53 protein-coding genes, 3 pseudogenes and 1 riboswitch (1 of these 57 running past the window's edge) are annotated in these 56,438 nt (G+C 69.6%); of the genes and pseudogenes, 16 read left to right on the forward strand and 40 right to left on the reverse strand.

Annotated features, from left to right (window positions below; all coding sequences use genetic code 11):
- The 4 genes and pseudogenes from FCI23_RS22410 to FCI23_RS56550 all read right to left on the reverse strand — a co-directional run.
- Positions 1-156: pseudogene (locus FCI23_RS22410) on the reverse strand (GntR family transcriptional regulator); the annotation flags it as partial.
- Between the two features lie 332 nt (positions 157-488).
- Positions 489-1,214: pseudogene (locus tag FCI23_RS22415) on the reverse strand (ricin-type beta-trefoil lectin domain protein); the annotation flags it as partial.
- Positions 1,215-1,346: 132 nt separating this feature from the next.
- Complete coding sequence (locus tag FCI23_RS22420; RefSeq protein WP_136725730.1) at positions 1,347-2,147, reverse strand: SDR family NAD(P)-dependent oxidoreductase; 801 nt, start codon at positions 2,145-2,147, stop codon at positions 1,347-1,349.
- Complete coding sequence (locus tag FCI23_RS56550; RefSeq protein WP_169316894.1) at positions 2,111-2,287, reverse strand: hypothetical protein; 177 nt, start codon at positions 2,285-2,287, stop codon at positions 2,111-2,113. Before FCI23_RS56550 ends, FCI23_RS22420 begins: the two co-directional genes overlap by 37 nt.
- A 156-nt stretch (positions 2,288-2,443) precedes the next feature.
- On the opposite strand from FCI23_RS56550, the gene FCI23_RS22425 reads away from it, so the two are divergent.
- Positions 2,444-2,935, forward strand: a complete 492-nt coding sequence (locus tag FCI23_RS22425; RefSeq protein ID WP_136725731.1) for a cupin domain-containing protein — start codon at positions 2,444-2,446, stop codon at positions 2,933-2,935.
- A 23-nt stretch (positions 2,936-2,958) separates the two neighbouring features.
- On the opposite strand, the gene FCI23_RS22430 is transcribed toward FCI23_RS22425, so the two are convergent.
- The gene (locus FCI23_RS22430) at positions 2,959-3,720 is read right to left on the reverse strand and encodes a TetR/AcrR family transcriptional regulator (RefSeq protein WP_407646011.1); all 762 of its coding nucleotides are present in this window, start codon (positions 3,718-3,720) and stop codon (positions 2,959-2,961) included.
- A gap of 57 nt (positions 3,721-3,777) precedes the next feature.
- Between FCI23_RS22430 and FCI23_RS22435 the strand changes: the two genes are divergently transcribed.
- The 3 genes from FCI23_RS22435 (at position 3,778) to FCI23_RS22445 (ending at position 6,341) form a co-directional block, all read left to right on the forward strand.
- Positions 3,778-4,998, forward strand: a complete 1,221-nt coding sequence (locus FCI23_RS22435) for a cytochrome P450 (RefSeq protein WP_136725733.1) — start codon at positions 3,778-3,780, stop codon at positions 4,996-4,998.
- A gap of 20 nt (positions 4,999-5,018) precedes the next feature.
- Entirely contained in the window at positions 5,019-5,210 is a 192-nt protein-coding gene (locus FCI23_RS22440; RefSeq protein ID WP_136725734.1) for a ferredoxin, read from the forward strand.
- 237 nt (positions 5,211-5,447) lie between these two features.
- On the forward strand, positions 5,448-6,341 hold the full coding sequence (locus FCI23_RS22445; RefSeq protein ID WP_136725735.1) for a DMT family transporter: 894 nt from the start codon (positions 5,448-5,450) through the stop codon (positions 6,339-6,341).
- A gap of 88 nt (positions 6,342-6,429) precedes the next feature.
- Here the strand turns inward: FCI23_RS22445 and FCI23_RS22450 are convergent, their stop codons facing one another.
- From FCI23_RS22450 to FCI23_RS22480, 7 genes and pseudogenes are all read right to left on the reverse strand, one after another.
- Positions 6,430-7,800 carry a beta-1,3-glucanase family protein gene (locus FCI23_RS22450; RefSeq protein WP_136725736.1) on the reverse strand — a complete coding sequence of 457 codons (1,371 nt, stop codon included), beginning with the start codon at positions 7,798-7,800 and terminating at the stop codon, positions 6,430-6,432.
- A 237-nt stretch (positions 7,801-8,037) separates the two neighbouring features.
- A pseudogene (locus FCI23_RS59930) lies at positions 8,038-8,157 on the reverse strand (cytochrome P450); the annotation flags it as partial.
- A 5-nt stretch (positions 8,158-8,162) separates the two neighbouring features.
- The gene (locus FCI23_RS22460) at positions 8,163-8,405 is read right to left on the reverse strand and encodes a hypothetical protein (RefSeq protein WP_136725737.1); all 243 of its coding nucleotides are present in this window, start codon (positions 8,403-8,405) and stop codon (positions 8,163-8,165) included.
- Between the two features lie 504 nt (positions 8,406-8,909).
- On the reverse strand, positions 8,910-9,230 hold the full coding sequence (locus FCI23_RS22465) for a hypothetical protein (protein WP_136725738.1): 321 nt from the start codon (positions 9,228-9,230) through the stop codon (positions 8,910-8,912).
- Positions 9,231-9,483: 253 nt separating this feature from the next.
- Positions 9,484-9,741, reverse strand: coding sequence for a transposase (locus FCI23_RS63825; RefSeq protein WP_136725834.1), 258 nt, complete (start codon positions 9,739-9,741; stop codon positions 9,484-9,486).
- A 401-nt stretch (positions 9,742-10,142) separates the two neighbouring features.
- Entirely contained in the window at positions 10,143-11,474 is a 1,332-nt protein-coding gene (locus FCI23_RS22475; RefSeq protein ID WP_136725739.1) for a class I SAM-dependent RNA methyltransferase, read from the reverse strand.
- Positions 11,475-11,565: 91 nt separating this feature from the next.
- Entirely contained in the window at positions 11,566-13,617 is a 2,052-nt protein-coding gene (locus FCI23_RS22480) for an APC family permease (protein ID WP_136725740.1), read from the reverse strand.
- 137 nt (positions 13,618-13,754) lie between these two features.
- On the opposite strand from FCI23_RS22480, the gene FCI23_RS22485 reads away from it, so the two are divergent.
- Positions 13,755-14,420 carry a potassium channel family protein gene (locus tag FCI23_RS22485; protein ID WP_136725741.1) on the forward strand — a complete coding sequence of 222 codons (666 nt, stop codon included), beginning with the start codon at positions 13,755-13,757 and terminating at the stop codon, positions 14,418-14,420.
- A complete protein-coding gene (locus FCI23_RS22490; protein WP_136725742.1) occupies positions 14,420-15,097 on the forward strand; it encodes a potassium channel family protein in 678 nt (225 codons plus the stop codon). The genes FCI23_RS22485 and FCI23_RS22490 overlap by 1 nt, the downstream gene beginning before the upstream one ends.
- Before the next feature lie 156 nt (positions 15,098-15,253).
- On the opposite strand, the gene FCI23_RS22495 is transcribed toward FCI23_RS22490, so the two are convergent.
- From FCI23_RS22495 to FCI23_RS22530, 8 genes are all read right to left on the reverse strand, one after another.
- A complete protein-coding gene (locus FCI23_RS22495) occupies positions 15,254-16,051 on the reverse strand; it encodes a DUF3159 domain-containing protein (RefSeq protein ID WP_136725743.1) in 798 nt (265 codons plus the stop codon).
- A gap of 3 nt (positions 16,052-16,054) precedes the next feature.
- Complete coding sequence (locus FCI23_RS22500) at positions 16,055-16,453, reverse strand: OB-fold nucleic acid binding domain-containing protein (protein WP_136725744.1); 399 nt, start codon at positions 16,451-16,453, stop codon at positions 16,055-16,057.
- A 119-nt stretch (positions 16,454-16,572) separates the two neighbouring features.
- The gene (locus FCI23_RS22505; protein WP_136725745.1) at positions 16,573-17,256 is read right to left on the reverse strand and encodes a response regulator; all 684 of its coding nucleotides are present in this window, start codon (positions 17,254-17,256) and stop codon (positions 16,573-16,575) included.
- Positions 17,257-17,294: 38 nt separating this feature from the next.
- On the reverse strand, positions 17,295-19,835 hold the full coding sequence (locus FCI23_RS22510) for a sensor histidine kinase (RefSeq protein WP_136725746.1): 2,541 nt from the start codon (positions 19,833-19,835) through the stop codon (positions 17,295-17,297).
- Between the two features lie 105 nt (positions 19,836-19,940).
- Complete coding sequence (locus FCI23_RS22515; protein WP_136725747.1) at positions 19,941-21,890, reverse strand: APC family permease; 1,950 nt, start codon at positions 21,888-21,890, stop codon at positions 19,941-19,943.
- Between the two features lie 518 nt (positions 21,891-22,408).
- Positions 22,409-23,176, reverse strand: coding sequence for a DUF3710 domain-containing protein (locus FCI23_RS22520; protein ID WP_136725748.1), 768 nt, complete (start codon positions 23,174-23,176; stop codon positions 22,409-22,411).
- A gap of 1 nt (position 23,177) precedes the next feature.
- On the reverse strand, positions 23,178-23,687 hold the full coding sequence (dut, locus tag FCI23_RS22525) for a dUTP diphosphatase (protein ID WP_136725835.1): 510 nt from the start codon (positions 23,685-23,687) through the stop codon (positions 23,178-23,180).
- Between the two features lie 2 nt (positions 23,688-23,689).
- Positions 23,690-24,292, reverse strand: coding sequence for a PaaI family thioesterase (locus FCI23_RS22530; protein ID WP_246143907.1), 603 nt, complete (start codon positions 24,290-24,292; stop codon positions 23,690-23,692).
- Between the two features lie 97 nt (positions 24,293-24,389).
- Here FCI23_RS22530 and FCI23_RS22535 point away from each other — a divergent pair, with 97 nt between their 5' ends.
- Together FCI23_RS22535 and FCI23_RS22540 are read left to right on the forward strand one after the other, a co-directional pair.
- Positions 24,390-25,286 (forward strand): SDR family oxidoreductase, encoded by an 897-nt coding sequence (locus tag FCI23_RS22535; protein ID WP_136725750.1) that lies wholly within the window; start codon positions 24,390-24,392, stop codon positions 25,284-25,286.
- Between the two features lie 65 nt (positions 25,287-25,351).
- On the forward strand, positions 25,352-25,795 hold the full coding sequence (locus tag FCI23_RS22540; RefSeq protein WP_136725751.1) for a DUF3093 domain-containing protein: 444 nt from the start codon (positions 25,352-25,354) through the stop codon (positions 25,793-25,795).
- A gap of 28 nt (positions 25,796-25,823) precedes the next feature.
- On the opposite strand, the gene FCI23_RS22545 is transcribed toward FCI23_RS22540, so the two are convergent.
- From FCI23_RS22545 to FCI23_RS22560, 4 genes are all read right to left on the reverse strand, one after another.
- Positions 25,824-26,540, reverse strand: a complete 717-nt coding sequence (locus FCI23_RS22545; protein WP_246143908.1) for a hypothetical protein — start codon at positions 26,538-26,540, stop codon at positions 25,824-25,826.
- 77 nt (positions 26,541-26,617) lie between these two features.
- Positions 26,618-26,917, reverse strand: coding sequence for a DUF4193 domain-containing protein (locus tag FCI23_RS22550; RefSeq protein WP_136725752.1), 300 nt, complete (start codon positions 26,915-26,917; stop codon positions 26,618-26,620).
- 409 nt (positions 26,918-27,326) lie between these two features.
- Positions 27,327-28,493, reverse strand: a complete 1,167-nt coding sequence (locus FCI23_RS22555) for a sensor histidine kinase (RefSeq protein ID WP_246143909.1) — start codon at positions 28,491-28,493, stop codon at positions 27,327-27,329.
- 102 nt (positions 28,494-28,595) lie between these two features.
- On the reverse strand, positions 28,596-29,249 hold the full coding sequence (locus FCI23_RS22560) for a response regulator transcription factor (RefSeq protein ID WP_136725754.1): 654 nt from the start codon (positions 29,247-29,249) through the stop codon (positions 28,596-28,598).
- 349 nt (positions 29,250-29,598) lie between these two features.
- Here FCI23_RS22560 and FCI23_RS56555 point away from each other — a divergent pair, with 349 nt between their 5' ends.
- Entirely contained in the window at positions 29,599-29,772 is a 174-nt protein-coding gene (locus FCI23_RS56555) for a hypothetical protein (RefSeq protein WP_169316896.1), read from the forward strand.
- 110 nt (positions 29,773-29,882) lie between these two features.
- Here the strand turns inward: FCI23_RS56555 and FCI23_RS22565 are convergent, their stop codons facing one another.
- Both FCI23_RS22565 and FCI23_RS22570 read right to left on the reverse strand, forming a co-directional pair.
- Positions 29,883-30,698 carry an inositol monophosphatase family protein gene (locus tag FCI23_RS22565; RefSeq protein ID WP_136725755.1) on the reverse strand — a complete coding sequence of 272 codons (816 nt, stop codon included), beginning with the start codon at positions 30,696-30,698 and terminating at the stop codon, positions 29,883-29,885.
- Complete coding sequence (locus tag FCI23_RS22570; protein WP_136725756.1) at positions 30,695-31,834, reverse strand: ferrochelatase; 1,140 nt, start codon at positions 31,832-31,834, stop codon at positions 30,695-30,697. The genes FCI23_RS22565 and FCI23_RS22570 overlap by 4 nt, the downstream gene beginning before the upstream one ends.
- Positions 31,835-31,983: 149 nt before the next feature.
- Between FCI23_RS22570 and FCI23_RS22575 the strand changes: the two genes are divergently transcribed.
- The 3 genes from FCI23_RS22575 to sepH all read left to right on the forward strand — a co-directional run bounded on the left by FCI23_RS22575 (position 31,984) and on the right by sepH (position 36,008).
- Positions 31,984-33,231 (forward strand): MFS transporter, encoded by a 1,248-nt coding sequence (locus tag FCI23_RS22575; protein WP_136725757.1) that lies wholly within the window; start codon positions 31,984-31,986, stop codon positions 33,229-33,231.
- Entirely contained in the window at positions 33,185-34,510 is a 1,326-nt protein-coding gene (locus FCI23_RS22580; RefSeq protein WP_136725758.1) for a D-arabinono-1,4-lactone oxidase, read from the forward strand. Before FCI23_RS22575 ends, FCI23_RS22580 begins: the two co-directional genes overlap by 47 nt.
- 418 nt (positions 34,511-34,928) lie before the next feature.
- Complete coding sequence (gene sepH / locus FCI23_RS22585; protein ID WP_136725759.1) at positions 34,929-36,008, forward strand: septation protein SepH; 1,080 nt, start codon at positions 34,929-34,931, stop codon at positions 36,006-36,008.
- 134 nt (positions 36,009-36,142) lie between these two features.
- On the opposite strand, the gene FCI23_RS22590 is transcribed toward sepH, so the two are convergent.
- Positions 36,143-36,970, reverse strand: a complete 828-nt coding sequence (locus FCI23_RS22590; protein ID WP_136725760.1) for a sulfurtransferase — start codon at positions 36,968-36,970, stop codon at positions 36,143-36,145.
- 213 nt (positions 36,971-37,183) lie between these two features.
- Between FCI23_RS22590 and FCI23_RS22595 the strand changes: the two genes are divergently transcribed.
- Together FCI23_RS22595 and FCI23_RS22600 are read left to right on the forward strand one after the other, a co-directional pair.
- Entirely contained in the window at positions 37,184-37,957 is a 774-nt protein-coding gene (locus FCI23_RS22595; RefSeq protein WP_136725761.1) for a VOC family protein, read from the forward strand.
- Between the two features lie 297 nt (positions 37,958-38,254).
- Positions 38,255-39,475: an acyl-CoA dehydrogenase family protein gene (locus tag FCI23_RS22600; RefSeq protein WP_136725762.1), complete on the forward strand. Its 1,221-nt coding sequence runs from the start codon at positions 38,255-38,257 to the stop codon at positions 39,473-39,475.
- Here FCI23_RS22600 and FCI23_RS22605 read toward each other — a convergent pair whose 3' ends face one another.
- The 9 genes from FCI23_RS22605 to FCI23_RS22645 all read right to left on the reverse strand — a co-directional run bounded on the left by FCI23_RS22605 (position 39,476) and on the right by FCI23_RS22645 (position 49,063).
- A complete protein-coding gene (locus tag FCI23_RS22605; RefSeq protein WP_136725763.1) occupies positions 39,476-40,054 on the reverse strand; it encodes a GAF domain-containing protein in 579 nt (192 codons plus the stop codon).
- Between the two features lie 36 nt (positions 40,055-40,090).
- Positions 40,091-40,672, reverse strand: coding sequence for a GTP-binding protein (locus tag FCI23_RS22610; RefSeq protein ID WP_136725764.1), 582 nt, complete (start codon positions 40,670-40,672; stop codon positions 40,091-40,093).
- Entirely contained in the window at positions 40,650-41,021 is a 372-nt protein-coding gene (locus FCI23_RS22615; RefSeq protein ID WP_136725836.1) for a DUF742 domain-containing protein, read from the reverse strand. The genes FCI23_RS22610 and FCI23_RS22615 overlap by 23 nt, the downstream gene beginning before the upstream one ends.
- 2 nt (positions 41,022-41,023) lie before the next feature.
- Positions 41,024-41,458 carry a roadblock/LC7 domain-containing protein gene (locus FCI23_RS22620; protein ID WP_136725765.1) on the reverse strand — a complete coding sequence of 145 codons (435 nt, stop codon included), beginning with the start codon at positions 41,456-41,458 and terminating at the stop codon, positions 41,024-41,026.
- Positions 41,459-41,496: 38 nt separating this feature from the next.
- A complete protein-coding gene (locus FCI23_RS22625; RefSeq protein WP_136725766.1) occupies positions 41,497-43,314 on the reverse strand; it encodes an ATP-binding protein in 1,818 nt (605 codons plus the stop codon).
- A gap of 443 nt (positions 43,315-43,757) precedes the next feature.
- The gene (locus tag FCI23_RS22630) at positions 43,758-44,408 is read right to left on the reverse strand and encodes a thymidine kinase (RefSeq protein WP_136725767.1); all 651 of its coding nucleotides are present in this window, start codon (positions 44,406-44,408) and stop codon (positions 43,758-43,760) included.
- A 39-nt stretch (positions 44,409-44,447) separates the two neighbouring features.
- Entirely contained in the window at positions 44,448-45,641 is a 1,194-nt protein-coding gene (locus tag FCI23_RS22635; RefSeq protein WP_136725768.1) for an alkaline phosphatase family protein, read from the reverse strand.
- Positions 45,641-46,222: a DUF5998 family protein gene (locus tag FCI23_RS22640; RefSeq protein WP_136725769.1), complete on the reverse strand. Its 582-nt coding sequence runs from the start codon at positions 46,220-46,222 to the stop codon at positions 45,641-45,643. Before FCI23_RS22640 ends, FCI23_RS22635 begins: the two co-directional genes overlap by 1 nt.
- Positions 46,223-46,351: 129 nt before the next feature.
- Positions 46,352-49,063, reverse strand: a complete 2,712-nt coding sequence (locus FCI23_RS22645; protein WP_136725770.1) for a bifunctional acetate--CoA ligase family protein/GNAT family N-acetyltransferase — start codon at positions 49,061-49,063, stop codon at positions 46,352-46,354.
- Positions 49,064-49,181: 118 nt separating this feature from the next.
- Between FCI23_RS22645 and FCI23_RS22650 the strand changes: the two genes are divergently transcribed.
- Positions 49,182-49,463, forward strand: coding sequence for an HPr family phosphocarrier protein (locus FCI23_RS22650; protein ID WP_136725771.1), 282 nt, complete (start codon positions 49,182-49,184; stop codon positions 49,461-49,463).
- Between the two features lie 194 nt (positions 49,464-49,657).
- Here FCI23_RS22650 and FCI23_RS22655 read toward each other — a convergent pair whose 3' ends face one another.
- From FCI23_RS22655 to FCI23_RS22670, 4 genes are all read right to left on the reverse strand, one after another.
- Complete coding sequence (locus FCI23_RS22655) at positions 49,658-50,329, reverse strand: GntR family transcriptional regulator (protein ID WP_136725772.1); 672 nt, start codon at positions 50,327-50,329, stop codon at positions 49,658-49,660.
- A 236-nt stretch (positions 50,330-50,565) separates the two neighbouring features.
- A complete protein-coding gene (locus FCI23_RS22660; protein ID WP_136725773.1) occupies positions 50,566-51,291 on the reverse strand; it encodes a M23 family metallopeptidase in 726 nt (241 codons plus the stop codon).
- Positions 51,292-51,304: 13 nt separating this feature from the next.
- Positions 51,305-51,470, reverse strand: a riboswitch (cyclic di-AMP (ydaO/yuaA leader).
- Between the two features lie 187 nt (positions 51,471-51,657).
- On the reverse strand, positions 51,658-53,025 hold the full coding sequence (locus FCI23_RS22665) for a M16 family metallopeptidase (RefSeq protein ID WP_136725837.1): 1,368 nt from the start codon (positions 53,023-53,025) through the stop codon (positions 51,658-51,660).
- A gap of 26 nt (positions 53,026-53,051) precedes the next feature.
- On the reverse strand, positions 53,052-54,389 hold the full coding sequence (locus FCI23_RS22670; RefSeq protein ID WP_136725774.1) for a M16 family metallopeptidase: 1,338 nt from the start codon (positions 54,387-54,389) through the stop codon (positions 53,052-53,054).
- A 201-nt stretch (positions 54,390-54,590) separates the two neighbouring features.
- On the opposite strand from FCI23_RS22670, the gene FCI23_RS22675 reads away from it, so the two are divergent.
- Positions 54,591-56,438, forward strand: partial view of a DNA gyrase/topoisomerase IV subunit A gene (locus FCI23_RS22675; protein WP_136725775.1) — the 5' portion only. It continues 597 nt past the right edge of the window; only the first 1,848 of its 2,445 coding nucleotides appear in the window; the start codon lies at positions 54,591-54,593; its stop codon lies off the right edge, out of view.

Below are 56,438 nucleotides of genomic sequence, written 5' to 3' on the forward strand. Positions count from 1 at the left end.
CGCGAGCCCCTGCTCAGTCGGCAGCCGGTCGCCAGGGAGCAGATTCTGCTCGGCGATGTAGTTCAACAGCCGCTCCGCGACCAGTTCGTACCCCGGACGGTAACGGTCCGACGCATCGTCCGGCCCCTCGGAACCGGCGTTGGCTGTGCCGCGCACCGGCAGCCCCCTCGCTATTCACTTGAATCAGATCTATTTGCGCGGTCACTATGACATCGGAGTGGCCGGAAAGGAAGCCTCGGGCCAAACTTGGTCGGCCGAGCGCATAACTCCGTGGAAATAAGTGGACACAAGAGACCATCATCGGACCAGGCATCGCAGAGAGATCCGCCGATACATATGGTCCTTGCAGCCGGATTGAGCAGATACTCGGAAGCGAGCAGCCCAGGCGGCGCGACAGACTGCCGTCAACGCAAGCCCTGGACACCTCCGCCCGTGACTGCTCCGGGATCCGCCGCCGCTCAGGCAACGGATCCCGGGAGTCCCACCGGCTAGCTCAGGGTCCACTTCTGATTGGCCGCGGTGCCGCAGGACCAGAGGATGAGCTTGGTGCCGTTGGCGGTGGCGGCGTTCGACGCGTCGAGACAGAGACCGGCGTTGACGTTACTGACCGTGCCATTGGTGTTCACGTTCCACTGCTGGTTGGTCTGGCCGTTGCAGTCCCAGATGACGACCTGGGTGCCGTTGGTGGTGCCGGCGTTGTAGGCGTCAAGGCACTTGTCGCCGTAGACAACGAACTCCTTGCGGGTGGTGTAGGTCCAGGACTGGTTGCGGCCGCCTCCACAGTCCCACAGCTCTGCCTGGGTGCCGTTGGTGATGGTGTTGTTGAAAACGTCGGCGCAGCGGCCGGAGCCCTGCCCGACGATCTGGTTGCCATTCGTGCCGGGCAGCGGCCGGACCTCGATCGCGTCAAGATCCGGTGCCCAGGCCGAGGAGTTGGAGAAGGTCAGGGTGTTGGCGGAGCCCTTGGCCAGCGAGACCTCGACCGAGACGGTGCCGGGGGTGGTCCAGGAACCGGTCGGCGGGAAGGAGACCGTGGTCGCTGGCTGCCCGTTGATCTGGAGGACCGCGGTGCGGGCCGTGCTGTCGCCGTTGGTGTAGGCGATGTCCACAACCTTGAGGCCGGTGTCGGCCGCGGTGACGGCGTTGAACGTCAGGGTGTTCGCGGCGCCATTGCCGATGCCTCCGACCTTGGTGGTGCCCGAGCAGCCCGCGCATACCGAACAGCGACCGGCTTGTCGAACTGCTTCGCGCTGAAGCTAGGGCCGCCGCCGCCCGCAAGTCAACGGGTCGTAACGCATCGATTTCCTGGAGGCTGCCCGTCGCCCGCAGTTGCCGGAGCGGCCGCGTCAGTAGTGGATCGCGCCGGGTATTCCGCCTCCGCAGGCGACGGCGTCGCCGTTGATCGCGACGCTCCGCGGGGAGGCCAGGAAGGCGACCACGGCGGCGACCTCCCCGGCGTCCACGATCCGGCCGAGCGTGTTGTGCCGGGCGAGGCGCCGCTCGGCCTCGGCGCGCTCGATGCCCTGAGCCTCGGCGATCGCCGCGACGGTCGCGGGGAAGGCCTCGGTGCGGGTCAGCCCAGGGTGTACGACGGTGACATTGACGCCCTGCGGCCCCAGTTCGTCGGCCAGGTTCTTGGTCATCGCGGCGACGGAGACGTTGCGCATCGAGCCAATGGCGGAACCGGCGGTGCGGGCGTTCAGGCCGCTGATATTGATGATGCGCCCCCAGCCGGCCTCGATCATCCCGGGCGCGAGGGCCTGGGCGCAGCGCAGGTAACCGAGGACCTTGATGTTGACGTCGGCCCAGAACGCCTCCGCGGTGATCTCGCCGAAGCGGGGTGCGCGGGACTGACCGGCGGGGGTCGCGGCGGCGTTGACCAGGATGTCGACGCCGCCCATCGCGTCCCGGGCGCGCCCGGCCATGGCGGTGACCTGTGCGTCGTCGCCGGTGTCCACGGGGATGGCATGGACGGGACGACCGGTGTCCCGGCTGATCTCCCTTGCCGCAGCTTCCAGGGGCTCCGGCGATCGGGCGGCGATCGCCACGGAAGCGCCTTCGGCGGCGAGCGCCATGGCGACGGCCTTGCCGATGCCACGGCTGCCGCCGGTCACCAGCGCTCGCTTGCCGGACAGTTGCAGATCCACAGGTTCCGTTCCTCGTCTTTCGTCAACGGCGAGCGGGAGGACTCCGGCTCGATCACGTTGGTCGGGTTTCCGGGGAAGGCCGCGTCGGCCTCGGCTATGAAGCGCCGCTGGACCTTTGTGTCCGGGGTATCGAACCCCACGCCGAGGCGGTCAGCTCGGTGTTTTCCACCATCATACGGAGGCGGCGTCGCAGGCCTCCGGCACCCGGCGGAGGCTCCCCGAGCTGTGGAGGCGGGTCATCACGCTGGACGTTGCGACACCAGTCCCTGCCCGATCGTCCGCGGCGGAAGGGCCGTATGGATCCGCTGTCCGAGGTCTTCTCCCTGCTGAACGTGGAGGACACGGTCTCCGCCCGGCTGGAGGCCGGCGGGGCCTGGGCCATGCGCATCGACGGCTACCGGCAGGTGAATTTCGGGGCGGTGCTCCGCGGCTCGTGCTGGATCTCGGTGACCGCGGCCGGCCCGGCCGAGCCGGTTGACGGCCGCACTGTCTTCGCCACGGCGGCCAACGGCACCGTCCGTTACGGAGACGGCGACGACACGGTGGTCATCGGCGCACAGTTCGTCTTCGACGAGATCAACGCCAAGGTGCTGCCGGACTTCCTGCCGCCGCTGCTTCGTCCAGGCCCTGCGCGCCTATGCCGCGTCCGAGCAGCGCCCCGCGAACGGCTGGCTCGGCGCGCTCGCCGACCCGCAGATCGGGGCCGCCCTGGAGCTGATGCACCGCCACCCGGCCCGCAGGCGGACCGTACAGGCCAGGAGGCTCACAAGGTGACGGCGGGCCGCTGACGGCTCGCTGACACCGGGCGCCCTCACGCCGAGGTCGGCGGCGGCCCTGAGGTCCGCGACTGTGCCGACGCCGGCGAGCTGTCGCCGGCATCGGCGCCGCCCGCCCGGTTCGGGGCCGGACTCAGGACCAGCGGCAGGTACACGTCATCCACGATGTCCCTGATGATCTCGTCCTCGACGGGTGCGCCGAACAGCAGGAACTGGTTGCGCAGCAGGTCGGTCGCGACCGTGGCCCGACGGGAATCCAGGATCCAGCGCTCGACCTCGCCGCGCTCGACGGCCCGCTCCAGGATGACGTGGATCGTCGCGGGGCCGAGGGTGTGGACCCGTTCGCGGATCAGCCTGGCGAATTCGGGATCGCGCGTCATCTCGGCGAGCAGACCGCGCAGGATGCTGCCGAGCGGGCTGGCCATCTTCGCGGAGATCTGCCGCAGCAGGGCCATCACGTCCGTGCGGAGTGCACCGGTGTCGGGGAGGTCGACGTCGGAGATGCTGCGCAGCTTGCAGGCGTCGACAACCAGTTCGGCGCGGCCGGGCCAGCGGCGATAGAGGGCCGCCTTGCTGGTGCGGGCCCGGGTGGCCACCCGTTCCATGGTCAGCGCGGCGTAGCCCACCTCGGTGAGTTCCTCCAGGGCCGCCGTCAGGATGGCGTTCTCCAGCTCCTCACCGCGTCGGCGGGGTCTTTTACGGTGGTCAACGACCGATCCGATGCTTTGATCGACGTTCAGTGACAGGGTGACTCCCCAGAGTGTACCGAGAGGCTGTTGCGTCTCCTGTGATTGCAGCCTAGCCTCCTAATTAGAGAACTGACCGTTCTTTAATGTCAGAGTTTCGAGGGTTCAATGACTGAGACCGTTGCGACGCTCCAGACCGAAGACGCCCCCGCCTTCCCGAACGACCGCACCTGCCCCTACCAGCTGCCCGAGGGGTACACCAAGCTGCGGGACGGCCAAGGCTCACTACGAAGGGTGACCCTCTACGACGGCCGCCAGGCATGGCTGGTGACCAAGCACGAGGCGGCACGAAAGCTGCTGGCCGACCCCCGGCTGTCCTCCGACCGCACCCACAGCGACTTCCCCGCCACCTCGCCGCGTTTCCAGGGCCTCCGGGACCGCCGCCCGGCGTTCATCAGCATGGATCCACCGGAACACGGCTCGCGGCGGCGGATGCTGATCAGCGAGTTCACCGTGAAGCACATCAAGGGCATGCGCGCGGACATCGAACGGATCGTGCACGGCTTCATCGGCGAGATGCTCGCCGCAGGGCCGCCCGCCGACCTGGTCAGCCAGTTCGCACTGCCGGTGCCCTCCATGGTGATCTGCCGGCTGCTCGGCGTGCCCTACGAAGACCACGACCTCTTCCAGGACGCGAGCAGGCGGCTGGTGCAGGCGACGGACGAGGCAGGTGCGATCACCGCGCGCGACGACCTCGATCACTACCTGGACGGCCTGATCACCAAGCTGCAGGCCGAGCCCGGGCCGGGTCTGCTCGGCAGCCTGGTCGCCGAGCAGCTGGCCAACGGCGAGATCGACCGCCAGGAACTGGTCTCGACCGCGATGCTCTTGCTCGTCGCGGGCCACGAGACGACGGCCTCGATGACCTCGCTCAGCGTGATCACCTTGCTGGAGCACCCCGACCAGCACGCCATCCTGCGCGCCGACCCCAGCCTCGTTCCCGGCGCGGTCGAGGAACTGCTGCGCTACCTCGCCATCGCCGACATCGCGGGCGGGCGCATCGCGAAGGCCGACATCCAGATCGAAGGGCAGCTCATCCGGGCGGGTGAGGGCGTGATCGTCACCAACTCCATCGCCAACCGTGACGGCTCGGCGTTCGAGGACCCGGACACCTTCGACGTGCACCGTTCGGCCCGCCACCACATCGCCTTCGGCTACGGAGTACACCAGTGTCTCGGTCAGAACCTCGCCCGCCTGGAGCTGGAGGTGACCATCGCCGCCTTGTTCGATCGCATTCCGACGTTGCGTCTGGCCGTCCCGGTCGAGCAGCTGACACTGCGCCCGGGTACGACGATCCAAGGGGTCAACGAACTCCCGGTCACCTGGTGACCGCGGCGAAAGGAGTGGTCATGCGGGTGACCGCCGACCGGAACATCTGCATCGGCGCCGGCCTGTGTGCGCTGACCGCACCCGAAATCTTCGATCAGGACGACGACGGCCTCGTCACGGTGCTCAAGGCCGACCCCGAAGGTGACACCCAGCCCGCCGCGCGCGAGGCAGGCAGCCTCTGCCCGTCCGGCGCCATCCAGATCGCCGAATAGCCCCCGCCGGGACCCGGTCGCCGGCGGATCCGGTCCGGGCCGGAGTCCAGGTGGTCGCGACTTGGGCGACGGCCCGTGACCCCGGCAGGAGAAGTGCCGGGCGCCCGGGGCCCAGCTGCCCGGCCGCTTTCCTGCGTGGCCGAGGGGCAGGCGCCGCGATGCTGCGGGAGCATGGACTTGGGGCATGTGCGCCGGAGTCGGCCGGCGCGTCCGGGCGACAGCAGGAGGGAGAAGCCGGTGGGCTCCGCGCTCTCGGTCGTCTTCGCGCTGGCTGCCGCGGTCAGCAATGGGACGGCTACCGTTCTCCAGCGCCGCGCGGCGCTCGGCGTGCCGCTCTCCGAGGGTTTCCGCCTGAAGCTGTTCAAGGATTTGCTGCACCGGCCGGTGTGGCTCGGCGGCATGGCCGCGGTCATGGCGGCGGCGTGTTTCCAGGCTCTCGCCCTGGTCAACGGAGCTCTGGCCGTGGTGCAGCCGATCTTCGTGCTGGAACTGCCGTTCGCACTGCTGATCGGCGGCGTGGTGCTGCGGCGCCGGGTGCCCCGGCTCGGCTGGGTCGCCGTGACATGTATCGCGTTGGGGCTGGGGACGGCGCTGGCGGCCGCGGCCCCGTCCGCCGGGACCAGCCATCCCAACCCGCGGGGCCAGGTCCTGGCGATTGTGTGCTGCGCCGGCAGTATGGCCGTTCTCGTCCACACCGCGCTGCGGCGTCCTGCGGGCCGCGCCCGCGCTGCCTGCTTCGCCGCTGCGGCGGCCATCGGCTACGCGCTCACCGCGGCCCTGATCAAGGACGCCACAGACGCCTGGCGGACCGGCGGCGCCACCGGCTTCTTCCTCGCCTGGCAGACCTACGCCTTCGCCGCAGCAGGGGTGTGCGCCCTCTTCCTGCTGCAAAACGCCGTTCAGTCCGGCCCCCTGGTGGCTTCCCAACCCGCCCTCACCCTGGGCGACGCCCTGGTCAGCCTCTCGCTGGGTGTCACCCTCTACGGAGAGGAGGTACGCACCGGCTGGTGGCTGATCCCCGAGGTGATGGGGGTCGCCCTCATCCTTTACGGAGCGGTACTCCTCGCCCGGATCCCACTCGCCCAAGTGCTGGTCTCAGCGCCCGCCGGCTCCGACCGCACCAGGACCTGACACCCCACGTCCGCGGCCCGGTGCGGTCCGCCGGGGTGGCGGACCGCACCGGGCCGTGACTCAGCCAGTACTTCGGCGACGGCCTCGGTCAGAAGCCGACGGCCACCTCCAGCCACTGCGGGTTGGCGTGGGAGATGAAGGAGGACTGCCCCGCCACATCGTCGTAGGGGAAGCCGTAGGCGAGGTTGTTGATGGCCTTGTCGTGCCAGAACTTGGCGTAGTAGTTGGCCGGCCCCGACAGGTAGAACTTGGTCGGGTCCGACTGGCTCGAGGACGGCAGTGTGGCCACGTGGCGGTTGAGCGCCGCGCACATGGTCGGGTTGCTGGCCATGGTTCCGGCGCAGCCGAAGATGTACTGGGTGGTCTCGTTGACCCCGGCCGACTGGGCGTAGGAGGTGAAGTAGTTCGCGTTCACCCCGCCCGGCTGGAAGCTCGGGTCGCTGCCCGGGGCGATGATCCGGTACGGGGCCTGGGTCTTCGCCAGCACCTGGAACGGCTGCGGGACGGCGTTGATGAAGTCCTGGAAGACCTGGGAGCGGGACTCGTTGAAGATCGTCTGGGTGTCGCCGACCTGGACGTCGTAGCCGTCGGAGGCGTGCAGCCGCATCGCGAGCGGCAGGCCCCAGGCGTCCACGCGGGTGGTGTTGCCGTTGAACACGCCGCCGCCGACGGTGAACTCGATGAAGTCGTAGTACTGGCTGGCCGCCGAACCGACGTAGAAGTACATCCGGCCGGAGGAGTTGGCGGGCATGTCCAGGTAGGGCTGGTCCGCGATGGAGTGCGTCTGGCCGTTGAAGCTCCAGTACACCTGGCTGTCGGGGTAGGCGCCGTTGGTCCGGTTGAGGATCTTCACCTCGATCGCGTTCTGGGCGGCCGGGATGGTGCTCGTGTCACCCCAGAAGGCGTCGGTCGGCGGGGGCGTCGTCGTTCCGCCGCCGGTGCCGTAGACCTGGAATTCCCACAGCGAGTAGCCGTACGGGGTGGCTCGGGCAGTGCCGTACAGGCGGACGTAGCGGCCGCTGCCCGTGACGTTGAGCGTCTGGACGCCGCCGGTGCCGGTGGTGGTGGAGTAGATCGAGGTCCAGGTGGTGCCGTCGGCGGAGGTCTGGATCTGGAAGGCGGTCCCGTAGGCGGCCTCCCAGTTGAGCACCACCTGGCTGATCTGGGCCGTGGCGCCGAGGTCCACCTGGAGCCACTGCGGGTCGCTGAACGCGCTGGACCATCGGGTGGTGGTGGAGCCGTCCACGGCGGCCGAGGCGGCAGTTCCCACCGCCTCGGTGGACGAGGCGGTGGCTGGCTTCCCTTGGGAGAGAAGGGTGCCGGCCGCGTGGGCGGAGGGCTGGGCCACGGCGACGAGGAAGGCCGCCAGCAGGGCGACCAGCACTGGGAGAACGAGGAAGGGTTTGGGCCGGTGCCGTACTGGTTGCTGGTGCGCCAGCACGGGAATGTTGCTCGGCATGGTGTCTCCTGAACAGGGTGGGGGTCCTGCGGATCCTGACGTGCCCGGCATGCCTCAGTTGGCTCGGAAGGCGTGAGAGAGCGCTCTCTCATTGGGTTGTTTACCTCCGCTGTCGCCTCGACGTCAACGGATCTGTCAAGAAATCAAACAAAGGACTGGTCATCTGGCGGGATTTCAGGCCCCTTCGCTCCGGGCAATGAACAATCGCCTGACATCAGGTCGTCCGGGTCGACGGCGAGATACGGCCAGGTGCCGGCGCTGTTCGCGGGTGATGTCGAAGCCGTCGGCGTCCTCGCCTTGCTGGCCCTTGTCACGGCCCACCGCGCTGTACGGAGCCACAATTGCCTCCCCCTTGGGGTCTGTCACGATCTGCTCGATGCGAAACGCAGTTGCGGCAGAGCCGTCACCTCGGCCTGGATGCGGTGTGCGGAACTCCGGACCGGGTTCGCCAGTTCGACCAGTCCAAGCCGCCGCGACTCCTCGCGGTTGTGCTCGACCTCCTCGCACACGCGCTCGGCCTGGGCATCGACGCGCGCCTGCCAGGCAGCTTCGCGCACCTTCGCCTCATCGTCCCGCCCCCGGATGTCGTTCTCACGGCGAGCCACCTCAGCCAGGGCTTCGAGATGGCTACGACGCAGAGACCCCACCAGCACTGAGCGCCACGGCGTCGCACCGGCGTTGATGCGCCAGAGGGGAACAACGAACGCGTGGAGGCAGGTGCGGGGGAACGGGGCATAAGAGACCTCTGAGTTGGCTGAGAGTATGCGTCCGGCTTAGGCCACCCCGGCAGGCGTCAGTGGGAACGCCGACAGCAGGGGGCGGGGCTGACCAAACAGCAGCACGTTGCCGGCTCCGCCGCACCGTAGCCCTGTAGGTGATTCACTGAGTGAACTTCCCTCGTGCGCAACGTTGTTGGAAGATCTATATCCACCAGCAATACGCCGGGAAGCTTCTTGTCCACGCCCGGTCACCGCCTGCACACACCCCCCTCAAGTGTGAAGCACCTCCGGGAGGCGGCGCGGCGCATGAGGGTGCGGGCACGCGGGTACCGGGGCGGTCAGCGCCAGGGGGTGGTGACGCAATGGTGACGCCAAGGTGCCGGGGGCCGGTCACCATCGCGTTATGCGGACGAGAAGCAGCAGGCGCTGATGGCGGGTCGCGCGGATGCGGTCCGGAACCCCCGAGGCGCTCTCGTCGGGGTCGATCCGGGGAACCCGCTCGCCAGCCTGGTGGTGTTCCAGTACAACCCCGACGAGATGACCCGGCGGCTGGTCGCCCGGGCCGCAGGCGGCGACGAGTCCCCTGGTGCCCGTAGCGAGGCGCTCCGCATCGAGGGAGCCCCGATCGAGACGATCACGCTGGCTGTCGAAGTGGACGCCGCCGACCAGCTGGCGGAAGGGGATCCACAGGCCGCGGCAGCCGGTGTGCACCCCCAGCTGGCGGCGCTCGAGATGCTTCTCTACCCCAAGAGCTCGGTCGTCATTGCCAACACGGCGCTGACGCTGCTCGGCACGATCAGGCGGCGAAGGTGCCTTTCTCCAGGACGAAGGGGAAGGTCAGCCAATGGGCGAGGTCGTCCTGCGATACGGCCGGGGGACCCCACAGGGATTCCAGGGCCTGCGTGGAGACGTGCAGTTGGGCGATGTAGCTCTGACCGCTTCGGGGTAGCCTGACAGGGCAATCCTAGGCATCAGCGCGCCTCCGTGACCTGCGCACCGCAGCCAGGGCGAGCTCTGCTTGGAGATGTGGCCGTGCCGGACGGTGAGGGTCCGAGCCGCGGACGCTGGGCGTCGGCCCCGCCCAGGCGGCGAGCTTGCGGGCGGAGGGGAAACGGGTGACGCCGCCGACCTCGGCCGCGATGATCAAGGCGGTGAGCGTACCCACGCCGGGCAGCTGGGTGAGGGCCTTGACCCGCGGATCACCGCGCGCGAGCGCGAGCAGCCCAGACCTAGCGCCGGAGGCCCACGAGCGTCACGGTCCTGCGTGAGCGTCGTCCCGGCCAACAGCTCCCGAAGTCGCGTTCCTCCCCCAGCTGCTCCGTCCGGGCCTCGGCCGCGGGGAGTATGCCGGAGGCTGCTCCCCGCCCTTCCCGGCATTCCCCCGGCTCGGACTGCCTCCCAGCTTCACCGGCCAGCTGCGACTGACCAGCGGCGGAGTCCTGGCTCGGGATCCGGATCACCGACACATGACCGCCGGGCTACCGGGATCAGGCACACTTCTGACGAGCCATCAGAACGAGCGTCAAATGAGCGTCAAGATACTTCGGCGAGCGTCATTTCAGCGTCAGGATATCGCCCATAACGGACACAACGCCTATACCGCACATCGCCCAAACCCGCTGGTCAGACCTGCTCTGCCGCAGGTCCAAGGATCGCCACGCACTCCACATGGTGGGTAAACGGGAAGAGGTCGAAGGCGCGGAGCGAGATGGACCGGTAGCCCTCGGCGGCGAAGTAGGCGAGGTCGCGGGCGAGTGCGGCGGGGTCGCAGGCGACGTAGGCGATACGGCGGGCATCGAGTGAGGCGAGGTGCTTGACGGCGGCCCTGCCGGCGCCGGCGCGGGGCGGGTCCAGGACGATGAGGTCGGCCTCGGTGATGCCGGTACGGGGCAGGATCGTCTCGACCTTGCCGTGTTCGATACGGACCCGGTCGAGGTCGCCGAGATTGTGGCGGGCGTCCTCGACGGCACGCTTACCGGATTCGATGCCGAGTACGGCACCGCGCTCGCCGACCCTTTCTGCCAGGGCGCCCGCGAAGAGCCCGACGCCGCAGTAGAGGTCGAGGGCGGTCTCGCCGTCCCGGGGTTGGAGCCCGTCGAGCACCACCTCGACGAGCAGGTCGGCAGCCTTGAGGTGGACCTGCCAGAAGCCTCCGGAGCCGACCCGCCAAGTGCGGCCGACGGCCCGCTCACGGACGAAGCCACGGCCGTGCACACGGTGCACGCCACCCTGCTCGTCGACCCGGAGTACGGAGACCGGCCGGTCCAGCTCGACGATGGGCAGCCGTCCGCCGGGCTTCGGAGTCAGGATGACCTGACGGTCGGACGACCCGGTGGCGGTGATGGCCTCGACAGAGGCGATGCCCGGCCAGTCACGGGACTCGACGCCCAGTTCGGAGACACCGGGGGCGGCGATCAGGCAGTGGTCGATCCGCTCGACTTCGTGCGAACGGTGGCGGCGCAGCCCCGCGTGTCCCTCGGCGTCGACCGCGTACTGCACCCGGGTGCGCCAGGCCGGCACCTCGCCCTTGGCGACCTTGTCGCCGGGCACGGGCTCTACGGTGCCGTCCCAGCCGGCTTCCTCCGGCGTGAGCCCGGCAAGCCGCAGCAGCTGTTCGGTGATGACCTGCGCCTTCAGCCGCCGCTGGGCGCCGGGGGCCGCATGCTGCCAGTCGCATCCGCCGCACCTGCCCGGCCCGGAGAAGGGGCAGGGGGCCGGGACCCGGTCCGGGGAGGCTTCGAGAATCTCCACCGCGTCGGCCCGTAGGAAGCTCGAGTCCGGCCCGCCCTCGGTGACCTGCGCGATCACCCGCTCGCCGGGCAGCGCGTGCCGTATGAAGAGCACTTGGCCCGCGTGGCGCGCGATGCAGTGCCCGCCGTGCGCCACGGGCCCGACCTCGACCTCGTAGCGCTCGCCGACGAGCACGTCGGCTTGTTCTTTCGTGCGGTGCTGCATGACGGGACGGGCTCCTGGCGATGGGGGGCGGTACGGCTGGGGGACGGGGCAACAGCGCCCCAGCTTACTTGCGCCGGCCGGGACCACGGCCCTACTCCTTGGCGCTGGGCTCCTTTGGCCGCGCGGGCGGCCCCACAGGGCCGCGTCGCACCGAGCCCGGGGCGCTCCACTCGGCCTGCCTGCGCTGCCTTACCTTGGCCCGCTCGGAGGACTCCAGCTGCCACGGTACGGAGGTGACCATGACGCCCGGTGTGAAGAGCAGCCGCCCCTTGAGCCGTAGTGCGCTCTGGTTGTGAAGCAGGTGTTCGTACCAGTGGCCGACCACGTACTCCGGGATGTAGACACTGACGACGTCGCGCGGGCTGTTGCGCCGCAGGCTCTTGACGTACTCGATGATCGGCCGGGTGATCTCGCGGTACGGGGAGTCCAGGACCTTCAGCGGCACATCTATGCCGCGCCGTTCCCACTCCTCCTGCAACGCCTTGGTGTCGGCCGGGTCGACATTGATGCTCAGCGCCTCAAGAGTGTCGGAGCGCATCAGCTTGGCGTAAGCGAGAGCGCGCAGCGTCGGCTTGTGCAACTTGGAGACCAGCACGATGGAGTGCACCCGGGAAGGGCGCACCTCCTCGTCGGCGACCTCGTCGCCGGGGGCGATCTCGCCGGAGACCCGGTCGTAGTGGCGCCGGATGGCGGTCATCACCGCGTAGAAGGCGACCATGCCGAGGACGGCGACCCACGCTCCGTGCGTGAACTTGGTGAGCAGCACGATGATCAGCACAAGTCCGGTGAAGAAAGCGCCGAAGGCGTTGATCGCGCGGGAGCGCACCATATGGCGGCGCTTTCCGGGATCGTTTTCCGTCGCCAGGTGACGGTTCCAGTGCCGGACCATGCCGGTCTGGCTGAGCGTGAACGATACGAAGACACCGACGATGTACAGCTGGATGAGCCGGGTCGAGTCGGCGCCGTAGAGGTAGACGAGGACGGCGGCGAAGCCGGCGAGGAGGACGATGCCGTTGGAGAAGGCGAGCCGGTCACCACGGGTGTGCAGCTGGCGCGGCAGGTAGCGGTCCTGGGCGAGGATCGAGCCGAGCACCGGGAAGCCGTTGTACGCGGTGTTGGCGGCCAGGAAGAGGACAAGCGCGGTGACGGCGGCCAGGAAGATGAAGGGGATCGACCCCTTGCCGAAGACCGCCTCGGCGACCTGGGCGATGACCGGGTTCTGGGTGTAGCCGGAGCCGACCGGGACGCCGTTCTTGAGCAGGTCCGTCGCCGGGTTCTCGGCCATGCGGACCTTGGTGTTCATCGCCAGCGCGATGATGCCGCAGAACATGGTGACGGCGAGCACGCCCATGGCGAACAGCGTGGTGGCGGCGTTCTTGGACTTCGGCTTGCGGAAGGCGGGGACGCCGTTGCTGATCGCCTCGACGCCGGTGAGCGCGGCGCACCCGGAGGAGAAGGCGCGCAGCAGCAGGAAGAGGAGCGCGAAGCCGGACAGGCCGGTGTTCTCGGCGTGGATCGTGTAGCTCGCGGTCGGAGCGCGCATGTCGTCGCCCGAGACGATCCTGAAGACGCCCCAGGCGATCATGCAGAAGACGCCGAAGACGAAGGCGTACGTCGGGATCGCGAAAATCGTGCCGGACTCGCGCACGCCGCGCAGGTTCATCAGCATCAGCAGCACGATCATGCCGACCGCGCCAAGCACCTTGTGCTGGACGAAGAACGGCACGGCCGAGCCCAGGTTCTCCACCCCGGAGGCGACGGACACGGCGACGGTCAGCACGTAGTCGACGAGCAGCGCGCTGGCGACGGTGAGTCCGGCGCGTTGGCCCAGGTTGGTCGTGGCGACCTCGTAGTCGCCGCCACCGGACGGGTACGCGTGCACGTTCTGCCGGTAGGAGGCCACCACCGTGAACATCAGCACCACGACCGCGACCGCGATCCACGGGCTGAAGCGGTATGCGGACACGCCTGCGATGGACAGGACCAGAAGCACCTCGCCGGGCGCATAGGCCACTGAGGAGAGTGGGTCGGACGCGAACACAGGGAGCGCGAGCCGCTTGGGGAGGAGCGTTTCTCCGAGCTTGTCGCTGCGCAGTGCGCGGCCGATCAAGATCCGTTTCGGCAGGTCGGTCAGATTGGACACTCCTGGATGTTAAGGGATCGTCAAGGTTGACGGATCCTCGCCTCCCTATCGTCAGTGTGCGGGCGTGTGTACCTTTGGGCGCGGTCTGAGACCCTAAGAAGGAATCGGGCAAGATATTGACAGCCGGAAGGACGGGCGTGCACGTCGTCATCATGGGTTGCGGGAGAGTGGGATCCACCCTCGCGCACTCGCTCGAACAGCAAGGTCATACGGTCGCTGTGATCGACCAGGACCCGACCGCCTTCCGCCGCCTGGGTTCCGGGTTCAGCGGGCGTCGGGTTACCGGGATCGGGTTCGACCAGGACACACTGCGCGAGGCCGGCATCGAGGAGGCGGGAGCCTTCGCCGCGGTGAGCAGCGGCGACAACTCCAACATCATCGCGGCCCGCGTGGCCCGCGAGATGTTCGGCATCGAGAATGTCGCCGCCCGCATCTACGACCCACGGCGTGCCGAGGTCTACCAGCGGCTCGGCATCCCGACCGTCGCCACCGTCCGGTGGACCGCCGACCAGATGCTGCGCCGGCTGCTCCCCTCCGGGGCCGAGCCGCTGTGGCGGGACCCCAGCGGCGGGGTACAGCTCGCCGAGGTGCACATTTCCTCGGCGTGGATCGGCCACAAGGTAAGCCGGCTGCAGGAGGAGACCGGAGTACGTGTGGCGTTCCTCACCCGGCTGGGCGAGGCGATGCTGCCCAACTCCAACACCGTCCTGCAGGAGGGCGACCTCGTGCATGTGATGATGCGCGTCAACGACGTTGAGAAGGTCGAAGCAGCGTTCGCCGAGGGCCCCGAGGAGAGTCACTGATGAGGGTCGCCATCGCCGGAGCCGGCGCAGTGGGCCGCTCGATCGCGGCCGAGCTGCTGGAGAACGGCCACGAGGTCCTGCTGATCGACAAGAACCCCAGCTCGATCTCGGTCGAGCGGGTGCCGCAGGCCGAGTGGCTGCTCGCCGACGCCTGCGAGATCACCTCGCTGGACGAGGCGGCGCTGCAGCGCTGCAATGTCGTCATCGCGGCCACTGGTGACGACAAGGTCAATCTGGTCGTCTCGCTGCTCGCCAAGACCGAGTACGGGGTGCCCCGGGTGGTGGCCCGGGTCAACAACCCCAAGAACGAATGGCTCTTCAACGAGGCCTGGGGTGTGGACGTCGCCGTCTCGACCCCGCGCCTGATGTCCGCGCTCGTCGAGGAGGCCGTCAGCGTCGGCGACCTCGTACGGCTGCTGCGCTTCAGCCAGGGGGACGCGAACCTGGTGGAGCTGACCCTTCCGCCGGAGGCCGCGCTGGTCGGCACGCGAGTCGGCGAGGTCGAGTGGCCCCAGGACACCTCGCTGGTCACGATCATCCGCGGCCACCGGGTGCTCACCCCGTCCAAGGACGACGTACTGGAGGCGGGCGACGAGCTGCTCTTTGTCGCTGCCCCGCACCGTGAGGAGCAGCTGGAGGACCTGCTGTCCCTGCAGCGGAGTGCTGCGGACGGCTGAGGCCGTCCCACCGACCGCGCCCGGGCGGGGCACCGGAGTGCCCCGCCCGGGCGCGGTTCGTGGCGCGGGCGGAGGCCCGGGCCGCATCCGCCGGAGCCGGCGGCCTTGGCCTGCGAGGCCCACCCGACCCCCAACCCCGGATCGCCGGCCAGGATCTCAGCGGCCTGGCGGCGCCTGGCGGGTGGCGGCTTCGGCGACGCCGACCGCGTCGGCGCCGAGGTCGCGGATCTCCGGCTCACCGGCTTCCTTCGCGGCGCGCTCGGCCTCGTCCCTGGCCTCCATCTCGGCGATCACGTCGATCGGCGGCGGCGCCTTGGCCAGGAAGATCCAGGTCAGGTAGACCGAGAGCAGGAACGGCGGGATACCGAGGGCGACCTTGACCCAGCCGAGCTGGGTGGCGTTGCCCCACCAGTAGAGGGGGAAAAGGATCGCGGACTTGGCGAGCAGGATGATGCCCCACGCCCAACTGGCCTTGGTGTAGGCGACCCTGCGGCCGGGATTGCGCCGGCGCCAGGAGAGGTTCTCCTTGAAGATCGGGCCGAGAATGAGGCCCAGCAGCGGGAATCCGGCGGCGGCCGAGACGCAGTAGGCCACCGCGAGGCCCAGCGTGTAGAGCATGCCCGGCAGGTAGAAGTTCTTGGCATTGCCGGACATCATCGCGAAGACCGCGCCGAAGGCGACTCCGAACACCCCGCTGAAGGCGTGCTTGAGGGTGTCCTTACGGGCGAGCCTGGCGACACCCATCAGCAGGGACAGGGCGAGCGCGACGATGGCGGAGATATGGAGATCGTGGTTGACCGTGTAGATCGCGACGAAGACCAGGCCCGGCACGGTGGTCTCCACCATGCCACGCACCCCGCCGAACGCCTCGAAGAGGGCCGCTTCTGTGACGGCCCTCGACTCGTCCGTGGACTCGTCCGTGGACTGGTCTGTCTGCTTGTCGTTCGACGCCACCCGTTACTCCTGTCCGACCGGACGCAATTCGTACTTGGGGTTGAACAGCACCGGCCGGCCACGGTTCATGGAGATCCGTCCCGACGCGATGATCATGCGACCCGGCTCTATGCCGACGATGCTGCGACGGCCGAGCCACACCACATCGAGCGCGGCGGACCCGTCGAACAACTCGGCTTCCAGCGCGGGAACACCGGCCCGCGGCCGCAGGGTGACCGCACGAAGGGTACCGGTGACAGTGATTATGTCGCGGTCGTGGACGTTGCAGATCGGTGTGCAGCCAACTGCCAGGGCATCCTGCTGGAGCTCGTCGGAGTGCAGCTCCTCCTGGGAGGAGGAGAGCCGGTCGAGCATCCGGCGCAAGCGACCGGCGGGACGGTCCGAACGGGTGGTACCACTCATACAGGAAGCCTACCCGGCCGGGGTGACAGGATGGCGGCGATCCTTCTTCCGGCGGCGCTGCGGCGCCGCCCGGGCGCTGCCGGACGCTGCACGGGCCTCCCCAGGGCGCGCCCGGGGAATCAGCGTTCGAAGCGGTAGCCCATGCCGGGCTCGGTGACGAAGTGCCGGGGGTGCGAGGGGTCGGCTTCCAGCTTTCGGCGCAGCTGCGCCATATAGACGCGGAGGTAGTTGGACTCCGTGCCGTAGGCAGGACCCCAGACCTCCTGGAGCAGCCGCTTCTGGCTGACGAGCCGGCCGGTGTTGCGGACCAGCACTTCCAGGAGGTGCCACTCGGTGGGTGTCAGCCGGACATCGGCACCGTCCCGGTGGACCTTCTTGGCGGCCAGGTCGACGGTGAAGGACTCGGTCTCGACCGTGGAGGCGTCGTCGTCCGGTCCGGTCGGCGCCGCGCGCCGCACCGCGGCGCGCAGCCGGGCGAGCAGCTCGTCCATGCCGAACGGCTTGGTCACGTAGTCGTCCGCGCCGGCGTCGAGGGCCTCGACCTTCTCGTCGGAAGTCTGACGGGCGGAGAGCACGATGATCGGGACCCGGGTCCAGCCGCGCAGGCCGCGGATCACCTCGACGCCGTCCATGTCGGGAAGGCCGAGGTCGAGGACGATCACGTCGGGGTGGCGGGCCGCGGCGATCTGCAGCGCGGTCGCACCGTCGTGGGCGGCGTCGACCTCGTATTTGCGGGCCCGCAGATTGATCACGAGAGCGCGCACGATCTGCGGCTCGTCGTCCACCACGAGCACCCGGTCCATTGAGGTCCCCTTCCCATGTTCCTGACGATTCCTGACGATCACGAGGTGACATCGGCCGGCAGGTCCGGACGGCTCCACTGACCGCCGAAGGCGGCTTGGACGGTGAGGACCATGGTGAGACCACCCCCGGGCGTGTCCTCCGCGACCAGGCTCCCGCCCATCGCCTCGGCGAAGCCGCGGGCGACCGCGAGACCGAGGCCCACGCCCCCGCCTCGCGGCGCGTCGCCGTACCGCTGGAACGGTTCGAAGATGCGCTCCTTGGCGGTCTCGGGTACCCCGGGGCCGCGGTCGACCACCCTCACCTCGACACGGTCCCCCAGGGCGCTGGCCGCGACCAGCACCTTGGCCCCGGCGGGGCTGTACTTGACCGCGTTCTCGACAATGTTGGCGACGCTGCGCTCCAGCAGTCCGGGATCGGCGGCGACCATGGGCAGCGTTTCGGGGACGTCCAGGGTGACGCTGCCCTCGGGGACTCCGCCGAGCGCCATCGGCACCACCTCGTCGAGGTCCACCTCACGGATCAGCGGGGTGACGGTGCCGGTCTGCAGCCGGGACATGTCGAGCAGGTTGCCCACGAGGTGGTCGAGCCGGTCGGCGCCGTCCTCGATACCTTCCAGGAGTTCCGCCTCGTCCTCGGGGGACCAGGCGACGTCATGGGAGCGCAGGGAGGACACCGAGGCCTTGATGCTGGCCAGCGGGGTCCGCAGGTCGTGCGAGACGGCGGCGAGCAGCGCGGTGCGGATGCGGTTGCCCTCGGCGAGTTCGCGGGCCTGCGCGGCCTCGACCTCCAGCCGCTTGCGGTCGAGCACAACGACGGCCTGCGCGGCGAAGGCCGACAGCACCCGCCGGTCGGAGGCGGGCAGCACCCGTCCGGTGAGCGCCAACGACAGCCGGTCATTGACCGGCACCTCCACGTCGGCGTCTTCGGGACGCACGCAGGGGTCGGGCCCCACGCTGGCCGCACAGGTCCACACGGCGTGCTCTCCCGTCCGTTCCAGCAAGGCCACCGAATCCATGCCGAAGGTCTCCCGGACCCGCGCCAGCAGCGCGCCGAGCGAGCTCTCGCCGCGCAGTACGCTGCCCGCGAGGTAGGAGAGGATCTCGGCTTCGGCGCGCAGCCGGGCGGCCTGCTGGGTGCGGCGGGCTGCCAGGTCCACCACGGACGCCACCGCGACACCGACCACGATGAAGATCGCGATGGCGAGGATGTTCTCCGGCCTGTCGATCGTGAACGTGTGCGTGGGCGGGGTGAAGTAGTAGTTGAGCAGCAGCGATCCGCCGAGCGCGGAGACTAGTGCCGGGAACAGGCCGCCCACCAGCGCCGCGGCGACCGTGAGGGTCAGGAAGAGCAGCATGTCGGTCGCGAGCCCGAGGCCGTGGTTCCAGGTGGTCAGCGCCGGCGCCAGCAGCACCGGCCCGGCCGTGCCCAGCAGCCAGCCGGCGACAACCCGGGAGGTGCCGAGTTTGGCACCCCGGGCGGTCGGCAGGCCGCGGCCCTTGGCGGCCTGCTCGTGGGTGACGATGTGCACGTCGATGTCGCCGGCCTCGCGGGCGACCGTCGCGCCGACGCCCGGCCCGAGGGCGTACTGCCAGGCCTTGCGGCGGCTGGTGCCCAGCACTATCTGAGTGGCGTTGATGCCTCGTGCGAAGTCCAGCAGCGCGGTCGGGATGTCGCCGCCGACAACATGGTGGAAGGAGCCGCCCAGGTCCTCCACCAGGGTCCGCTGGGCAGCCAGCTCCTTGGGTGAGCCCGAGGCCAGCCCGTCGCTGCGCACCACATGCACGGCCAGGATCTCGCTGCCCGAGCCCTTGGCCGCCATCCGGACGGCGCGGCGGATCAGGGTGCGGCCCTCGGGGCCGCCGGTGAGGCCGACGACGATGCGCTCACGGGCCTGCCAGGTGGAGGAGATCCGGTGGTCGGCGCGGTACTGCTGGAGGTACTCGTCGGCCCGGTCGGCGACCCAGAGCAGCGCCAGTTCGCGCAGCGCGGTGAGATTGCCGGGACGGAAGTAGTTGGACAGCGCCGCGTCGACCTTGTCGGAGGCGTAGATGTTGCCGTGCGCCATACGGCGGCGCAGTGACTGCGGCGACATGTCGACCAGCTCTATCTGGTCGGCGCGGCGGATCACCTCGTCCGGGACGGTCTCCCGCTGCCGTACGCCCGTTATCGACTCGACGACGTCCCCCAGCGACTCCAGGTGCTGGATATTGACCGTGGAGACGACGTCTATGCCGGCCGCCAGCAGCTCCTCCGCGTCCTGCCAGCGCTTGACGTTCCGTGAGCCGGGCACATTGGTGTGTGCCAGCTCGTCCACGAGCGCCACGGCGGGCTTGCGGGCGAGCACCGCGTCGACGTCCATCTCGGTGAAGGTGCCGCCCCGGTGTTCCAGCGTGCGGCGCGGCACCACTTCCAGGCCGTACAGCATGACCTCGGTGCGGGGCCTCTTGTGGTGCTCCACGAAGCCGGCCACGACGTCCGTGCCCCGCTCCAGGCGGCGGTGCGCCTCGGAGAGCATGGCGTAGGTCTTGCCGACGCCGGGGGCGGCTCCCAGGTAGATGCGCAGCTTGCCGCGTGCCATGGCTCCATTGTTCTTCCCGTGGGCCTTTGATTCTTCCCGAGGGCCTTTGAGAAGACCTTAGAGCGACCGAAGGGGGCAAATGGGGGTCCGAACCGGTGGACCGGATTACTTTGACGAGGCCTTGACGCCGCGCTCCTTGTACTTGTACTTCTTCCCCGAGCTCAGCACATAGGGGACGCTGGTGACCATGACGCCGGGCGTGAAGAGCAGCCGGGCCTTGAGCCGCAGCGCGCTCTGGTTGTGCATTATCCCCTCCCACCAGTGGCCGAGCACATACTCCGGGATGAAGACGGTCACCACATCGCGCGGGCTCTCGTGGTGCTTTCTGCGTACGTAGTCGAGGACCGGGCGGGTGATCTCGCGGTACGGGGAGTCGAGGACCACCAGCGGCACCTCCAGGCCGTGCAGTTCCCACTCCCTGCGCAGCGCCTCGGTCTCGGAGTCGTCGACACCGACCGTGAGCGCCTCGATGGAGCTCGGGTGGATCGACTGGGCATAGCCGACGGCGCGCAGCGTCGGCGCGTGCATCCTGGAAACCAGGACGACCGCGTGATTGCCGGACGGCGGCTCGGGACGGGCGCCTGCGTCGACCCTCAGCTCCTCGGCGACGCTGTCGTAGTGGCGTCGTATGGCCTTCATCAGCAGGAAGAGGACGGGCATGGCGATGGTGACGATCCACGCGCCGTGGGTGAACTTCGTGACCAGGACGATGACCAGCACGATCCCGGTGACGACCGCGCCCGAGGCATTGATCGCCTGCGAGCGGCGCATATGGCGGCGGGCGGCGGGATCCGTGGTCCCGGCCAGCTCCCGCTTCCAGTGGCGGACCATGCCGCCTTGGGAAAGCGTGAAGGAGATGAAGACGCCGATGATGTAGAGCTGGATGATCGACGAGAGGTCGGCCTTGAAGGCGATGACCAGGCCTATGGCCGCGAGTGCCAGCAGGATGATGCCGTTGGAGAAGACCAGCCGGTCGCCGCGGTTGTGCAATTGGCGCGGCAGATAGCGGTCCTGGGCGAGGATCGAGGTCAGCGGCGGGAAGCCGTTGAAGGCGGTATTGGCGGCCAGGATCAGGATTCCGGCGGTCACCGCCTGTACGTAGTAGAAGAGGAATGTCCAGTCGCCGAAGCTGGCCCTGGCGATCTGGGCCAGGGCAGTGGGCATGTCCGCGCCGGCCGGGAGGCCGAGTTCGGTCGGGTCGGACGCCACATGCACCTTGTAGACCAGCGCGAGCACGGTGATGCCGGCGAACATCGTGATCGACATGATGCCCATGATCGTCAGTGTCATCGCGGCGTTCTTCGACTTGGGCTTGAGGAAGGCCGGTATCCCGTTGCTGATCGCCTCGACACCGGTGAGCGCGGTGCAGCCGGAAGCGAAGGCACGCATTCCCAGCAGGACCAGGGCCAGGCCCGTGTAGGTCCCCGCGGAGTGCACCGGCAGGATGGCGGATTCGGCGCGAATGGTGTGCCCGAGCGCCATCCGGACGGCCGCGAAGGCGAACATCGCATAGATGCCGATCACAAACCCGTACGTGGGTATCGCGAAGATCCGGCCCGACTCCTTGACGCCGCGCAGGTTCATCACGGCCAGCAGCACGGTGAAGCCGACGCTCAGCGCCACCGCGTGCTTCGAGAGCGAGGGCGCGGCGGAGGTGATCGCGGCGACACCGGCCACCACGGACACCGCGACCGTGAGCACATAGTCGACGAGCAGCGCGCTGGCGGCGGTGAGTGCCGGGTTCCGCCCGAGGTTCTCGGCACTGACCACATAGGCCCCGCCGCCGTTGGGGTAGGCGTAGCAGGTCTGCCGGTACGAGGCGATGACCACGACGAGCAGCACGATGATCGCGACGCCGACGTACCAGGCCAGGTGGAACAGGGCAGTGCCACCGAGCGCCAGGATCAGCAGGATTTCCTCGGTGGCGTAGGCGACGGAAGAGAGTGGGTCGCTGCAGAAGACCGGCAGGGCGAGCCGCTTGGGGAGAAGGGTCTCCCCCATCTGGGAGGAGCGCAGCGGCCGGCCGAGGAGGAATTGCTTGGGGAGCGTGGACACGAGCAGGAAGCCTAAGCAGGACTTCCCGCATTAACCCTGTTCAGAAGCCCCTTCGGGCGTTAAGAACGCGTATGGAATCGGCGGGTCCGCACGGCGGCCGGGTCGCAGGAGGCCGGCTCGGCCGAGGCCGCGGCGCCACCCGTCGGGCCGAACGACCACTGGTGGAGGCGCTCCAAGGATCACCGCTGCGGCGAGAGGAGCCGTTCATGACCGCCTGGTCGCGACCGCTGCCGCGACCGGGCGAACGCAGGAGGCACCTCCGAGCGGTGGCTGGGGGCAGGCACATCAGCCGCAGCGGCCGGACCCGGCCCCAGGCACCACCACCGCTCTCCGCGGGGCCGGTGCACCCCCCGGAGGACCGCCGCAGTTCCGGGATACGGGCCAGGACAGCCCCGGCGTGGTGTCCGGGTCAATACATGGCGCACCGGAAACGCCGTTGGCCGGAACCTGCTCGAACAGGTCCCGGCCAACGGACTACTCGTGGCGGAAGGAATTCTTCCCGCCACGAGGCGGGGCTCCTAGTGGACCTCGGTGATCTCCGGTCCGCGGCGCAGCGGGTCGATGCCATCGGCGAACCGGGGCTGGTCACCGTCCTGGGCGACACTCTCGGGCACCATCTGCGCGTCGTTCGGCAGTTTGAGGACGATCGGATCGCGCGGCGCCATCGGCGAGTCTCCGCGCACGACGACGGTGTCGCGGAAGATCTGCTCCAGCAATCCGGCCGCCTCCGGCTGAACCGCGCCCTGTCCGGAGATCACTCCGCGCAGGAACCAGCGCGGGCCGTCGACGCCGACGAAGCGGACGAGCTGCACACCATTGGTACCGTCGGGCAACTGCACGGGCACCTGGGCCCGAAGCTCCCAGCCGAGCGGGCCCTCGACCTCGTCGACGATGCCACCCTGCTTGGTGATGCCGGAGGCGATCTCCTCGCGCACCTCGCCCCAGATGCCCTCCGACTTCGGTGCGGCGAAGCCCTGGAGCTGTACGGCGCTGTCGCGCAACACCACGGTCGCGGCGACGATGGACTCGCCGGCCACCTCGACCCGCAGCTCCATGCCCTCGACTCCGGGCACAAAAAGGCCGCCGAGGTCCACCCGGCCGTCACCGGGCTGCTTGACCTCGCTCAGGTCCCACGGACCGTCCGGCCTCGGGGCGGGCGGAAGGTTGTACCGACGGGACCCCCCGGAGCCGTCCGGCTCCTCGGCGTCTTCGGCCAGCTCTTCGGGGCTCGCGCCCTCGAGCTCGTCGAGGGCGTCTTCGCGCTCCTTGCGACGACGACGGAACACGTCACTGTCCTTCCCGGTCTGCGATGACCGATGCGTATCCATTCGTGGCCGTGCCACCTGCCGCGGCATGACCCCCCGTGGAGCCGAAGCCCCCCGCGGCCCTGGCAGAACCGGGAAGCTCCGCCACCTCGTGGAAGCGGACCCTCTCGACCTGCTGGACGACCAACTGGGCAATCCGGTCACCCCGCGCGAACCGCACGCTCTCGCGCGGGTCCAGGTTGACCAGGATCACCTTGATCTCCCCACGGTACCCGGCGTCAACCGTTCCCGGGGCATTCACGAGTGCCACCCCGCAGCGGGCCGCCAGGCCGGAGCGGGGATGTACAAAGGCGGCGTACCCCTCCGGGAGTGCGATGGAAACCCCGGTCGGCAGCACAGCGCGCTCGCCGGGAGCGAGTACGGCGGCCTCAGTGGTGACCAGGTCCGCCCCGGCGTCGCCGGGGTGTCCGTAGGAGGGCACCGGTACCTCGTCATCGAGGCGGCGGATGAGGACATCCACCGGATTGCGCATGCTCACGGGTTCACCTCGAAGGCACGTGCGACCTTGCGCGCGTCCGGGTCGGTCATAGCGACCTTTACCTCGTCCGGGCGGCCGTTCTTCGTGAAGTGTTCGACCTTCACCCGTATGAAGACGGCGTCCGCGCGTACGGCGACGGGGCCGTCAGGGCTGCCGATCCGGCCCACAGCACTTGAGTAGATCTTGCGCCCGGCCACAGCCGTGCACTCGGCCCGCAGGTGCAGGGTGGTGCCGACGGGCACCGGCCGCACGAAATCCGTCTCCAGGCGCCCGGTGACGGCGATCGCCTGCAACAGCCAGTTGACAGAACCGAGCGTCTCGTCCAGCGCCGAGACCAGGATCCCGCCGTGCGCGAGGCCGGGGGCTCCCTGGTGCGCGGGCTGCACGGTGAACTCGGCCGTGACGGTGACACCCTCACCCGCGTACGACCGTACGTGCAGCCCGTGCGGCTGTCCGCCGCCGCAGCCGAAGCACAGGTCGTAGTGCGCTCCGAGCGGCTCGCCGGGGGCGGGTGCGGCGGGGTGCCGTACCGGCGGCCCGGCATCCGGCGGCGGGGTCAGTCCCGGACGGCCCGGGCTGTCGGTTGTAGCTCCACTCACGCGGGAGACCCTACCCTCTGCGGGATCCTTTCCCGCCGTGTGTCCGTTGGTCCCTGGTATCTTGCGCCGCCTTTCCCCACCCTTTACCGGAGCACTCATGAGCCCCAAATCCGTCGTCGTCACCGGAGCCGGCAGCGGTATCGGCCTGGCCGTCACGCTTGAACTCGCGCATGCCGGGTTCGACGTGATCGGCACCGTAAGGTCCGAGCAGAAAGCCGAGGTGCTCCGTGCGCGGGTGGAGCGGACGGGCGCCGCCGTCCGGACCGTCCTGCTCGACGTGGCCGATGCGACCTCGACGGTCCAGGCGCTCACCGAGATCGCGATGATGACGGATGGCGGTCCCTGGGCCGTGGTCAACAACGCGGGCTTCGCCCAGCCAGGTGCGATCGAGGACGTCGACGACGAGCAGGTGCGCCGGCAGCTGGAGACCAATCTGGTCGGCCCGGTCCGTATCGCCCGCCTGGTGCTGCCCACGATGCGCGAGCGCCGGGCGGGCAGGATCGTCAACATCTCCTCGATCTCGGGCCGGGTCTCCAGCCCGATGCTCGGCTGGTACTGCGCCAGCAAGCAGGGCCTGGAGGCGGTCACCGACGCCCTGCGGATGGAGACCGCGCCCTTCGGGGTGAAGGTGGTGCTGATCGAGCCGGGCGCGTACGCCAGCGGAATCTGGCAGCAGGGCGCGGGCCTGCTGCCGGACGCGCAGTCCTCCGCGTACAGCGACCAGTACGCGGCGGTCGATGACTTCCTGCGCCGAGAGCTCCCGGGCCCGCGCCCGGTCGCCCTCGCGGTCCTGAAGGCGCTGACCGCGCCCCGGCCGCTGCCGCGCTACCTGGTGGGCAGCGGCGCCCGTTCCTCCGCCGTCCTCGACGCCGCGCTTCCGACCGCCGCGACGGACCTGGCCAAGCAGCTGGCCACGGGCCTGCGGACGGCTCCGCCACGGCTCACCCGGGCGATGGACCGGGTGCGGGGTGTCCTGAACCGGCGGACGAACTAGGCAGCCGGGCGGGGGTAAGGACAGGCGCCGGTTTTCGCGCTACCCACGCATGCCAAGCTGGTGCCATGCAGCCTTACGACGAACGTCTCACCGTGCCGCGCTCATGGTGGCTCCTCGCCGCGGGCGCCGGGGTCTCTCTCGCACTGATCCTGCTGCCGTTCGGCACACTGCCGCTACTGGCGGGCCTGGTCGGCGGAGCGGTGCTGGCGGGGGCGGGGGTGAGCGCCTACGGCTCCGCGCGGATCCGGGTGGTGGCCGGCTCACTGGTCGCGGGCGACGCCCGGATCCCGGTGGAGGCGCTGGGTACGGCCACGGTGCTGGACGCGGCGGAGGCGGTGGCCTGGCGCTCGTACAAGGCCGATGCGCGGGCATTCATGCTGCTGCGGTCCTACGTGCCGACCGCGCTCAAGGTCGAGGTGACGGATCCGGACGATCCGACGCCGTACATCTACGTGTCGACCCGTTCGCCGGAGCGGCTGGCCGCTGCGCTGGAGGCCGTTCGCGCCTGAGGGCGCCGAGGGACCGCCAGGGCCGGGCCTAGGCCGCGCCGGGCGGGAGACCGGGCGGCGCCGGAGGGGGCTCGGAGAGTGTGCGATCGTCCTCGCCGGAGACCGGCGGGAGCGCCTCCCACGGGAGCTGGTGAGCCCGCAGGTCTTGACGGACGCGCTCGGCGAGCAGCCTGGTGTCGCGCCGGTTCAGGAGGGCACCGACCGCCGCGCCGACCAGGAAGGGGGTCAGTGTCGGGAGGTTGCGCACGGTGCGCTTGAGGAGCTTCTGACGAAGCTCCTTTTTCATTTTGCCGCCGAGTGCGGCGTTGACCGAGGACAGCTTGAGCACGTCGATGCCGCGCTGCTCGGACCAGGACCAGAGATAGGCGCTCGCGCGCTGCCGCGCGGTGCCGGGAACCCGCAGCCCGTAAAGCTCGTGCAGTTCGGCGATGAGCTTGTACTCGACCGCGGCCACCGCGAAGGTCTCCGTGGCAAGCTCGGCCGCCATGGCGGGCGGGGTGGGCAGCATCGCTGCGGCGCCGACGCCCGCGCCGACGGTCGCGGTGCCCTTCATGGCGGCGCCGATCAGCCGGTCGGCTATCTCCTCCGGGCCGAGACCCGGGAACTGGCGTCGCAGAGTTTCCAGGTCCCGGACGGGGATCCGCGGGGCGGCCTCGACCAGCCGCTCCGCGAGGGACGAGACCCCCGCCTTGCCCATGCCCAGCGCCCTCCGGGCCCGAGAGCGCTTGACACGGCCGTCTGCCATGTCGCCCTCCCCTTCTGCGCTGTCCACACCCGCGAGCGAGGCCCTCCGGCCTCGCTCGTCGCCGCTACTCATGTCCGTCAGGCCGCACAGTCGCGGCAGATGGGGTTGCCGTTCTTCTCCGTGGCCAGCTGGCTGCGGTGGTGTACGAGGAAGCAGCTCATGCAGGTGAACTCGTCGGCCTGCCGGGGCAGGACCCGGACCGACAGCTCCTCGTTGGAAAGGTCGGCGCCGGGCAGTTCGAGGGACTCTGCCTGGTCGAACTCGTCAACGTCCACTGCGGACGTGGACTTTTCGTTCCGGCGAGCCTTCAGTTCCTCGATGCTGTCCTCGTTGACGTCATCGTCGGTCTTGCGTGGTGTGTCGTAGTCGGTAGCCATGTGGTCGCTCTCCCCCTCTGGGTATCTGCGGTGTCTCCAGCGCACGTAACGCGTGGGAGGCCGGTCTTGTGCCCGACCCGAAGCGGAGATTTTGCCTTACATCAAGTGCCGTTACTCAATCGACACCCAATCGCACCCCCGAAGAGGTGATCGGGCGGGTCGTTGATCATGACCGTTCTCGGGCCGGATGTCACGCTTCTCGCATGCCATCACGTCTACTTCCCGTGATCACGACCTGCGGAAACATAGATTTTGTGGGTCTTTTCACGGATATGGCGATCACACTGAGTACACCCGGTCGGATTCACATGTGTGATCGGTCACAGCATCCTCCAGTCAGCACCAGACCGCAAAATTCCGCGCAAAGCGAACACCACCCGGGCCCGTCGCCCGACTGCTGAGACTTAGGTCATATCGGGATCGCAACCCTCATGACCAGGCCTCCTCCTTCTCTGGGCACCGCCGAGATGGTGCCGCCGTGGGCCCGGGCCACCGAACGGGCGATCGACAGTCCGAGGCCCACACCCTTGTCGCTGCCCGTCCGCTCGGTACGGAGCCTGCGGAATGGCTCGAAAAGATTGTCGATCTCATAGGCCGGGACAACGGGACCCGTGTTCGAGACGATGAGCAGCGCCTGCCCCTGCCCTGTGGAGGTCTCCACCTCGACCCAGCCGTCGGGAACGTTGTAGCGCACCGCGTTCTGCACCAGGTTGAGCGCGATTCGCTCCAGAAGCACGCCATTGCCCTGCGCCACCGCGGCGGACAGCGAGCTACGCAACTGCACGCTCTTGGCCTGGGCCTCGGTACGGGTCTGGTCGAGCGCCTGGGAGGCCGCCTCAGCGAGGTCCACGGGCTTCCGGTGCACGATCTCGTTGTCACTGCGGGCGAGCAGCAGCAGACCCTCCACGAGCTGCTCGCTGCGCTCATTGGTGGACAGCAGGGTCTTGCCGAGCTGCTGGAGGTCCGGGGAGACCGCCGGATCGGAAAGCTGCACCTCCAGGAGGGTGCGGTTGATCGCCAGTGGCGTACGGAGCTCATGGGAGGCGTTGGCGACGAAGCGGCGCTGGGCGTCGAAGGAACGCTCCAGCCGCTCCAGCATGTCGTCAAAGGTGTCCGCGAGCTCCTTGAGCTCGTCGTCCGGCCCCTCCATGTGAATCCGCTGCTTCAGATCGGAGCTCACCACACCGCGTGCGGTACGGGTGATCCGGCCGAGCGGGGAGAGCACCCGGCCGGCCATGACGTAGCCAACGGCGAACGCCACGACGGCGAGGCCGATCAGTGCCAGCAGCGAACGCTTGAGCAGGTTGTTCAGCGCCAGCTCACGCTGGGCCTGCATACAGGCGCCGATGGCCCGGGTGAACTCGTCGTTGGTACTGCCCGAGGGCGGGAGCTGGCAGGTGTTCGTGGTGGGGGCCAGATAGCCGGTGATCAGCTTGAAGGGCAGCTCATTGCCCTCGTGAAGGGCCCCGGCCGCCAGCAGGTAGATGATCCAGAGCAACACGACCCCGGCGATCAGGAACATCCCGCCGTACAGGACGGTGAGCCTTATCCGGATCGTGGGCCGGAACAACGGCACCGGGCGGGAGTGCCCGGAGGGCCGTGGGTCCCAGGTCGGCTTGGGCGGGACCGCTGGAGGCGAAGCGTGCGGCGGGGTCGCCGGGGAAGCAGCCACCGCGGATCAGATCCGGTAACCGGAGCCGGGCACGGTGACGATCACCGCGGGCTCGCCGAGCTTGCGGCGCAGCGTCATGACGGTGACCCGCACCACATTGGTGAAGGGATCGGTGTTCTCGTCCCAGGCCTTCTCCAGGAGCTGCTCGGCGGACACCACCGATCCCTCGCTGCGCATCAGCACCTCCAGCACCGCGAACTCCTTCGGCGCCAGGTGGATCTCCTGACCGTCCCGGAAGACCTCCCGCCGGTTGGGGTCAAGCTTGATCCCGGAGCGTTCCAGGACGGGCGGCAGCGGGGCCGTCGTACGGCGGCCGAGCGCCCGTACCCGGGCGGTCAGCTCGCTGAACGCGAACGGCTTGGGAAGGTAGTCGTCGGCGCCCAGTTCCAGGCCCTCCACGCGATCGCTGACATCGCCCGACGCGGTCAGCATCAGGACCCGGGTGGGCAGGCCGAGCTCGACGAGCCTGCGGCAGACGTCGTCCCCGTGGACGACCGGAAGGTCGCGGTCGAGGACCACAACGTCGTAGTCGTTGACTCCTATCCGTTCCAGGGCGGCGCCGCCGTCGTAGACGACATCGACGGCCATGGCCTCACGCCTCAGTCCGGTGGCAACCGCATCGGCGAGCAGTTGCTCGTCCTCGACGACCAGTACGCGCAAGGCGCTGTTCCTTCCAAGAGCAGGGAAACCCAAGAGCAGGGAAAACCAATGTCCATCCTGCACCGAAGCCCCGTAAAACAGGGGTAAGCGGGGTGGGGAGGAGGTGGAGCTAGGGGGTGGGAGCTGAGGGGCTGGAGAGGCGGGGCAGGGGGCCGGGACAGGGGGGCCGGCAAAGTCCTCCGGAATTCTTTCCGCAAGTTGAGGTTTCCCTTCCGGTGGGCCGGGGGAGGACGAGTTCACACCCCCCGATCACGCCCCACTGGGCGTTCATACTCGTCCCGTGGCAGCAGCCGCTGCGTGGTCCGAGGGGTCCTTTGACACCCTTACGACGACCGATAGGGGGCGCCAGATGGACGCGTTCACCACCGGAATCCTCCAGCGCATACACAGCACTGAATCCGACCTCTTCCATGCCCGCGAGACGGGCGACGACTTCCTCGCCGAGGTCGAGGAAGCCGAGCTGGCCGACCTGCACCGCCTCGCCGCGGAGCATGGAGTCCAGGTATTGCCGAAGATCGCCTGACGGGTCGGCCCCGACAGGCCGCTCGCCCCGGACACCGACAAGGTGCCGGGGCGTTTGCGGGCCCGCCTCTACGCGGGTAGGACCAGCCCTGGCGGACATCGTCGGACACCTCAGTCGTGCCAGGCCCCCAGCTCCTCCAGGAGCCTCTGCAGAGGCTCGAAGAACCCGGGCGCAGCGGCGACCGTCAGCTCCGGGGACGGCGGCTCCCCCGGCCTGCTGCCGGTGAGCGCGCCCGCCTCGCGGGCGAAGAGGGCGCCGGCCGCGAAATCCCAGCGATTGAGCCCGCGCTCGTAGTACGCGTCCAGCCTGCCGCAGCCCACATCGCACAGGTCGATCGCGGCGGAGCCGGCCCGCCGGATGTCGCGCACCCTCGGCAGCAGGGAGCGGGCGACCTCGGCCTGGGCGGCCCGGCGCTCGGTGAGATAGCCGAATCCGGTGCCGACAAGCGCCTGCTCGAAGGCCGGACCGGGACGGCAGTGGACCCGCACGCGGCTCCCGGACGAAGGCAGCACATACGCGCCGCCGCCAAGCACGGCCTGGTAGGTCTCGCCACGCAGCGGGGCCTCGACGACGCCGACGACCGTCTCGCCGTCCATCTCGGCGGCGATGCTCACCGACCACGAGGGCAGCCCGTAGAGATAGTTCACGGTGCCGTCCAGCGGGTCGATCACCCAGCGCACACCGCTGCTGCCCTCGACGCTCGCGCCCTCTTCGCCCAGCAGGCCGTCGTCCGGACGGTGTCCGGCGATGAAGCCGGTGATCAGCTTCTCGGCGGCGATGTCCATCTCGGTGACGACATCGATCGGGCTGCTCTTGGTGGCGGCCACCCCGAGGTCGGCGGGGCGGCCGTCGCGCAGCAGCGCCCCCGCCCTGGCGGCGGCTTCCAGGGCGAGAGCGAGCAGCTCCTCATTGAGCTCGCCGGTCATCGCGCTCCTTGCTCGTACGGAGCCGCCGCGGGGCGGGGATTGCCTGGCGCGGGACAGCAGTCCGCCTGGCAGACGTCGTGGCTGGGACCGAGCGAGCCCAGCGCGCAGCGCTCCGTAATGCGGCCGCGCTCGGTGCCGGCGCGCTCCAGGACAAGTTCGCGTACTGCGGCGGCGAATCGGGGATCGGCGCCGACAGTGGCTGCGCGAGCGACCGGGAGACCCAACTCGGCGGCCTTGGCGGCGGCCTCCGTGTCGAGGTCGTACTTGACCTCCATATGGTCGGAGACAAAGCCGATCGGCACCATGACGGCGGCGGGCGCCCCGGAGGAGTGCAGCTCTTCCAGGTGGTCACAGATGTCGGGTTCCAGCCAAGGGATGTGCGGGGCGCCGCTGCGGGACTGGTAGACGAGCTTCCAGGGGCGGTCGGTCCCCGTGGCCGACCTTACGGCGTCGGCGATCACCTGGGCGACGTCCAGGTGCTGGGCGACATACGCGCCGCCGTCTCCATGGCCCTCGGCCGGGCCGGAGGCGTCCGCGGCGGCGGTGGGGATCGAGTGGGTCGTGAACGCCAGGTGCGCGCCGTCCCGAACGCCCTCAGGGAGCTCCTCGAGGGCGGCGAGAGCGGCGTCGATCATCGGCTCGACGAAGCCGGGATGGTTGAAGTAGTGCCGCAGCTTGTCCACCCGGGGCAGTGGCCTGCCCTCGGCCTCCAGGACGGCGAGAGAGTCCGCGAGGTTCTCGCGGTACTGGCGGCAGCCGGAATACGAGGCGTAGGCGCTGGTGGCGAGCACCAGGATGCGCTGGTGTCCCTTATCGGTGATCTCACGCAGGGTGTCGGTCAGGTAGGGCGCCCAGTTGCGGTTGCCCCAGTAGACCGGCAGGGCGATGCCCTGCTCGGAGAAGGCCTCCCGCAGGGCCTGGAGCAGCTCGCGATTCTGCGCGTTGATCGGGCTGACGCCGCCGAACAGGAAGTAGTGGTGCCCCACCTCCTTCAGGCGCTCGCGTGGGATGCCGCGGCCGCGGGTGACGTTCTCCAGGAACGGGACGACTTCGTCGGGCCCCTCGGGACCGCCGAAGGACAGCAGGAGCAGAGCGTCATAGGGCGCGCAAGGACCGGCCCCGATGTGATCGGACATACTCCCGATGTTGCCACTCGCCGGCGACAGCCGGGAAAAGCCCTTGCCACGGCTCGTAAGCTGTATGGGCGGTGGACAATCCTTACTGACCACACGTTTCACATGTATTACCGATCACCGACCTTCGGCGACGACGCCGTGGAGTACCCGTGCCCAGCCCGTACCGTGCGATCTTCGCCGTCCCTGGTACCAAGCGTTTCTCCGCCGCTGGATTCATCGGGCGGATGCCACTGTCCATGCTCGGCATCGGCATCGTGACGATGGTGTCGCAGGTCACCGGCCGCTACGGACTCGCAGGGGCGCTGTCCGCGACGCTGGCGCTGTCCAGCGCGGCGCTGGGGCCGCAGGTGTCGCGGCTGGTGGACCGGTTCGGGCAGCGGCGGGTGCTGCGGCCGGTGAGTGCGGTGACGGTGCTGGCGGTGGGCGGGCTGCTGCTGTGCTCGGAGTACCGGGCCCCTTACTGGACGCTCTTCGGCTGTGCCGTGGTGGCGGGGTGCATGCCGAGCCTGGGCTCGATGGTGCGGGCGCGTTGGGCGGCGATCTACGCGGGCACCCCCGGCCTCCATACCGCGTACGCCCTGGAATCAGTGGTCGACGAGATCTGCTTCATCATCGGTCCGATCCTGTCCATCGGGCTGTGTACGGTCTGGTTCCCCGAGGCCGGTCCGCTGCTCGCTGCGGGCTTCCTGGCCACCGGAACGTTCCTGCTGACCGCTCAGCGCTCCACCGAGCCCGCACCGCACCCGGGGGGGCAGCACGAAGGCGGCTCGGCACTCCGCTCTCGCGGTCTGCAGGTACTGGTGATCACCTTTGTCGCCACCGGCGCGATCTTCGGGGCGGTGGACGTGTCGACTCTGGCCTTCGCCCAGGAACAGGGACACAAGGCGGCGGCGAGCCTGGTGCTCGCCGTGTACGCGTCCGGTTCATGCCTCGCAGGGGCGATTTTCGGACTGCTCAGGCCGAAAGGGCGGGCATCTCACAGGTTCGTGCTGGGCATATGTGTGATGGCCGTGAGTATGATCCCGCCACTACTGGTGGGGAACCTGGCTTTCCTGGCGGTGGCGCTGTTCGTCTCGGGCCTGACCATCGCACCGACGATGGTCACCGCCATGGCCCTGGTCGAGCAGCTGGTACCGCGAGCGAAGCTGACCGAGGGCATGACATGGACGAGCACAGGGCTCGCGGTCGGTGTCGCCCTCGGGGCCTCACTGGCCGGGTCGGTGACCGACTCGTCCGGGGCCCGGGCGGCGTTCGTGGTGCCGGCCTCCGGCGCGGCCCTCGCGGCGGTGGTGGCGTTCCTGGGATACCGCCGGCTGCGCCCGGCGCCTGGCCTGGAGGGGCAGCGAACGTATGACCAGCACAATGAGCGGCACCGCGACGAGGACTACGTGGCGTAACTGGGCGGGCAATGTCTCCGCCAGCCCGCGGCGGGTGGTTTCGCCCGCTTCCGTGGATGAGCTGGCCGCGGCCCTGCGCATGGCCGCCGAGGACGGACTGACGGCGAAGGCCGTGGGCACCGGGCACTCCTTCACCTCCGCCGCGGCGACCGGCGGCGTACAGATCCGCCCCGAGCGGCTCAGCGCCATCAGATCGATCGACCGGGGCGCCGGGACGGTCACGGTGGAGGCGGGGGTGCCGCTCAAGCAGCTCAACGCGGCCCTCGCCGCCGAGGGACTGTCGCTGACCAACATGGGCGACATCATGGAGCAGACGGTGGCCGGTGCCGCCAGCACCGGCACCCACGGCACCGGCCGGGACTCGGGTTCCATCGCCGCCCAGATCAAGGTCCTGGAGTTGGTGCTCGCGGACGGCTCGGTTCTCACCTGCTCGGCGGAGGAGAACCCGGAGGTCTTCGCGGCCGCCCGGATCGGGCTCGGAGCGCTGGGCGTCGTCAGCGCGCTCACCTTCGCCGTGGAGCCGGTCTTCCTGCTCACCGCCCGCGAGGAACCGATGGCGTTCGACCGGGTGATGGCGGAGTTCGATCAGCTCTCGGCCGAGAATGAACACTTCGAGTTCTACTGGTTCCCGCACACCGACGGTTGCAACACCAAGCGGAACAACCGCAGTCACGGACCGGCCCGTCCGCTGCCTACCGTCCGGGGCTGGATCGACGACGAGCTGCTCTCCAACGGGGTTTTCCAGGCCGCCTGCACGATCGGCAAGGCGGTTCCCGGCACCATCCCGGGCATCGCCAAGATCTCCAGTCGGGCACTCTCCGCCCGTAACTACTGCGACATCGGATACAAGGTCTTCACCAGCCCGCGCCGAGTGCGCTTCGTCGAGATGGAGTACGCGGTGCCGCGCGAGGCCGCGGTGGCGGCGATCCGTGAGCTCAAGGCGACCGTCGAACGCTCCTCCTTCCGGATCAGCTTCCCGGTGGAGGTCCGGATCGCGCCCGCCGACGACATCGCCCTGTCGACGGCCTCCGGGCGCGACACCGCGTATATCGCCGTGCACGTCTACCGCGGCAGCCGCTACCAGGAGTACTTCACCGCGGTCGAGAAAATCATGACCGCTCATCAGGGGCGGCCGCACTGGGGCAAGATCCACACCCGCGACGCGGGGTATCTCGCCGACGCCTATCCGCGCTTCGGCGAATTCACCGCGCTGCGCGACCGCCTGGACCCCGGCCGGCTGTTCGCCAACGACTACCTGCGGCGGGTGCTGGGCGAGTAGGAGTGGCTGCCCGGGGGCGCACGGCTGTCCCGGGCAGCCACTGCGGCAGCCTCGAACTGGATGCCCGCCCTAGCGAAAGAGATCGTTCCGCTTTGCGCCCCTCTGCGGAGATCTCATCCCCAACTCCCCTGCGCCCCGAGAAGTTCGACGGCGCGGCGGCCCACCGGCGTGGCCCCAAATGGAGTACTGTGACAAATCGTGGGAGGGGAGCCCAGCGGCGGCGCTCGTCCCGGGGTGCTGTCGAGCAGGCAAGAGCGCAGCTGACTCGGAGTGAGGTTTGATCACTCAGAGTTGCAAAGAGGTAACCATGCCATAACGGCGGGTCACGGCACATGCCCGACACGCCGGAAAACTCAGCAAGGTCGTGGCAGGCTGCACCCGGGCAGGTCACACTCGTCCATCGGGAGCAGCGGCGCACGTGACGTCGGCAGGCACCACCCGGGAGGTAACCGTGCCCGAATTGCGTGTCGTGGCTGTCAGCAACGACGGCACACGACTGATTCTCAAGGCTGCCGACAGCACCGAATACACCCTTCCCATCGATGAGCGGCTGCGTGCCGCCGTGCGCAATGACCGTGCGCGGCTCGGCCAGATCGAGATCGAGGTGGAGAGCCATCTCCGCCCCCGTGACATCCAGGCCCGGATACGAGCCGGTGCCTCCGCCGAGGAGGTCGCTCAGCTCGGCGGCATCCCCGTCGAGCGGGTCCGCCGCTTCGAGGGACCCGTCCTCGCCGAGCGTGCCTTCATGGCGGAGCGGGCCCGCAAGACCGCCGTACGGCGGCAGGGCGAGAGCACCGGGCCACAGCTCGGTGAGGCGGTCGCGGAGCGGCTGCTGCTGCGCGGCGCCGAGAAGGACACCGTCCTGTGGGACTCCTGGCGGCGCGACGACGGCACCTGGGAAGTCCTGCTCGTCTACCGCGTAGCGGGCGAACCGCACTCCGCGAGCTGGACGTACGACCCGCCGCGACGGCTCGTCCAGGCCGTGGACGACGAGGCACGCGCACTCATCGGCGAGACCCAGGAGACGCAGGAGCCGAGCTTCCCCTTTGTGCCCCGGATCGCGCGGCTGCCGAGGGACCGTCCGCTGGACCGGGCCATGGACCGGCAGCTGGACCGCTCGGATCGTGCCGACCGCTCCGAGGAGCGCGCCGCCGAGGACGAGCGCGACTCCCTGACCAGCCTGCTGGAAGCGGTGCCCAACTTCCGCGGTGACATGGTGGTGCCGTCCGCCCCAACCACCCCCGAAACCGGCTCCCCTTCGGCGGAGCCGGACGACGAGCCCGAGGCCGAGGAAGCCGCCGCGCCTGCCGCCAGCGCGGGCGCGGGTTCCGCCTACGCCGATGTGCTGATGCCGCGCTCCGTGGCCGGCCACCGCGACCGGCTGGTCGGCACGACCGACCGGCAGGCCGAGGCGGACGGCGTACGCCCCGGCCGACGGGCGACGGTGCCGAGCTGGGACGAGATTGTCTTCGGCAGCCGGCGCAAGAAGCAGGAGTAGCGCGTAGCTCGCGTGGTCTCCCGGCTCCCCCGCCGCCGGCCGGGAGCCGCTGATGCCTGGCCGTCCCCTCCCCCTGCCCACGCCCGTAGCAGGCCAGAGGCAGGCTGTCCGGCCGAGCGGCAACACCAGGCGGATCAGCCGGGGTGGGGGCCGGTGGCGACGGGGCGGGTGAGGTCGGAGGACCATTCGCTCCAGGAGCCGGGATAGAGGGCGGCAGGGATGCCGGCGACGGCCAGGGCGAGCACTTCATGGGCCGCAGACACGCCCGAGCCGCAGTAAACGCCGATTTCCGCGTCGGGACCGGCGCCGAGCTTGGCGAACCGGTCCGCGAGGGTGGCGGCGGGGAGGAAGGCTCCGTCGTGGGCGACGTTCTCGGTGGTGGGGGCGCTGATGGCGCCGGGAATGTGGCCGCCGACGCGATCGATGGGCTCACTGTCGCCGCGGTAGCGCTCGGCCGCGCGGGCGTCGAGGAGAAGACCGCGACGGGCGAGTGACGCGGCGTCATCGGCCGTGAGGAGGGGGATGGCGCCCGGGGCCGCGGTGAAGGCGCCGTCTGCCGAGGCGGGAGTGGCGGAGGTGAGAGGGTGCCCGGCGGCGGTCCAGGCCGGGAGACCGCCGTCGAGGACGCGGACACGGTCGTGGCCGGTCCAGCGGAGCAGCCACCAGGCGCGGGCGGCGGCCCAGCCGAGGCCGCCGTCGTAGACGACTACTTCGCGGCCGGAGCTTACGCCCGCCCGGCGCATGGCGGCCGTGAAGACGCCGAGGTCGGGCAGCGGATGGCGGCCGACGGTGCCGGGTGGCCCGGCGAGCTCGGTGTCGAGGTCGATGAAGTAGGCGCCGGGGAGGTGGCCGGCCTCGTACGCGGGACGACCGGGCGGGCCGCCGAGCTCCCAGCGGATGTCGAGGAGGATGATGTCATCCGGGGCGCCCGCGAGGTCGGCTACGGTGATGAGGGAGTCCATGTGTCCATTGTGGTGGTGTCGGCTGGCCGTTTGGCGGAGCGTCACCGCTCAGCAATGACCTCGAAATGGACCCGAAATGCCAAATCAGGCATTCTCATTCGGGAACGCGACCACTGCGGCGCGGCCACCGCGCCCCGCGTACCAGGTGGTGGAAGCATCGGATCCGGCACCTCCACCCACAAGCCCCGCGTGCTGGTCCCGAGGAGAAAATCGATGACCGAGGTAGCGACCCGGCGCCCCCTGGGCGCGCCCTGCTGGGTCAGCCTGCTGGTGCGTAATCTGGACGCGATGGAGGACTTCTACGGTCACCTCTTCGGGTGGGAGTTCAGCATCGGCCCAACGCCGTTCGGCTCGTACGTGAGGGCGACGCTGCACGGCCGGAGTGTGGCCGGGATCGGCGAGATCCCGAAGAACCGGCATCTCCCGGTCGCCTGGACCACCTATCTCGCGACCGACGACGCGGACGCGACGGCAGAGCTGATCCGCGACTGCGGAGGCACGGTGGGAGTCGGGCCGCTGGACGCGGGCGCGGCGGGCCGGATGGCGCTGGCCTCCGACCCGGCCGGCGCCGTGTTCGGGGTGTGGCAGCCGCTGGCCCAGCACGGGGTGGAGGTCATGGGCGAACCGGGCACACTGGCCTGGAACGAACTGATCACGCGCGAGGCGTCGGGGGTCGGCAAGTTCTACGCCGCGGTGTTCGGCTACGACCTGGAGGCGGTGGTCTCCGCGGACTTCGACTATCTGACGCTTCATCTGAACGGAGAGCCGGTCACCGGGATCCACGGCGTCGGCCGGGCCCTGCCACGTGACCGCGGCGCCCACTGGATGACGTACTTCGCGGTGGAGGACGTGGACACGACGGCCCGGCAGGTCGTGGAGCTGGGCGGGCATGTGGTGCGCGCGCCGCGCGAGTCCGCGTACGGGAGGCTGGCCACGGTGGCCGACCCGGAGGGCGCGGTGTTCACGGTGATCCGTACAACCGGCTGAGGGCGGCCGGGCCTGGCGCGCCGGGTGACCAAAGTCACATCCGCCTGGTCCCACGCCCGCGGAGGCCGGTTGCCGCTTGGTGCGGCGTGGCCGGAAGGCGCTGTCCAGCTACGCGGAAGCACACATTCCGGCGTAAAGCAACGGGTCCAGTTCCAGCCAAACTCCCTGAGTGATCTTGTACCTTGCAACAGGAATATTGACCATGAATGCGTCGGCCTGTCCGGGGACGAGGCGGGCGCTACCGCACCACCTGTACGCCGATCCCGGCGGACAGGCGACTTGCGAGGAGGTCTCCAGATGGACGGCTACTTCACTACGAAGCGTCATGAGCGCCTACGGGAAGAGGTCCGTACCTTCGCGGAATCCGAAATCATCCCGCTCATACCGGAGATGGAGGCGACCCGGACCGTCCAGCACGAGTTGTCACGGCTGATCGCCCGCCAAGGCTGGATAGGCGTCACCATCGGCCGGGAGTACGGCGGAATGGGCCTGGGACACCTGGCGAAGACCATCATCATCGAAGAACTGTCGAGGATCAGTGGCGCGATGGGCGCCATGGTGCAGGCATCCCAGCTCGGCGTGGCCAAAATCGTGCACTTCGGCAACGCGGAGCAGAAGGACGCCTGGCTGCCGGCCATCGTCGCCGGCGACTGCCTGCCCACCATCGCCGTCACCGAGTCCGAGGCCGGAGGCCATGTGCTGGGCATGACCGCGAGCGCGGTGCGCGACGGAGACGACTACATCCTCAACGGCAGCAAGGTGTACGTCGGCAACAGCCACGTGGGCGACCTGCACGGCGTCGTGGTCCGCACCGGACCGGGTTCCAGGGGCCTGTCGGCGTTCCTGGTCGAGTCCGACCGGCCCGGCTTCTCCCTCGGCCCGCAGCAGCCGGCCATGGGCCTGCACGGCTTCAGCTTCGGCGAGCTGATATTTGACAACTGCCGGGTTCCCGCCTCCAACCGGCTTGGCGCGGAGGGCGACGGACTGTCCGTCGCGTACTCCTCCAGCGTCCTCTACGGCAGAGCAAACCTGACCGCGGTCTCCCTGGGCATCCACCAGGCGATCCTTGAGGAGACCACGGCGTTCTGCATAGAGCGGCACCGCTATGGCAAGCCGCTGTACGAAGTCCCATCGATAAAGCTGAAGCTGGGCCAGATACAGTCCCGGCTGATGACCGCCCGGCTGGCCGCCTACTACGCGGTGCACCTACTGGACAACGGCCTCCCGTGCGACGCCGAACTGATGAACGCCAAGCTGATCAACGTCGAGTCAGCCCTCGATTCGGCGCGCAACGCCATGGAGATTCACGCCGCCTGCGGGCTGTTCACCGACCGGCCGCTCGAACGGTTCCTTCGCGACGCGCACCACATCTTCGCCCCCGCCGGCACCTCCGACGTGCAGCTGCTCCGCCTCGGAGAAGTTGCGCTGGGCACGTCGAAGGGGCAGTGGTCGGAGCGGCTTGCCGACCTCGTACGGACAGAGCCAGAGGCCCTTGCCGGGGCCGGGGCCGGGGCCTGACTATTCCAGGCGTCCTTCGCGCTGGTGGATCCGCTCCATCAGCTCAGCGGCCATCGACTTGATGGTTTCCAGCCCGGGACGGCCCCAGGGGCGCGGCTCGACGTCCACCACACAGATCGTGCCGAGAGCCGTGCCGGTGTGGTCGATCAACGGGGCCCCCAGATAGGAGCGGATGCCGATCTCGTCCACTACCGGATTGCCGGCAAACCGCGGGTAGTCACAGACGTCCTCCAGCACCAGAGCCTTGCGCCGGACCACGACATGCGGGCAGTAACCGTGGTCACGGTCCATCTCGCGGCCCGGCTCCGCAGTGGCGGCCGCAGCTGCCGCGGAGTCGAGGTCGGAGCCGGTCTGCGAACCGGAGGGGGTGTACAGGCCGGCGAAGTACTGACGGGTCTCACTGATGAAGTTGACCATCGCGTAGGGGGCGCCGGTGGTCTGGGCGAGCTTGCGGGCGAATTCGTCGAACTCCGGGTCCGGGCCTTCACCCAGGCCGAGTTCATGCAGCCGCATCACTCGCTGCGGCGCCTCCTCGTCCACGGGGGTCAACAGTTGGTGGCCTGCGGGGTCATAGGTCATGACGGGCTCCGTATCTGGCAGGTCTGGAGGGACGGTCTAGGCCGAGTAGGACGCGGTGGCGGCGAGCAGGTGCTGGATCAGGGAGGCCAGCACGGAGGTGGCGGAGCGGCCGTGACGGGCGTCGCACAGTACGACCGGCACACGGGGCTTCAGGTCGAGGGCGGCCCGCACCTCATCCGGCTCGTAGTGGAAGGCGCCGTCGAACTCATTGACCGCCACGAGGAAGTCGATACCCCGGAGTTCGAAGAAGTCGACGGCGGCGAAGCAGTCCTCCAGGCGGCGGGTGTCGGCCAGGACGACCGCGCCCAGTGCCCCGCTGGACAGCTCGTCCCACATGAACCAGAAGCGCTCCTGGCCGGGAGTGCCGAACAGGTACAGCACATGCTGGGGGTCGAGGGTGATGCGGCCGAAGTCCATGGCCACGGTAGTGGTGGACTTGTTCTCCACCCCCGTCAGGCTGTCGGTGCCGACGCTCGCCGAGGTGAGGAGCTCCTCTGTGCTGAGGGGCTCGATTTCGCTCACCGCGCCGACAAAGGTGGTCTTGCCAACGCCAAAACCGCCCGCGATCAGGACTTTCAGGGCGGTGGGGAGCTGCTCAGAGGAGTCGTTGTAGGCCATTGAGCACTGTCTCCAGTACGGATCGGTCGGTGGGATCGGCTGCGGGGCCGGGAGCCCGCGTGGTCACTGCTCCGCAGTCGACAAGATCGGACAGCAGGACCTTGGTGACTACCGCGGGCAGCCGCAGATGGGCCGCCACCTCCGCGACCGAGGTGGGGTCGTGACACAGGTCGAGGGCCCTGGCGTGGTCCGGGTCCAGATGTGCCTCGGGCACCCGGCCGGTGGCCTTCACCATGGACAGCAGATCCAACGCCGTCGTAGGGCGGGTACGCCCGTTGCTCACCGTGTACGGGCGCACCAGCCGCCCTGCGTCATCATCGAGCCAGGGCCCGTCCTTGGGAGCCGTCATGTTCATCGGACCGCGTCACCCGGACCGGATATCGCGTGCCGCGCCGGCGTGATCAGGTACGGGCGGACGCTCTTGACCAGCTGCCCCATCTCGTACCCGAGGACGCCCGCGTCCGCCTCCCGGGCGGCCAGCACGGCCAGCACGGTGCCGGAGCCGGCCGTCGAGACGAACAGCAAGGTGGCATCCAGCTCCACCACCACCTGCCGGACCCCCTCACCGCCCCCGAAGTGGGCTCCGACGCTGCGCCCCAGGGAGAACAGTCCGGAGGCGACTGCGGCCAACTGGTCGGCACTGTCGAGATCCAGGCCGTGGAAGGCCTTCACCAGCCCGTCAGAGGACAGCAGCGCGGCGCTGCGGGTGTGGGGAACGCGCTGGACCAGGCCGCTCAGCAGCCACGCGAGATCCGATGGCTGGCCCTGGGGGACATCGCTCACCATGATGGGTGGATTCTCCTTGGGGAAAGGGTGACGCATGGTCAGCTTGCGCCGTTGGTACGGCCCGACGGACCATTTTCCTCGTCAGCCGGGGCGACATCCGCGAGGCTGATGCCGCGCTGGAAGGCGGCCATCAGGCCTGGATCGTGGCCGACGACCGGTTCGTCGTGCGAGACGGCAGGGGTATCGCGCAGCTGAGGCGCCAAGTGTGTCTGCCCCTGGCGCTGCGGCAGTTGCGGGCGCACGTCATGGGCGGTGGGCCGGTGGGGAGCCGCATCACCGACGGAAGCCATCGGCCCGGACGGCACCGCCCCGCGCGCGGACTCCCGTACGCCGGGCTGCGCGCCGGACTCCCGTACCGGCCGTGCCGGTTCCCGGCCTCCTGGTGCCGCTGCCGGCGGCCCGTACGAGGCACTGTCCGGGACGCGCCGGGCGGCTGGCGGCGCGCTCTGTCCGCTACCGTGGCCGGCTACGGGGAACGGCGTCTTCGCGGGGAACGGCATCTCCGCCGGGAGCGGAGCGGGAGCAGAAGCGGGGTGCGGCCGAGGAGCCGTGATCGCTGCCGGGGTGTGGGCGGCGGCACTCTGTAGCGGCGCCAACTGTGCCGGTTGCCTCGTGCGTTCTGCTTGCGCCTGCTGCCTGGGCGCCCGTTCCAGCGGTGCGGCACCGAGCAGTGCCTTGGGCAGCACGACGACGGCCTGGATACCGCCGTAGATATTGCTCTGCAGCTTCACTACGACGCCGTGCCGACGGGCGAGGGCCGAGACCACGAACAGCCCGATACGGCCGTCGTGCAGCAACTCGCCGATGTCGACCCGGTCGGGGTCGGCGAGCAGGCCGTTCATCCTCTGCTGGTCGGCCTGCGGCATGCCCAGGCCGCGGTCCTCGACCTCGATGGCGAGGCCGGCGGTGACGTTCTGGGCACGCAGCAGCACATTGGTGCTGGGCGAGGAGAACATGGTGGCGTTCTCGACAAGCTCGGCGACCAGGTGAATGACGTCGGCGACCGCGTGGCCGCGCAAGGTCCCCTCGATCGGCGGCACGAGTTTGACCCGCGAGTACTGCTCAACCTCGGCGATGGCCGAGCGCAGCACCTCGGTCAAAGTCACCGGCCGGCTCCACTGACGCCGCGAGACGGCGCCGCCGAGCACCGCGAGGTTCTCCGCATGGCGGCGGATGCGGGTGGCAAGGTGGTCGACGTAGAACAGACCCTTGAGGAGGTCGGGGTCCTCAACCTGGTTCTCCAGCTCGTCAAGGAGCTGGATCTCCCGGTGGACCAGGGACTGAAGCCGCCGGGAGAGGTTGACGAACACCTCCACCCGCTGGTCGGATCCGCCCCCGGGCGTCAGGCTTGATGCCTGGACGACAGCCGTTCGAGCCGCGTGCTGTGCCTGCTGCAGATCATTGGCCAGGTGTGCGAAGGCGTCGCCGTCCTCGGCAGGCAGGGCTTCCGGACCGAGCTGCGTGGGGCGTTCGCCGTTCTGCACCTGTTCGAGCAGCCGCCGCAGGTCTTCCTGACCGCGGGCATTCAGGGAGCGCAGGGCGCCCACGCGGCCTTGCACCCGCCGGGCGGCGGCGCCGGCTCCGCGGACTGCCGCGAACAGGATGACCACGCACCCGGCCACGGCTGCGATCAGCACCAGGCGCGTAGCGCCGTCGGATGGGTTCGCGACGACCAGATACGCCACCGTGGCGACGCCCAGCAGTGCCATGACGGCTGTGGGAAGTACAGAGACCCACAGGTGGCGGCTCCGTATGCCGCCCTCGACGTGGCCGCCGCGGGCGGGGGGCCTGCGCCTGCCGTGCCGTCTGCCGTCCCGCTGAACGGCGCGCACGTCGGGTGAGGAGAGTTCAGACATCAGCGTCCTCGGTACATGGGGACCGGCCGGCGACGTACGTCACACCGCAATTGGTTGTGCGTCACCGCATGGGGACAGATGAGGCTTGTGGCATTTGTGACACACATATGATCACACGTGGGCAGACTACTATCAGTCCGCCCCAAGATGATCAACAGCGTGGCACAGAAGTATAGTTGAGCGCGAGTTTCGGCATCATCGGGGGCAACCTGGGTCGAACGGCCGGCGCGGCGTGCGCGACCGGTATGGCCGGTCCGGCAGGCGGGGACGGAGCGACAGGGCCGTCCAGGAGCGGCAGACGGCAGCTCAGGCGTTGGCGACACCAGGTCCGGAATGATCACGGGACCGCTCGTGTGACCTCATGGCTACCGAACGTATATTCACTCGAAAGAGTGACTTCTGTACTGACGTTCGAACGGTGAGCAATGCCGGCACCCCGGCCGTCACTCGGCTGCGACCGGCAGAACGTCCGGCGACAGCGCGACCGCGCGAGCTGCCTCGGCGGTCATCCTGCGCCGGTGATGCCGTCGGCACAGCACCTCGTAACCCACCTCGCCCGCCAACTGGTTCACATCCCCCACCACCACCTGGGCGCCTTCGACGACCATCTCCCCGCCCACCGTGCGGGCGTTGTGCGTGGCACGCGCGCCGCACCAGCACAGCGCCTCCACCTGTAGGGCCTCTATCCGGTCGGCCAGCTCGATGAGGCGCTGCGCGCCAGGGAACAGCTTGGTCCGGAAGTCGGTGGTGATGCCGAAGGCGAAGACGTCCAGGTCGAGGTCGTCGACGATACGGGCGAGCTGGTCGATCTGGACGGGGGCGAGGAACTGGGCCTCGTCCACGATCACATAGTCCACCCGGCCGCCACGCGTGACGCGGTCGACGAGATAGGCGTACAGATCCATGTCCTCATCAGCTTCGACCGCGTCAGTGACCAGACCCAGACGCGAGGAGAGCTTGCCCTCGCCCGCCCGGTCGTCGCGAGTGAAGATCACACCTTGGAGACCACGAGCCGAACGGTTGTGCCCGATTTGTAGCGCCAAAGTACTCTTCCCGCAGTCCATCGTTCCGGAGAAGAACACAAGCTCGGGCATGAGAGCTGCAAGGCCTTTCGGACAGGGCGGATTGGGAGGTCACGGACGTACTTCGAGCAGCGGCACCAGTTGCTCCACCGGGGTCATCGAGCCGTGCAGGCCGACCATCTGGGACTCCCCCGGCTCGGTGCGGTTCGCGACGACCGCGATATCGTCACGCGCGACGGCGACCACATCGCCGATCCGGGCGTACACCCGCTCGGCCACGCCGTCCTCGGGCCGGCCGAACCAGCCCGCCGCGATGGCCTCGTCGCGGGTGGCGACCCACATCTGCTCGCCCAGCACTTCGCTCCATACGGTGTACACATCGGAGGCCGCACCCGGCACCGCGTATATGTGCCGGGCGCGGGCCTCACCGCCGAGCACCGCGACTCCGGCGCGCAGTTCCCAGTCCTCGTCGAAGTCGATCCGGGACTCCGGGTCGAAGGGGATGTCGATCATGCCGTGATCGGCGGTGATATAGAGCGCGGAGCGCGGCGGAAGCTGTTCGGCGAGGCGCTGGGCAAGCCGGTCGATCATCATCAGCTGGCCCCGCCAGGCGTCCGAGTCGGTGCCGTGGCGGTGGCCCATGGAGTCGAGTTCGCTGTAGTACGTGTAGACCAGCGCGCGGTCGGCGGCGGCGAGCCGGTCGGCGGCGAGATCCATCCGTTCCTCGCCGGTGAGCCGGCCGTGGAAGGTGCCGCCGGACAGGGCGATCTTTGTCAGCGGGGTCTGGTGGAAAGTGGGGGACGACACCTGGCAGGTCGCGATCCCGGCGGCGTCGGCCAGCTGGAAGACGGTGGGGTGCGGTTGCCAGGCGTGGGGGTCGGTCCAGGGCTGCCAGCGCAGCTGGTTCATCAGCTGGCCGGTGGCGGGGTTGAGGCAGGTGTACCCGACGAGGCCGTGCGCGCCGGGCGGCAGACCGGTGCCGACCGAGGCGAGCGAGGTCGCGGTGGTGGAGGGGAAGCCGGCGGTGAGCGGGCGGCCGGTGCCGTTCAGGGACGTCACCAGCAGGGAAGTGAGGAACGGCGCCTCTTCGGGGTGGGCGCGCAGCAGCTCCCAGCCCAAGCCGTCGACGAGGAAGACGCACACCCGGTCGGCGGGGGCGAGCTCCAGGCCGGTGGGCGGGGCCGTGTTGAGGCCGAGCCCCACAGCCAGGGCGGGCAGGACGTCGCCGAGCGAGCCGGTGCCGTAGCGGGGAGCGGGGGCGGTGTTGGGGTCGAGTGGCTCGTACGCCTGAATGGGCTGGACCATCAGTGGTCGGCGGTCGCTTCGGAGAGGGCCTGCGCGAAGGCGAGGGTCTGCCGCACCGTCTCGGGGCCGTCGCCCGCCTCGCTGACCCGCAGGCTCAGGTCGTCAGCGGTGGAGGAGCCGGTGTAGCCGTGGTCCGCCTCGCAGTTGGGGTCGCCGCACGCGGCCGGCTCCAGGTCGAGGCGGCTGACGGCACCCCAGCCGATGGTGAGCACGACCTCGCGGGGCAGGGTGCCCGGCTTGTACGACTCCGGGTTCGCGACCACCCGGCTCAGGACCACGGAGGAGATCCGGGCGAGCTTCACCGATTCGGTGGAGGTCGTCGCGTACGGGGACGGGGAGGTGTCGTCCGCGGCCTGCTCGTCGGTATGGCTGACGATGAACCGGGCACCGGTCAGCACCAGGACGGTGACATGGCGGCGCACCTCGTTGGCGTCAAAGGTCGTCTCCTGGTGCACCAGATACGACGCGACCGGCTCGCCGCCGACCGCGGCCTCCACAGCCTCGGCCACAAGGGCCGGGTAGTAGCCACTGCGCTCGATCGCCGCGCGGAGCCCCTGGGTCGTCGTACCGGTCTTCGCCATGGGCACCATCCTAGGCCGTGTCCGGGCGGTGCTGCTCCCCTGCTGCCGTCCCGGAAGCCGGACGTTTCCCGCTCGGCCGGCCCGGCGGCCGCGGTGCCCGGCCGGACGCGGCCGGCGCGGGACAGCCGCTCAGAAGGACGACAGCGCGCGGGGGCCGAGGTCCGTGCGGGCAGGGGGCTGCGCGAGGCGCACGGTGGCGCCGAGCACGGTGAGGCCACGCTGTGCGACGACGACCGGCTCCAGCCCGACCGCGACCACCTCCGGCAGGTCGTCCACGAGGAGCGACACCCGCAGCAGCAGTTCTTCCAGGGCCCCGGTGTCCACCGGTTCGGAACCGCGCCACCCGAACAGCAGCGGCGCCCCCCTGATCGAGCGCACCAGTTCCGTCGCGTCCCGGTCCGTCACCGGTACGAGGCGGTGCGCGATGTCGCCCAGCAGCTCCGACGGCGCTCCCGCCAGCCCGAACGACAGCACTGCCCCCGCAGCCGGGTCCACCGTCGCCCGCACCACGGTGTCCACCCCGCGGCGCGCCATCGCCTGCACCACCAGTTGGAGTTCCCCGGGCTTCCCGAGACGCGCCGTCAGTTCCTCGTACGCCCGCTTCAGGTCGTCCTCGTCAGCGATGTCCAGCCGTACGCCGCCGAGGTCGGCCCGGTGCCGCAGATGCGGGGCGGTGGTCTTCAGCGCCACCGGGTAGCCGAGGCGGCCGGCGGCTTCGAGCGCCGCGCCCGCGTCCGGCGCGGGGAGCGACTGCCGCACGGCTATCCCGTAGCGGGCCAGCAGTGCCGCGGCCGCCGGCTCCTCGAGCGTTACGACCCTGCCGGGTGCGCCGTGGAGCAGCCGCGTCACCTCGGCGGCTGCCGCGGCGTGCTCCACGTCATCGAATTCCGGCACTTTGCCCGGCTTCGCCGCGTCCCTGCGCCACCGGGTGTACGCGACCGCCTCCGCGAGCGCCCGCACAGCCCGCTCGGCGGCGGGATACGCGGGGATCCTGGACCCGGTGGTGCCGAGGCGGCCGGCCATCCTGTCCAGCGCCAGGTGGACGACGGCCACGGGTTTGGCGGCGGAGCCACCGGCCGCCTCGCCCACCGCGTCGCAGAGCGCGGCGGCGAGGGCGGGGTCGTCGCCCGATTCGGGGCCGGGGAGGGACTCGGAGCCGACCCGGGGGATGGCGGTGACGACCACGGCGTCGCAGGCGCGGTCGTCGAGGGCGCCGGTGAGGGCGGTCCGGAAGTCGGTGGGGGTGGCGGAGGTGGTGAGGTCCAGGGGGGCGACGGGGTCGAGACCTGCGGTGAGGCAGGCGTCGTAGGCGAGCAGCCCGAGGGATTCGGAGTTGCCGAGGATCGCGACCCGGCCGCCGATCGGGAGCGGCTGTGAGGACAGGAGGAGGCCGACGTCGATCAGCTCGGTGACGGTCCCGACGCGGATGATGCCGGCCTGGCGGAAGAGCGCGGAGACCGTGCTGTCCGGGATCCGCGTGGGCGGAACCGTGTGGCCGGGAGGGACCGCGCCGGAGTGGCGTGCGCCCTTGACCACGACCACCGGCTTGACGGCCGCGGTGCGCCGGGCGAGGCGGGTGAACTTCCGCGGGTTGCCGATGGTTTCGAGGTACATCAGGGCGGCGTCGGTGGCCGGGTCGTCGTGCCAGTACTGCAGGATGTCGTTGCCGGAGACATCGGCGCGGTTGCCCGCCGAGACGAAGGACGAGAGCCCTGCGCCACGCCGGTGCAGCCCGGTGAGCAGGGCGATGCCGATCGCGCCGGACTGGGTGAACAGGCCGAGCCGCCCGGCGGCCGGGAGTTCGGGCGAGAGCGAGGCGTTGAGCCGTACCTCCGGCGCGGTGTTGAGGATGCCGAAGGCGTTCGGGCCGACGACCCGCATGCCGTAGGAGCGGGCCTGCCGTACCAGCTCGCGCTGCCGTTCCCGCCCTTCGGGACCGGACTCGGCGTAGTCGGAGGTGATCACGAGCAGGGTGCGCACTCCGTGCTCGCCGCACTCGGCGACGGCCGCCGGGACGTTCTCGGGCGGCACGGCGATGACCGCGAGGTCCACGGGCTCCACGATCGCGGCGAGCGAGCGGTGGGCCGGGACGCCGTCGAGGACGGCCTGTTTCTCGGGGAAGGAACGGTTCACCGCGTACACGGCCCCGGTGAAACCGGCGGCGGTGAGGTTGTGCAGCAGCGTACGGCCGACCCCGCCGGGGCGGCGGCCGGCGCCGATGACGGCGACCGAGCGCGGCGCGAGCAGCCGCTTGACGGAGCGGGCCTCGGCGCGCTGCTCGCGGGCGCGCATGACAGCGACGGACGCGTCGGTGGGTTCGAGATCGAACTCCAGCCGGACGACGCCATCGGTGAAGCTGCGTTCCTGGGTGTATCCGACGTCCGTGAAGACCTTGATCATCTTACGGTTGGCGGGCAGCACCTCGGCGATGAAGCGGCGGATACCGCGTTCACGGGCGACGGCGGCGATGTGCTCCATGAGCGCGGAGGCGACACCGCGGCCCTGGTGGGCGTCCTGGACGAGGAAGGCGACCTCGGCCTGGCTGCCTTCCGTACGGTCGTAGCGGACGGTGGCGATGAACTCGCCGCCGATGGTGGCGGCCAGGCCCACCCGGTCGTTGTAGTCGTGGTGTGTGAAGCGGTGCACGTCACGGTCGGAGAGCCGTGGGTACGGGGCGAAGAAGCGGTAGTACTTCGACTCGTCCGAGACCTTCTCGTAGAAGCTGACGAGTCGCTGCGCGTCGTGCGGCGTGATCGGGCGGACGTGGGCGATGCCGCCGTCGCGGAGCACGATGTCCGCCTCCCAGTGCACCGGATACGGAGGCGCGGACGGAGTCGTCATGGGGTCAGCGTATGCGGACGCCAAGGGCCGGCGAGGCCTCCTGGACCGGGGCACCAAGGGTTAAGTGCGACGATATGACCGAGCACAACCGCTACGAACCGAACCGAAAGGCAACACCATGGCTGAGCGCCGCGTCAACGTCGGCTGGGCCGAGGGCCTGCACGCACGTCCCGCTTCGATCTTCGTCCGGGCCGCGACCGCCGCCGGCGTCCCGCTGACGATCGCGAAGACCGACGGCAACCCGGTCAACGCCGCCTCCATGCTGGCCGTGCTCAGCCTTGGTGCGCAGAGCGGCGAGGAGATCGTGCTGGCCTCCGACGCCGACGGCGCCGAGGTGGCTCTGGAACGACTCGCCAAGCTGGTCACCGAGGGCCTCGAAGAGCTCCCGGAGACGGTCTGAGGCAGCCCTTTCCGCACTGACGAGGTGGGGTCGTGAAATCCGTCCGTATTTCACGACCCCACCTCTTCCCTTTTCCGCAGGCGAAATACCACGTGCAAACCCGACGCATACCGGCCACGCAATTCTGCTAATTTGTATACGTCACTTTCGTTAAATGCGATGGCATGTCATGTGTACGTGGTGTTTCCAATCCCTCACCTTGACGTTGCCCGGCGTAGCCGGTGGGCCGCCGCCGACCGCTCCACATGACCGGTTGCCAGCTTGCGCGCCCGCTCCGCGTCCCCGCGCGCCACCGCGTCCACAACCGCCCCGTGCTCCTCCCAGGACTCCACGGCCCGGCCCGGCGAGTCCACTGCGTACACCCACGCGATCTTGTGCCGCAACTGAGTGAGGAGGGCGACCAGGGTGGGGCTGCCCGACGCCTGGACCAGCGTCTCGTGGAACCAGCCGTCCAGCGACGGCAGATCCGACAGCTGCCCCTGGAGGGACCGCTCCTGACCCAGTCTGACCAGCCCGCGCAGCACCTTGATGTGCGCTTCCGTCCGCCGCTGCGCGGCGCGCGCGGCACTCAGCGGCTCCAGCAGGCCGCGGATCTCCAGCAAGTCGGCGGCCTCCTGCTCGGTCGGTTCGGCCACCGATGCCCCGGCGTGCCTGCGGGTGCGTACAAACCCCTCCGACTCCAGCGTGCGCAGCGCCTCGCGCACCGGTACCCGGGAGACCCCGTACCGCTTGGCCAGCAGCTCCTCGGTGAGCCGGCCGCCCGGCGGGAAGTACCCGCTGACGATATCGTCACGGATCGCCGTACACACCGCCTGAGCGGAAATACGACGCCCTGCGCCGCCCGCCCCGTTCACATCCGATCCCACATCGCCGGTCCCCTTCTTTCTCCGCCGACAGGGGCGGATTAATCCCCGCGTAACGCACCCGTCGGCGTTTCTTCGGCGACTCTATTCCAACACACCCCGGATTCCGACGGCAGCCCCGAATTCATGGAACGTTTTTGGACACTCCAGGACAGCACGAAGGCCCCCGGTGAACGGGGGCCTTCGCTGTGGGGGGAGATGCGGGGGCCTCGTGGAGATGCGGTGAGAGGCGCCGGCGGTCAGACGGAGACGCCGTGCGAGCGGAGGTACGCCACCGGGTCGACGTCCGAGCCGTAGCTCTGGGTGGTGCGGACCTCGAAGTGCAGGTGCGGGCCGGTGACGTTGCCCGTCGCGCCCGACAGGCCGATCCGCTGGCCCGGGATCACGCTCTGGCCGACGGAGACATTGATCGAGGACAGGTGTCCGTACAGGGTGTACATGCCGTCCGGCATCCTGATGATGACGTCATTGCCGTACGAGCCGTCGTAGCCGCCTTGCACCACGGTGCCCCGGCCGACGGACCCGACAGGGGTGCCGCTGGAGGCGGCGAAGTCGGTGCCGGTGTGGTAGCCGGAGGACCACAGGCTGCTGGTGGCGTGGTACGGGGTCGATATCGCCGCGCTGACGGGCCGCACCCAGGTGGTGAGCCTCTTGCGGGCCTCCGCGGCGGAGCGGGAGGCCCGCTTCTGCGCCGCCTTCGCCTCGCGCTCCCGCTTGGCCCTCGCCTCGGCCTCGGTCTTCTTCCTGGCCTGCTCGGCCTGCTTCTTCGCCTGGCCGGCTGCCCTGCGCTGGGCATCGGCCTGGGCGGCGAGACGGGCGGCGAGACTGTCGTTGACGTCGACGGCCCGCATGAGTGCGGTGTCGTCCGCCTTGCTGGCTGCGAACGCCGTTCCGGGGGTGGTGAGGGCGCCGGCGGTGAACGCGGCAAGGCAGGCCAGAGCGGTACGGGTACGGGTGAGCGCCATGGGCAGGCGTGTCCTTTCCTTCCTTCTCGCCTACCGGGTTAGCTGACGGGTTCGGAGCAGGAAGGTCTCCTACGGACGGCCGCGCTGCGGGCGGCGGGCCCGATTCACCCCAGGGGGACTTCGATTGGGTCCCCGGCTCCCCAGGCTCGCGCCCTGCGGGGACTCGGCGATGGTTGCCCGGTGCCGCGGACGCGGCTGGTGCTGACGGGCAACGCCCCGCGACGCTAGCCGCGGGGCACAGGGAACACCAAAAAAATCAGCCGATATGTTGCGGACGCCACACTTGGGACGTAGCGGGCCGGTGCGATGCCGCGGGGAGCCGGTCCGCGCGCCCCGGCGCCCACTGCGGGCGCCGGGCTGCGGGCCTCAGGCCGCGATGACCTCCACCGGGCCGATGCCTACCTCCCTGACCGGGTCCGCGATCGCGGAGGCGTCCCCGACGAGGACGACGACGAGCCGGTCGAGGGGGAAGGCGCTGACGGCGGCGGCGGTCGCCTCGACGGTGCCGGTGCGGGCCAGGCGGGCGTAGAGATGGGCCTGGAAATCGTCCGGCAGGAATTGCTCGACCTGGTCGGCGAGGGTGGCGGCGACAGCCGAGGCGGTCTCGTAGCGCAGCGGCGCCACACCGACGAGATTCTGTACGGCGACATCCCGTTCGTCGTCGGTGAGGCCCTCGGCGGCGAGGGTGCGCAGCACCTGCCAGGTATCGGCGAGGGCCGGACCGGTGACCTCGGTGGCGACGGAGCCGCTGATGCCCAGGAGCGAGGCGCCGGTGCCCTCCGGGGTGGAGAGCAGCACCTGGCCGAAGGCCCGTACGCCGTAGGTGTAGCCCTTCTCCTCGCGCAGGACACGGTCCAGACGGGAGGTGAGGGTGCCGCCGAGGCAATAGGTGCCGAGCACCTGGGCCGCCCACACCGGGTCGTGCCGGTCCGGGCCCGTGCGGCCGATCAGCACCTGGGTCTGGACGGCGCCGGGGCGGTCGACGATCATCACCCGGGCGGTGTCATTGGCGGTGATCGCCGGGAGCGGGCGGGGCTCGGCGGAGGCGCCCTTCCACTCGCCGACGGTGTCAGCGAGCAGTACGTCCAGGTCAATGCCGGTCAGGTCGCCGACAACGACGGCGGTCGCGCTCGACGGCCGTACATGGGCGTCGTAGAACGCCCGGACGGCGGCCGCGTCGATCCGGGCAACGGTCTCCTCGGTGCCCTGACGCGGCCGTGAGCAGCGCAGCGCGGGCGGGAAGAGCTCCTTGGACAGGGCCATGGCCGCGCGGCGAGCAGGGTTGGCGAGCTCGTGCGGGATCTCGTCGAGGCGGTTGTTCACCAGCCGCCCGACCTCACCGTCGGGGAACGCGGGGGCGCGCAGGGCGTCCGAGAGGAGCCCGAGGCCCTTGTCGAGGCGGGAGGCCGGTACCTCCAGGGAGAGCCGGACGCCGGGGTGGTCGGCGTGCGTGTCGAGTGTGGCGCCGCTGCGCTCCAGCTCGGCCATGAACTCCTCGGCGGAGTGCTTGTCGGTGCCCTCGGAGAAGGCCCGGGCCATGATCGTGGCGACGCCGTCAAGGCCCTCCGGCTCGGCGTCCAGGGGGGCCGCGAGCAGCACCTCCACGGCGACGACCTGCTGACCGGGACGGTGGCTGCTCAGCACGGTGAGGCCGTTGGGCAGGGTGGAGCGCCCGGGGGCCGGAAAGTCCCACGGCTTGGGGGCGCCTGGCTGCGGCTGTGGGTGGAACGTCATGGTCACATCGGTCGCTGCGGAATCGCTCACTGGTCCGCGCCTTCCTGCTCGGTCTCGTCCTCGGTGCCGCCGGTCGGCTCGTACACCAGGACCGCGCGGTTGTCGGGGCGCAGCCGCTCGGCGGCGACTGCCCGGACCTCCTCCGGGGTGACCTCCAGCACTCGCTGTACGGCGGTCAGCGCCAGTTGTGGGTTCTCGAAGAGCACAGCGAAGCGGCACAGTTCGTCGGCGCGGCCGCCGACTGTCGCCAGCCGGTCCAGCCACTCACGCTCCAGCTGGGCCTGCGCTCGCTCCATCTCCTCGGGCGTGGGTCCGCTCTCGGCGAACCGGGCCAGCTCCTCGTCGACGGCGGCCTCGATGTCGGCCACCTCGACCCCGCTGGAGGCCTTGACGTCCAGCCAGCCGAGCGACGGTGCGCCGGACAGCCGCAGGAGCCCGAAGCCTGCCCCGACCGCGGACCGGTCGCGCCGGACCAGGCGGTTGTGCAGCCGGGACGACTCCCCGCCTCCCAGGATGGTCAGTGCCAGGTCGGCGGCGTCGGACTCACGGGTGCCGTCGTGCGGCAGCCGGTACGCCGCCATCAGCGCCCGGGACGGCACATCCTCCTCGACGACCTCGCGCAGCTGGCCGCCGACCGATCCGGGGAGCGCGCCTTCTCGCGGCACGGGCTTGCCGTCATGCGACGGGATCGTCCCGAAGTACTTCTCGACCCAGGCCAGGGTCTGTTCCGGGTCGATGTCGCCGACCACCGCGAGGACGGCGTTGTTGGGCGCGTAGTAGGTACGGAAGAACGCCCGGGCGTCCTCCAGGGAAGCGGCGTCCAGGTCGGCCATCGAGCCGATCGGGGTGTGGTGGTACGGGTGGCCGTCCGGGTAGGCGAGGGCGGTGAGCCGCTCGAAGGCGGTGCCGTAGGGCACGTTGTCGTACCGTTGGCGGCGCTCGTTCTTCACCACGTCGCGCTGATTGTCCAGGCTCTCCTGGTCCAGCGCGGCGAGCAGGCTGCCCATGCGGTCGGCCTCGAGCCACAGGGCGAGCTCGACCTGGTGAGTGGGCATGGTTTCGAAATAGTTGGTGCGCTCGAAACTGGTGGTGCCGTTGAGGGAGCCGCCGGCGCCCTGGACGAGTTCGAAGTGACCGTTGCCCTTTACACTCTTCGAGCCCTGGAACATCAAGTGCTCGAAGAGGTGGGCGAGTCCGGTACGGCCCTTGACCTCGTGGCGGGAGCCGACGTCGTACCAGAGGCAGACCGCGGCGACCGGTGTGAGGTGATCCTCCGAGAGCACCACGCGCAGGCCGTTGGCCAGGCGGTACTCGGTCGCTGTCAGGCCGCTGGAGTGTGCCTCCGGCGTGGCCGTGTGACCCATGGGCAAGCTGTCCTTCCAATACGGTGTGCTTCGCGAACCTCAAACTGCTGCCACTCTAGGCAGCGAGCCGGTAACCCGCGAAGTTCCCGTGTCCCACGGGCTTCACCCCGGGGGGTGGTCCGCAGTGTCAGTGAAGCGGTCCACAATGGTCGGCATCAATACCCGTATCCGTACCGGTCCAGCCGAAGGAGCAGCGCCGAGATGGCCCGCCGCACCACGAAGACCCCGCCGCCGGACGACTTCGAGGAGCGCATCCTCGACATCGACGTCGTCGACGAGATGCAGGGGTCCTACCTCGAGTACGCCTACTCGGTCATCTACTCGCGCGCACTCCCCGACGCCCGCGACGGGCTCAAGCCGGTGCACCGGCGCATCGTCTACCAGATGAACGAGATGGGGCTGCGCCCCGAGCGCGGCTATGTGAAGTGCGCCCGCGTGGTCGGCGAGGTGATGGGCAAGCTGCACCCGCACGGCGACGCGTCGATCTACGACGCCCTGGTCCGGATGGCGCAACCGTTCTCCATGCGCCTGCCGCTGGTGGACGGCCATGGCAACTTCGGCTCGCTCGACGACTCGCCCGCCGCCATGCGGTACACCGAGTCGAAGATGTCCGGCCCCGCCTCGCTGATGGTCGAGTCGATCGACGAGGACACCGTCGATTTCGCGCCCAATTACGACGGCCAGGAGCAGGAGCCGGGCGTGTTGCCCGCCGCCTACCCGAATCTGCTGGTCAACGGCGCATCCGGGATCGCCGTCGGCATGGCCACCAACATGCCGCCGCACAATCTCGGCGAGGTCATCGCCGCCGCCCGGCACCTGATCCGGTATCCGAACGCGGATCTGGACGCCCTGATGCGCTTCGTGCCGGGCCCCGACCTGCCCACCGGCGGCCGGATCATAGGGCTCTCGGGGGTGCGGGACGCGTACGAGAGCGGCCGCGGCGCCTTCAAGATCCGCGCGACTGTCTCGGTGGAGGACGTATCGCCGCGCCGCAAGGGTCTGGTCGTCACCGAGCTGCCGTTCACGGTCGGCCCGGAGAAGATCATCGCCAAGATCAAGGACCTGGTCGGCGCGAAGAGGCTTCAGGGCATCGCCGACGTCAAGGACCTCACCGACCGCGAGCACGGGCTGCGGCTGGTCATCGAGGTGAAGAACGGCTTCAACCCGGAGGCGGTGCTGGAGCAGCTCTACAAGCTGACGCCGATGGAGGACTCCTTCGGCATCAACAATGTGGCACTCGTCGACGGCCAGCCGCTCACCCTCGGGCTGAAGGAGCTCCTCGAGGTCTATGTCGACCACCGCTTCGAGGTGGTCCGGCGGCGCAGCGAGTTCCGGCGCCGTAAGCGCCAGGAACGGCTCCACCTGGTCGACGGCCTGCTCGTGGCGCTCGTCGACATCGACGAGGTCATCGCGATCATCCGTTCCTCGGACAATTCGACGCAGGCCAAGGAACGGCTCATCGAGCGTTTCTCGCTCTCCGAGATCCAGACCGCCTACATCCTGGACACCCCGCTGCGCCGGCTCACCCGGTTCGACCGGATCGAGCTGGAGTCCGAGCGGGACCGGCTCAACGCCGAGATCGCCGAGCTCACCCGGATCCTGGAGTCCGACGCCGAGCTGCGCAAGATGGTGTCGGCCGAGCTGGCCGCGGTGGCGAAGAAGTACGGCACCGAGCGGCGCACGATCCTGCTCCAGTCGGCGGGCACACCGGTGGCCGCCGTGCCGCTGGAGGTCGCCGACGACCCGTGCCGGGTGCTGCTCTCCTCCACCGGGCAGCTGGCCCGTACGGCGAACGGCGCGCCCTTCGACGACGGCGACGGCAAGCGCTCCAAGCACGATGTGATCCTGTCGGCGGTGCCGACGACCGCGCGGGCGGATATCGGTGCGGTCACCACCACCGGCCGGCTCCTGCGGCTCACCGTGATCGACCTTCCGGAGCTGCCGGACACGGCGGGCGCGCCGAATCTGGCCGGGGGCGCCCCGGTGTCGGAGTTCCTCTCGCTGGACGAGGGTGAGCGGGTGCTCTGCCTGACGACCCTGGACGAGTCC

Origin of the sequence: Actinacidiphila oryziradicis, from assembly GCF_005047355.1 — a bacterium.
Classification (GTDB): domain Bacteria; phylum Actinomycetota; class Actinomycetes; order Streptomycetales; family Streptomycetaceae; genus Actinacidiphila; species Actinacidiphila oryziradicis.

Coding starts and splice junctions, on each gene's coding strand:
- FCI23_RS22595 (WP_136725761.1), top strand. CDS start 37,184: ATGACCGAGGTAGCGACCCGGCGCCCCCTGGGCGCGCCCTGCTGGGTC.
- FCI23_RS22665 (WP_136725837.1), bottom strand. CDS start 53,025: ATGACGTTCCACCCACAGCCGCAGCCAGGCGCCCCCAAGCCGTGGGAC.
- FCI23_RS22645 (WP_136725770.1), bottom strand. CDS start 49,063: ATGACGACTCCGTCCGCGCCTCCGTATCCGGTGCACTGGGAGGCGGAC.
- FCI23_RS22630 (WP_136725767.1), bottom strand. CDS start 44,408: ATGCCCGAGCTTGTGTTCTTCTCCGGAACGATGGACTGCGGGAAGAGT.
- FCI23_RS22450 (WP_136725736.1), bottom strand. CDS start 7,800: ATGCCGAGCAACATTCCCGTGCTGGCGCACCAGCAACCAGTACGGCAC.
- FCI23_RS22570 (WP_136725756.1), bottom strand. CDS start 31,834: ATGTCCGATCACATCGGGGCCGGTCCTTGCGCGCCCTATGACGCTCTG.
- FCI23_RS22550 (WP_136725752.1), bottom strand. CDS start 26,917: ATGGCTACCGACTACGACACACCACGCAAGACCGACGATGACGTCAAC.
- FCI23_RS22615 (WP_136725836.1), bottom strand. CDS start 41,021: ATGACGGCTCCCAAGGACGGGCCCTGGCTCGATGATGACGCAGGGCGG.
- FCI23_RS22565 (WP_136725755.1), bottom strand. CDS start 30,698: ATGACCGGCGAGCTCAATGAGGAGCTGCTCGCTCTCGCCCTGGAAGCC.
- dut (WP_136725835.1), bottom strand. CDS start 23,687: ATGCGCAATCCGGTGGATGTCCTCATCCGCCGCCTCGATGACGAGGTA.
- FCI23_RS22640 (WP_136725769.1), bottom strand. CDS start 46,222: ATGGCGAAGACCGGTACGACGACCCAGGGGCTCCGCGCGGCGATCGAG.
- FCI23_RS22625 (WP_136725766.1), bottom strand. CDS start 43,314: ATGTCTGAACTCTCCTCACCCGACGTGCGCGCCGTTCAGCGGGACGGC.
- FCI23_RS22500 (WP_136725744.1), bottom strand. CDS start 16,453: ATGAGTGGTACCACCCGTTCGGACCGTCCCGCCGGTCGCTTGCGCCGG.
- FCI23_RS22510 (WP_136725746.1), bottom strand. CDS start 19,835: ATGGCACGCGGCAAGCTGCGCATCTACCTGGGAGCCGCCCCCGGCGTC.
- FCI23_RS22580 (WP_136725758.1), top strand. CDS start 33,185: ATGACCAGCACAATGAGCGGCACCGCGACGAGGACTACGTGGCGTAAC.
- FCI23_RS56555 (WP_169316896.1), top strand. CDS start 29,599: ATGGACGCGTTCACCACCGGAATCCTCCAGCGCATACACAGCACTGAA.
- FCI23_RS22540 (WP_136725751.1), top strand. CDS start 25,352: ATGCAGCCTTACGACGAACGTCTCACCGTGCCGCGCTCATGGTGGCTC.
- FCI23_RS22670 (WP_136725774.1), bottom strand. CDS start 54,389: ATGGGTCACACGGCCACGCCGGAGGCACACTCCAGCGGCCTGACAGCG.
- FCI23_RS22490 (WP_136725742.1), top strand. CDS start 14,420: ATGAGGGTCGCCATCGCCGGAGCCGGCGCAGTGGGCCGCTCGATCGCG.
- FCI23_RS22590 (WP_136725760.1), bottom strand. CDS start 36,970: ATGGACTCCCTCATCACCGTAGCCGACCTCGCGGGCGCCCCGGATGAC.
- FCI23_RS22635 (WP_136725768.1), bottom strand. CDS start 45,641: ATGGTCCAGCCCATTCAGGCGTACGAGCCACTCGACCCCAACACCGCC.
- FCI23_RS22425 (WP_136725731.1), top strand. CDS start 2,444: ATGGATCCGCTGTCCGAGGTCTTCTCCCTGCTGAACGTGGAGGACACG.
- FCI23_RS22620 (WP_136725765.1), bottom strand. CDS start 41,458: ATGGTGAGCGATGTCCCCCAGGGCCAGCCATCGGATCTCGCGTGGCTG.
- FCI23_RS22650 (WP_136725771.1), top strand. CDS start 49,182: ATGGCTGAGCGCCGCGTCAACGTCGGCTGGGCCGAGGGCCTGCACGCA.
- FCI23_RS22600 (WP_136725762.1), top strand. CDS start 38,255: ATGGACGGCTACTTCACTACGAAGCGTCATGAGCGCCTACGGGAAGAG.
- FCI23_RS22535 (WP_136725750.1), top strand. CDS start 24,390: ATGAGCCCCAAATCCGTCGTCGTCACCGGAGCCGGCAGCGGTATCGGC.
- FCI23_RS22440 (WP_136725734.1), top strand. CDS start 5,019: ATGCGGGTGACCGCCGACCGGAACATCTGCATCGGCGCCGGCCTGTGT.
- FCI23_RS22505 (WP_136725745.1), bottom strand. CDS start 17,256: ATGGACCGGGTGCTCGTGGTGGACGACGAGCCGCAGATCGTGCGCGCT.
- FCI23_RS22610 (WP_136725764.1), bottom strand. CDS start 40,672: ATGGCCTACAACGACTCCTCTGAGCAGCTCCCCACCGCCCTGAAAGTC.
- FCI23_RS22545 (WP_246143908.1), bottom strand. CDS start 26,540: ATGGCAGACGGCCGTGTCAAGCGCTCTCGGGCCCGGAGGGCGCTGGGC.
- FCI23_RS22605 (WP_136725763.1), bottom strand. CDS start 40,054: ATGACCTATGACCCCGCAGGCCACCAACTGTTGACCCCCGTGGACGAG.
- FCI23_RS22475 (WP_136725739.1), bottom strand. CDS start 11,474: ATGCAGCACCGCACGAAAGAACAAGCCGACGTGCTCGTCGGCGAGCGC.
- FCI23_RS22660 (WP_136725773.1), bottom strand. CDS start 51,291: ATGGCGCTCACCCGTACCCGTACCGCTCTGGCCTGCCTTGCCGCGTTC.
- FCI23_RS22435 (WP_136725733.1), top strand. CDS start 3,778: ATGACTGAGACCGTTGCGACGCTCCAGACCGAAGACGCCCCCGCCTTC.